The organism is Pseudomonas sp. A (assembly GCF_056270345.1).
The window spans coordinates 1,923,115-1,978,716 of the sequence record NZ_CM149873.1 but is presented as its reverse complement, the minus strand read 5'-3'; the positions used below and the strand labels follow the sequence as shown (position 1 = coordinate 1,978,716).

Sequence of the window (55,602 nt, the reverse complement as noted above, 5' to 3'; positions counted from 1 at the left end):
CGTTGCTGAATTTCCACATCCTGCGTGTGTATTTAGCGGCTGACGCCCAACTTCAACCTATTCAGGTATTACTGTGACGAAAGAAGAACTGCGCGCGGAACTCGAGCGCCAGGCCGAACGTTACAAGGATGTTTACGGTGGTGAAGTCACCACCTATGCCGCACAACCCGACCCGGAACGCAAACCCTGGCGTAAACGCGCCAGCATTCTCGACCAGGCCTTCGCCCAGGAAATCGAGAAGATCGAAAAGGAACTGCGCAGCGACGGCGAGTGAAGTCACACGATGTCATGGCGCCGCTATCGAGCAACGGTTGCGGCAAGGCATCCTGGGTGAAAATGCTCGATATGAAATGGAATCACACAAATTTCATACAAGCGTTTAAATTGCGGGCTCTCTACGAAAATCGTCTCAAATCGCTGATTTTTCTGAAATTTATCGATTTTTTACGACGTTTTTGCGCGAAAGCTCACCTGCGCCATGCAGGTGCGGGGTCGTCATTCCCCTGCCATCGGTCAGTGGCGGGTGCATCGATTGCCATGGTTTTCTGGCATAATCCGCCCCCCCTAAGACCGCCAGACAACCTTCATGATCGATTTATTCAGCGGACTGGATGCCTGGGTTATCGTGAGCCTGACGCTCGCTCTGACCTTCGTGCTCGCATTCGAGTTCATCAATGGCTTTCATGACACCGCCAACGCGGTAGCCACTGTCATCTATACCAAGGCCATGCCACCGCACCTGGCCGTGTTCTTCTCCGGTGTGTTCAACTTCCTCGGGGTTCTGCTCGGTGGTGTCGGGGTGGCCTATGCCATCGTCCACCTGCTGCCGGTCGAACTGCTGATCAATGTGAACACCGGCCACGGCCTGGCCATGGTCTTCTCGCTGCTGGCCGCGGCCATCACCTGGAACCTGGGCACCTGGTACTTCGGTATCCCGGCCTCCAGCTCGCACACCCTGATCGGCTCGATCCTCGGCGTCGGCCTGGCCAACGCCCTGATCAGCGACATTCCGCTGGGCGACGGCGTCAACTGGCAGAAGGCGATCGACATCGGCATGTCCCTGGTGCTCTCGCCCATGGCCGGCTTCGCTGTCGCCGCCCTGCTGCTGATCGGCCTGAAATGGTGGCGTCCGCTGTCGAAGATGCACAAGACCCCGGACCAGCGCCGCAAGCTCGACGACAAGAAGCACCCGCCGTTCTGGAACCGCCTGGTGCTGGTGATCTCGGCCATGGGCGTGAGCTTCGTGCACGGCTCCAACGATGGCCAGAAGGGCATCGGCCTGATCATGCTGGTGCTGATCGGCATCGTCCCGGCCAAGTTCGTCCTCGACCTGAACAGCACCACCTACCAGATCGAGCGCACCCGCGACGCCACCCTGCACCTGAGCCAGTTCTACCAGCGCAACGCCGCGACCCTGGGCGAGTTCCTGGCGCTGGGCAAGGCGCAGGCAAGCGATCTGCCGGAACAGTTCAGCTGCAATCCGCAACAGACCGAGCCGACCATCACCGCGCTGCAATCGTCGCTCGCCGGGGTGACCGACTACCGCGCCCTGAGCGCCGAGAAGCGCGTCGAAGTGCGTCGCTACCTGCTGTGCCTGGACGACACGGCGAAGAAGGTCGGCAAACTGCCGGGCCTGCAGGCCCGTGAAAAGGCCGACCTGGAGAAACTGCGCAAGGACCTGACAGCCACCACCGAGTACGCACCATTCTGGGTGATCGTCGCCGTCGCCCTGGCCCTGGGCCTGGGCACCATGGTCGGCTGGAAGCGCGTGGTGCTGACCGTTGGCGAGAAGATCGGCAAGCAGGGCATGACCTATGCCCAGGGCATGTCGGCACAGATCACCGCAGCCTGCGCCATCGGCATGGCCAACGTGTTCAGCCTGCCGGTGTCCACCACCCACGTGCTGTCGTCAGGTGTCGCCGGTACCATGGTCGCCAACAAGAGCGGCCTGCAGGGCGGCACCGTGAAGACCATCCTGCTGGCCTGGGTGCTCACCCTGCCGGCAACGATGGGCCTGGCCGCCGGCCTGTTCTGGCTAGCCACCAAGGCCATTGGCTGAGTGGTACGGCAATAGAAGAAGGCGCCCTCGGGCGCCTTTTTCGTGGGTATTTCTTCGCGGGTAAACCCGCTCCCACAGGGCAGTGGGATATCCCTGTGGGAGCGGGTTTACCCGCGAAGAGGTCGGTACAGGAAACTCAACGCTTCCTGCCCCCCAACAACGACCCCATCAACCCACGCACCAGCTGCCGCCCCAATTGGTTGGCCGCCTGGCGCACCGCCGACTTGATGGCCTGCCCCGCCGCGCTCTGCAGGAACTCACCGGCCTTGTCGGCGAAGCTGTCCTCATCGGCCTTGGCCTGGGGCGCCGGCTCCACCGGCTCGCCCTTGCGCTGGGTAAGCATTTCATAGGCCGACTCACGGTCCACCGGCTTGTCATAGCGCCCGGCCAGCGGCGATGCCGCGATCAGGGCCTGCCGCTCGACTGCGCTCAACGGCCCGATCCGCGACTGTGGTGGCGCGATCAGCACCCGCTGGACCATGGCCGGCGTGCCCTTCTCTTCCAACGTCCCGACCAGCGCCTCACCAATGCCCAGTTCGGTCAACACCGCCAGGCTGTCGAACGCCGGATTGGGGCGGAAACCATCGGCCACGGCGCGCAGCGACTTCTGCTCCTTGGCGGTGAATGCCCGCAAGCCATGCTGGATGCGCAGCCCGAGCTGGGCCAGCACCGCATCCGGCAGGTCGCCTGGTGACTGGGTGACGAAATATACCCCCACACCCTTGGAGCGGATCAGCCGCACCACCTGCTCCAGACGGTCCTGCAACGCCTTGGGCGTGCCGTTGAACAGCAGGTGCGCTTCGTCGAAGAACAGCGCCAGCACCGGCTTGTCGGCATCGCCACGCTCCGGCAGTTGCTCGAACAGTTCGGCCAGCAGCCACAGCAGGAAGGTCGCATAGACCTTGGGCGCGTCATGCACCAGGCGGCTGGCATCGAGCAGATGGATACGCCCGCGACCATCGCCTTCGGGGCGCAGCAGGTCCTCCAGTTGCAGCGCCGGCTCGCCGAACAGCGCCTCGGCGCCCTGCTGCTCCAGGGTCGCCAGGCGGCGCAGCAAGGCCTGCGTGGAGGCGCTGGTCATCAAGGCGCTGTCCTCGCCCAGCAGCTGGGGATTGTCCTTCAGGTGCGCGAGCAGAGCCTTGAGGTCTTTCAGGTCGAGCAGCAGCAGGCCTTCGCGGTCAGCCACCTTGAACGCCGCATACAAGGCGGCCTGCTGGCTGTCGGTGAGCTCCAGCAGATTGCCCAGCAACAACGGTCCCATTTCGCTCAGGGTGGTGCGCAAGGGATGCCCCGATTGCCCCGCGATATCCCAAAGACTTACCGGATAAGCCTGGGGCTTGTGGTTCAGCCAGGGCATGCCGGCGATCCGCTCGGCCACCTTGCCCTGGGGCGCCCCGGCCGCGCCGAGGCCGCACAGGTCGCCCTTCACATCCGCGGCGAATACCGCGACCCCGGCATCGCTGAACAGCTCGGCCAGGTGTTGCAGGGTGACCGTTTTGCCGGTGCCGGTTGCCCCGGCCACCAGGCCATGCCGGTTGGCCAGGCGCATGGACTGGAATACCGGCTGACCATCAGGACCTGCTCCTACTACCATTCGTAAGGAATCTGACATCTTCTTTCATCCCCTGCTCAAGTTCCGCCGCGTGACAGCCGATATTTCAAAATGATTCTACCCAGAAAGACAGTAACAACCCGAAAAGGACCCACGGGAATTGTTGCACTGTTTTCCAGCCGTGCTTTGTGCGAACGACCCGATAAAAAACCTTAGCGGACACGATCACGTTATGAATAAAAGCCTTCGTTTCAGCCACAAGATTCTTCTGGCGGCATCACTGATCGTGATACTCGCCTTCAGCCTATTCACCCTGTACAACGATTATCTCCAGCGTAACGCCATTCGCGAAGACCTGGAGAACTACCTGGCTGAGATGGGCGAGTCCACCTCCACCAATATCCGCAACCTGTTCGAAGGGCGCATCAAGCTGGTCGAGAACGTCGCCCAGAACATTGCCCAGTACCCACAGAACACCGGCACCCTGCTGGGCCAGAACGCGCTGACCTCGAGCTTCCAGACCATCTACCTGGGCCAGCCCGACGGCACCTTCACCGTGCGCCCGGACACCAAGATGCCTGACGGCTACGACCCGCGCGTGCGCCCCTGGTACAAGGACGGCCTGAACGCCAACGGCCCGATCCTCACCGAACCCTACATTGACATGGCCACCAACGAGCTGGTCATCTCGATCATCAGCACCGCCTCGCGTTCGGTCGGCGTGGTCGGCGGCGACCTGGCCCTGGACGGCCTGGTGCAGATCATCAACTCGCTGAACTTCGGCGGCATGGGCTACGCCTTCCTGGTCAACGACCAGGGCAAGATCCTGGTGCACCCGGACAAGAACCTGGTGATGAAGACGCTGTCGGACCTGTTCCCGCAGAACACGCCGAGGCTGTCCAGCAACCTGACCGAAGTGACGCTCAACGGCGAAACCCGCCTGCTGACCTTCACTCCGGTCAAGGGCCTGCCGTCGGCCAACTGGTACATCGGCCTGTCGGTGGACAAGGACAAGGCCTTCTCGATGCTCAGCACCTTCCGCACTTCGGCGGTGATCGCCACGCTGGTGGCAGTGGTGATCATCATCGCCCTGCTCGGCCTGCTGATCCGCGTGCTGATGCAGCCGCTGCACACCATGACCCGCGCCATGTCGAACATCGCCGAGGGTGAAGGCGACCTGACCCGCCGCCTGGAAATCCACAACCACGACGAGTTCGGTATCCTCGGTACCGCCTTCAACCGCTTCGTCGAGCGCATCCACGGTTCGATCCGCGAAGTGTCCTCGGCCACCGAGCAGGTCAACGAAGTGGCACTGCGGGTCATTAGCGCCTCGAACTCGTCGATGAGCAACTCCGACGAGCAGTCCAACCGCACCAACAGCGTCGCCGCCGCCATCAACCAGCTCGGCGCGGCTGCCCAGGAGATTGCCGGCAACGCCGCCCAGGCCTCGCAGCATGCCAGCTCGGCGCGGCTGCTGGCCGAGGAAGGCCAGCAGGTGGTGCAGCGCAACATCGATGCGATGAACCGCCTGTCGGACCTGATCGTCACCTCCAGCGAGCATATCGAGACGCTGAACAACAAGACCGTCAACATCGGCCAGATCCTCGAGGTGATCACCAGCATTTCCCAGCAGACCAACCTGCTTGCCCTCAACGCCGCCATCGAGGCCGCCCGCGCCGGTGAGGCCGGGCGTGGCTTCGCCGTGGTCGCCGACGAGGTGCGCAACCTGGCGCACCGCACCCAGGAGTCGGCGCAGCAGGTACAGAAGATGATCGAGGAGCTGCAGGTCGGCGCCCGCGAGTCGGTCGACACCATGGGCCAGAGCCAGCGCCACAGCCAGGACAGCATGGACATCGCCAACCAGGCCGGCGAACGCCTGGGCAGCGTCACCCAGCGCATCGGCGAGATCGACGGCATGAACCAGTCGGTGGCCACCGCCACCGAAGAGCAGACCGCCGTGGTCGACTCGATCAACATGGACATCAACGAGATCAACATGCTCAACCAGGAAGGCGTCGAGAACCTGCAGGCCACCCTGCGCGCCTGCTCGGACCTCGAACAGCAGGCCGGCCGCCTCAAGCAACTGGTCGGCAGCTTCCGCATCTGACCTGAGCAAACGCGTCGCCTGATTCGCGGGCAAGCCCGCTCCCACAGGATCTCTGCCGGCCCTGTGGGAGCGGGCTTGCCCGCGAAGGGCGCAACGCCATTCACTCGTACTCCACCCTCGACGATCGAACAAACTATCCTTCAGGTAGGTCAACCCTCAGGCGCGTCATCGCCGGATCATTACCGCCGAATGACACACCCGAGGACGATCCCGGAGGGATGCTGATCGTGCACATCGCCGACATCACCATGTTCTACGCCCCGGCCAGCGGCGGCGTGCGGACCTATCTTGATGCCAAACACCGCCGCCTCGACGCCATGCCCGGTGTTCGCCACAGCCTGTTGATTCCCGGTGCCAATGCCAGCCAGGTCGACGGTGTCTACCACGTGCCTGCCCCGCCCCTGCCCTTCGGCAACGGCTACCGCTTCCCGGTGCGCCTGGCGCCCTGGTGCAAGGAACTGCGCCGCCTGCAGCCCGACCTGATCGAGGTCGGCGACCCCTACCTCACCGCCTGGGCGGCCCTTGAAGCGCGGCGCAAGCTCGATGTCCCGGTAATAGGCTTCTATCACTCCGACCTGCCCTTGCTGGTGAGCAATCGCATGGGCAACTGGTTCACCCCCAATGTCGAGGCCTATGTCAGCAAGCTATACGGGCATTTCGACCGGGTCCTGGCACCCAGCCAGGTGATGGCCGACAAGCTGCGCCGGCTGGGCGTGGAGAACGTGCACGTGCAGCGCCTGGGCGTGGACCTGGCGCTGTTCAACCCAGAAAGGTACGACCCCGGCCTGCGCGCCGAGCTGGGCATCGCCGATACCAGCCGCCTGCTGGTGTTCGCCGGCCGCGGCTCACGGGAAAAGAACCTGCCGGTGCTGCTCGATTGCATGCACGCACTCGGCCAGCCCTACCACCTGCTGCTGGTGGGCTCGAACATGCCGGCCAGCGTGCCGGACAACGTCAGCGTGATCGACCACTTCCGCCCGCCCCAGGAGGTCGCCCGGCTGCTGGCCAGTGCCGACCTGCTGGTGCACGCCGGCGACCAGGAAACCTTCGGCCTGGTGATCCTCGAAGCCATGGCCAGCGCCACGCCCGTGGTGGCCGTGCGCGCCGGCGCATTCAGCGAAATCGTCGACGAACGCTGCGGCCGCCTGTGTCCGCCCAACAATGGCCAGGCCATGGCCGAAGCCGTGCGCGAGGTCTTCGACAACGGTGTGCGCGAGCTCGGCCGCCACGCCCGTCACCACGTGGAGCGCCACTACAGCTGGGACAGCGTCGTCAACGGTCTGCTCCAGCATTACCAGGCAGTGCTCGGCCACCCGCTGCCGGTGCGCGCCCATGGCTGAGGGCCGAGCCGACACGCGCAGCCTGATGCTGGTGCTGCACGATATCTCGCCCGAAACCTGGCCGGACTACCAGCCCTTCGTCCAGGCCATCGACGAACTCGGTGGCGTGCCGATGACTTGGCTGGTGGTACCGGACTTCCACCATCGCAACCCGCTGACCCGTTCACCCACCTTCTGCCGCCTGCTCGAGCGGCGCCTGGCCCAGGGCGACGAGCTGGCCCTGCATGGCTACTACCACGCCGACGATGGCCCGCCACCGCGCGGACCGGGCGAATATTTCATGCGCCGGATCTATACCCACGAGGGCGAGTTCCATGGGCTGGACCAGGCAGACGCCCTGCTGCGCCTGCAAGCCGGGCTGGCAGTGTTCAAACGACAGGGCTGGCCGGTGGCAGGCTTCGTCGCCCCCGCCTGGCTGATGAGCGAAGGCACCCGCCAGGCTTTGCGACAGTTGCCACTGCGCTATACCAGCTCTCCACGTCACTTGTACCGGCTGCCGGACTTCACCGCCTTCGATGCCCCAGGACTGGTGTGGAGCGCCCGCAGCGCCTGGCGCCGCGGCCTGTCGAGGGTGGTCAGCGACTGGCAATGCCGCCGCTGGCGCGAAGCCGACACCCTGCGCCTGGGCCTGCACCCGGTCGACATGCGCCACGCCAGCGCACGCAATTACTGGCTCGACACCCTGCACCAGTTGCTGGCCCAAGGCCGTGAGCCACTGACCAAGTCGGCCTGGCTGGCGCGCCAGGCCGCCCCATGAAGCGCCTGGGCTGGCTGGTCCTGGCACTGCTGCTGGCGGGGCTGGTACCCGCCCTGTTCGGCGGCAGCGACCTGCTCCCGCGCCTGCGCGCCTTCGAACCCGGGTTGCTGCTGCTGTTGCTGGCCATGATCCTGCTGTGCTGGATTCTCAATGCCGCCCGTCTGCGCCTGCTGCTGGGTGACCAGGGCGCACGGGTGGGACGGATGCACAGCCTGGGCGTGGTGATGGCTACCGAGTTTGCCATCTGCACCACGCCCGGCGGCAGCGGTGGCCCGTTGACCCTGATGACACTGCTGGCCCGCGAGCGCATCGCGCCATCGCGCAGTGGCGCGGTGTTCGCCATGGACCAGTTGAATGACCTGCTGTTCTTCTTCTGCGCGATGCTGTCGATTGCCGCCTACGCCCTGTTCCACCACCTTGGCCACAGCCAGGCGCAGATGCTGCTGGGCAGCGCCCTGCTGCTGTGTGCCACACTTGCGGGGATCTTCCTGCTGCTGCGCTATCGACGCCGGGTGATGCGTGGCAACGGCCGGTTGTTGCATCGCCTGGGCATGGCGCCAGCACGCCGACGACGCTGGGCACGCAAGCTGCTGCGCTTTGTCCATGCCCTGGCCGATACCTGGCGCATGCCCCGGCGTACGCTGGCGCTGGTGTTCATCCTCACCTGCGCGCACTGGTGCCTGCGCTACAGCGTGCTATATCTGGCATTGCGGGGGTTGGGGGTGGACCTGGGGTGGATTGCCAGTTTCCTGGTGCAGATGCTCTCGCTCAGTGCCGGGCAGTTCAGCCTGTTGCCGGGCGGTGCCGGCGCGGCGGAGCTGACCTCGGCGACCTTGCTGTCACCACTGGTGGGCAGTTCGACGGCGGCCGCGGCGATCCTGATCTGGCGCGCGGTTACCTATTACTTCTATCTGCTGGCGGGTGGGCCGGTGCTCCTGTACCTGCTGGCGCATCCGCGACTGGAGCGTCGTCGCCAGACAGGTTGAGTCGCCCCCAAAGCTCGGCGGCACCGGGAAACTCGGTGCCGTCCTCATCGCTCAACGCCTCGGGGTCGAAACGAGCCAGGCAGCCTTCGCCCAAGGTGGGTGGCGCCGAGGCGCCGGCCTTGTCACGCGGGTCTGCCATGCCAGGGCCCTCGACTCAGTTGAACACCACGGTCTTGTTGCCGTGCACCAGCACGCGGTCTTCCAGGTGGTAGCGCAGGCCACGGGCCAGGACCATCTTCTCCACGTCACGGCCGAAGCGCACCATGTCCTCGATGCTGTCGGCGTGGCTGACACGCACCACGTCCTGCTCGATGATCGGGCCGGCGTCCAGCTCCTCGGTCACGTAGTGGCAGGTCGCACCGATCAGCTTCACGCCGCGCAGTGCCGCCTGGTGGTACGGCTTGGCCCCCACGAACGAGGGCAGGAAGCTGTGGTGGATGTTGATGACTTTTTCAGCGTATGCCTGGCACAGCTGCGGCGGCAGGATCTGCATGTAGCGCGCCAGTACCACGGCGTCGGCGCCGTACTCGGCGACCAGGCGCGAGACCTCGGCGAACGCCGGCTGCTTGTCCTTGGGATCGACCGGCACATGGTGGAACGGAATGCCGTGCCACTCGACCATGCTGCGCAGGTCATTGTGGTTGGAGATCACGCAGGGAATCTCGCAGTCCAGCTCGTCGGTGTGCCAGCGGTGCAGCAGGTCGGCCAGGCAGTGCGACTCACGGCTGGCCATCAGCACCACGCGCTTCTTCTGCGCCGAGTCGGTGATCCGCCAGGTCATGGAGAACTCTTCGGCGATCGGGGCGAACGCCTCGCGGAAAGCCTCGATACCGAACGGCAGGGACTCGGCGCGGATCTCATGGCGCATGAAGAACCAACCGCTCTGCTCGTCGGAGTGGTGGCTGGCTTCGTTGATCCAGCCATTGTAGAGGGCCAGGAAATTACTGACTTTTGCCACGATGCCGACGCGGTCGGGGCAGGCAATCACCAGTCGATAGGTGCGCATGAGGGAGACTCCAGAACTTCGCAAAGGCGCATATTCTAGCGACCTGCCGGGAAAAACGCAGTAAGCATCTACACCCCCGCGCCACCTGGCTCAAGGACCCAGTCGTACAGGCCTATTCCCTTCTTCCCAAGGGGAAATAGCCAGCGCCCCAGACAAATTGTAAATTTTTCTTAACCTAATGACTGCGCAGTCAGTGCCTACTATTAAATGAGTGATCAATATTAATTTGTTTACTTGAGAGTTTCGCCTGTCTATTATTGCCCCCACTGTCTCTCTCTGAACATGCATTAAGGAACACATCATGTCCCTGATCAACGAATACCGCGCCACCGAAGAAGCCATCAAGGAACTTCAAGCCCGCCTGGCCAACCTGTCGCAAGACGGCAAGCTGCAAAAAGAACTGGAGTTCGAAAAGAAACTGCGCGAGCTGATGGCCGAAAACGGCAAGTCGCTGCGTGACGTGATCGCCCTGCTCGATCCGGAAAGCAAGCTGAGCAAAGCCCCGCGCGGCGCAGTCAAGACCACCGGCACCAAGCGTGCACGCAAGGTCAAGCAATACAAGAACCCGCACAACGGCGAGGTTATTGAAACCAAAGGTGGCAACCACAAGACCCTGAAAGAGTGGAAAGCCAAGTGGGGCGGCGACGTCGTCGAAAGCTGGGCCACCCTGCTGGACTGATTCGCTTATCAGGCGCATTGGTTTCAACATGAAAAACGCCGGCACTTGCCGGCGTTTTTTGTTTATCTGCACATTTCAAAGCTGGTACTGCACTTTCAGTTGCCGGACATGGGCTTGCCAGGCCTCCAGCACCTGCCGTCCCGCTTCGCTGGCATCGGCCCAACTGCTCTGGCATGCCTGCTCGAAGTCCGCCACGGTATTAGGCGCACCGTAAGTAGGATCTGTAAGACGCTGCTGACAGAACGCATGCCAACGTGCGCGGTCTTGTTCATCAAGGGTGTCGGAAAAGTTTCGCGCGCGATAGCGGAACAGCAGTTCAGGCAGCCGCGGATCATCGAACATCCATTGTCCATGCGCCAATTGCGCCGGATCCACACGCCGTACTTGTTCGCTCAGGCGCTTGTCGCGGTCGCCAAGAAAACCGTCATACAACTGTTGCTCCGGGTCTTCGCTGGGGGCAAAGCCTTCTTCCTGATAAATGATGTCCAGCTTGTCTCCCCACATGGCCTGCTGATTGGCCAACTGCTCTGCCCGTGCCTGCAATGCCGACAACTCGAGCCCCAGGCGTTGTTGATCGGCCGGGCGCAGTACCGACAGTGGCGCCAATACCGGGCAGCGGTTGATATGCACCAACTTCAGCGGTACCGGTAGTTCGCCCTGGGCCATGTCTTCGTGCCGCGTATACAGGCGCTGGCGCAATGCCTCTGCACTTTCATGGAGCAGCGGCGAAGCATCTTGTTGCAAGTCACAGACAATCAGCGCGTTGCGGTTGCGCGGATGCCAGGCCAAAGGCAGTACCACGCCGATATAATTGCGCTGGGCCGAGAAACGCCCGGATACATGAACCAGCGGTTGCAACAGCCGAACCTGTTCCATGACCTTGTGCTTGCTGCGCAACTGGAACAACCAGTCATACAACCGCGGCTGTTTCTCGCGGATCAAGCGGGCCAGGGCAACGGTCGCCCGCACGTCGGAAAGCGCCTCGTGGGCATGGCCGTGGTCGATGCCATTGGCCTTGCTCAGCAGTTCCAGGCGCAGGCTGGTACGCCCGTCCTGCTGTGGCCAGACGATCCCCTCGGGGCGCAGCGCATAGGCGGTGCGGACCACGTCAATCAGGTCCCAGCGGCTGTTTCCGCCCTGCCATTCCCGGGCGTAGGGGTCGAAGAAGTTGCGGTAGAGGCTGTAGCGGGTGACCTCATCGTCGAAACGCAAGGTGTTGTACCCCGCGCCGCAGGTGCCGGGGCGCGCCAGCTGATCATGCACCCGGGTCATGAATTCGGCTTCGCACAGCCCCTGGTCGGCCAGTTGCCGGGGAGTGATGCCGGTCACCAGGCAGGCCGCGGGGTGCGGCAGGATATCGTCCGAGGGGCGGCAGTAGAGGCTGATAGGTGCCTCGATCTCGTTGAGGTCGAGGTCGGTGCGCACGCCGGCCACCTGCAGCGGGCGGTCGCTGCGCGGAGTGATGCCGGTGGTTTCGTAGTCGTGCCAGAAAATGCTGGAGCTCACGGGGTCTTCCTGTATCGAGGTCGACCAGAGTCTAACGGCACGTGGGAGGGCTGGGCCAGCCTCAGGCGGAGGCGTTCATGGGCCTGAAGCTGAAGAAATCGCGCAGGGAGCGAACGAATTCATCGTATTCCTGCGGTGCCTGCAGCAGCATGAAGCCGGCATCGAAATGCCCCGGCGTCTCATCCTCGCGGCACCACAGGCAGCTGGCGGTCAGGTTGATGAACTGCAGCCCGCCGCCGGCGAGGGGCACCCGTAGCTGCAGCTCGAAATCCGGCCCCACCAGCACCGGCAACTGGCTGATCAGCATCAGGCCGTCTTCCGAGGCGTTGCCCAGATAGCCGATCTGCTGGTCGGTGCAGCGGTTGAACACCTTGAGCACGCAAGGCAGCTGATGACGTTGTATGTGTCGCTCGATAAACATGATCGCAGTGAAATCCTGTACCCGGGGCCAGGAAGACAAGGTACTGGCGATGAACGTTACGACTCTCTAACAGATTAGCCCAGTCCGACGGACGGACTACATGAAATCATCGACACATTGGGATTAACGCCAAGGTGTAGTGTTCACGGGACTCGCCACCGTCGCCTCGCTGCCGCGCAGGTGCCCGAGCTTTTCCAGCGTCTGCAGGCGGGCCTGGGCGCGGTAGGCGTACTCGTTGCGCGGGTACTGCTGGATCAGGTACTGGTAGGTCTGCGCCGCGTCGACGAAGAGCTTCTGACGCTCCAGGCACTGGCCACGCAGCAGCGACACCTCCGGGTGGATGAACGGTCGGGCGCGGCTGGTGCGGTCGACCTGCGACAGCTCCAGCATGACTTTCGCGCAATCGCCACGGTCGTAGGCGCGATAGGCATTGTTCAAGTGGTGGTCCATGGACCAGCGGGTGCAGCCGACGACACTGGCCGCCATGGTCAAAACGATCAGGGTGCGCATGGAAATTCTCCTTTGATGGGCAGTGTATCGGCCTTTCACGACAAATCTTCACCGCCATTTGCAAGCATACCCGTACCGTTCAAACGCAACCCTGCTTCGTGTGCGGGTAGTGCAACGGAACAATGACTACAGCGCAATTGAGGAGTAGCCTTTCGCTGCGCTTCACTATAGGAGTCTGTGCATGACCATCCGCCGTACCAAAATCGTCGCCACCCTTGGCCCCGCCAGCAATTCGCCGGAAGTGATCGAACAGCTGATCCTCGCCGGCCTGGACGTGGCACGCCTGAACTTCTCCCACGGCACCCCGGACGAGCACAAGGCCCGCGCCCGCCTGATCCGTGACATCGCCGCCAAGAACGGCCGCCATGTCGCGCTGCTGGGCGACTTGCAGGGTCCGAAGATCCGCATCGCCAAGTTCGCCAACAAGCGCATCGAACTGAAAGTCGGTGACAAGTTCACCTTCTCCACCGCCCACCCGCTGACCGAAGGCAACCAGGACATCGTCGGCATCGACTACCCCGACCTGGTCAAGGACTGCGGCGTCGGTGACGAACTGCTGCTCGACGACGGCCGCGTGGTCATGCGCGTCGAAACCGCCACCGCAGATGCCCTGCACTGCGTGGTGATCATCGGTGGCCCGCTGTCCGACCACAAAGGCATCAACCGCAAAGGTGGCGGCCTGACCGCGCCGGCCCTGACCGAGAAAGACAAGGCCGACATCAAGCTGGCCGCGGAAATGGACCTGGACTACCTGGCCGTGTCGTTCCCGCGTGACGCCAGCGACATGGAATACGCGCGCAAGCTGCGTGACGAAGCCGGCGGCAGCGCTTGGCTGGTGGCCAAGATCGAACGCGCCGAAGCCGTGGCCGACGATGAAACCCTCGACCAGCTGATCCTCGCTTCCGACGCCGTCATGGTCGCCCGTGGCGACCTGGGCGTGGAAATCGGCGACGCCGAGCTGATCGCCATCCAGAAGAAGATCATCCAGCACGCCCGCCGCAACAACAAGGCAGTGATCGTGGCGACCCAGATGATGGAGTCGATGATCCAGAACCCGATGCCGACCCGCGCCGAAGTGTCCGACGTGGCCAACGCCGTGCTCGACAACACCGACGCGGTGATGCTGTCGGCCGAAAGCGCCGCCGGCAGCTACCCGATCGAAGCCGTGCAGGCCATGGCCCGTATCTGCTCGGGCGCCGAGAAGCACCCGACCAGCCAGAAGTCCAGCCACCGCCTGCACACCACCTTCGAGCGCTGCGACGAGTCCATCGCCCTGGCGGCGATGTACACCGCCAACCACTTCCCCGGCGTCAAGGCGATCATTGCACTCACCGAAAGTGGCTACACCCCGCTGATCATGTCGCGCCTGCGTTCGCACGTGCCGATCTTCGCCCTGTCGCCGCACCGCGCCACCCAGGCCCGTGCCAACATGTTCCGCGGCGTCTACCCGATTGCCTTCGACCCGGCCTCGCTGCCGGCCGACAAGGTGAGCCAGGCGGCGGTCGACGAGCTGCTCAAGCGCGGCCTGGTCGAACAAGGTGACTGGGTGATCCTGACCAAGGGCGACAGCTACCACACCATCGGTGGCACCAATGGCATGAAGATCCTGCACGTGGGTGATCCGCTGGTTGGTTGATCCCTCGGCAGTCCCTATCGCGGGGCAAGCCCGCTCCCACGCCGATCCCCTCGGCACTTGTGGGAGCGGGCTTGCCCCGCGATGCTTTTCAGTCCTCAAACATGCTCGGTAAATACGTCCGCAAATATCTGACTACGTGGCACCCCAGCAATGAACAGCCGTCGGGCAAAGCGCTCCACGCTCCCAGGCGACCCGCACACCAGCGCCATGGTCTGACGCGACATCAGTTTCAACCCAGCCAGCGCTTCATCCAGCTGCGCCGCCAACACCCATTCGACCGTCACTCCGTCCAGCGCCTGTAACGACTGCGCCAGATAGTGCCCCTCAGCGGTGTGTGCCACGTGCAGCACCCGAATTTCCCCCTGGTGCCCCTGTCGCAACGCCTCGCGCAGGATGCCCCACAACGGTGCCAGCCCGGTGCCCGCCGCCAGCAGCCAGAGCGGCCGCGCCTGCCAGTCCGGGTCATAGTGCAACGCACCGCCGCGCAGTTCACCGAGCCTCAGCACATCCCCCAGGCGAAGCTGCCTTGCCTGGTCGCAGAACGCACCGGGACGGCGACAGTCCAGGTGAAACTCGAGGAAGTCGTCCTCGCCCGGCAGGCTCGCCAGCGAATAGGGCCGCGCAACGCTGCCGCTCCACAACACCAGGTGTTGCCCGGCCTGGTAGCGCAATGGCCGCTCCGGTTGCAGCCTCAGGCGCAGCACATCGGCGAACCAGTCCAGGCCGATCACCGTGGCCGGCAGGCCATCATTTCGGGGGTCGAACAGCGCCACCCGCAAGTCACTGGCGACCGCGCACTGGCAGGCCAGGCGCCAGCCCTGCTCGCGCTTGTCCGCCGCCAATGCCTCGGGTTTCGCGTCGGTGGGGACACCCTCCAGGCAGCGCACCAGGCAGGCGTGGCAGCTACCGGCGCGGCAGCTGTAGGGCACGGTGCAACCGGCGTCGTTGAGCGCATCGAGCAGGTTGCTGCCGGCCGGCACCGCCCAGCGGCGCTCGCCCACGCAAACTTCTGGCATGTCAGTTCATCTCCAAGTACAAGCGATTGGGGCCGCTCTGCGGCCCTTCGCGGGTAAACCCGCTCCCACAGGGGAAATGCATGGCCCTGTGGGAGCGGGTTTACCCGCGAAGGGCCGCAAGGCAGCCCCGGTCAACATTACGCTGATCTCATTGAACTGCATTGCAACGCTCACGTCATCAGCAAAAAGGATGCCCTTTCCCTGCCGACCTTGGTCCAGACCACGTGCAGGTGTTTCCGAAGGCGCGGCACGGTATACTGCCGCGCCTTTTTGTGCCGGCCCGACCAGCCGGCGCCTTGCCAGGCGTTCCTGACATACAGGTGTGCATTGTCGGAATGCCTTTTCGAATGTTCCCGTCTTTAAGAGGAGCGCGCTGCATGACCGTGATCAAGCAAGACGACCTGATTCAGAGCGTCGCCGACGCCCTGCAATTCATCTCGTACTACCACCCCGTCGACTTCATCCAGGCGATGCACGAAGCCTACCTGCGTGAAGAGTCGCCAGCCGCGCGTGACTCGATCGCCCAGATCCTGATCAACTCGCGCATGTGCGCCACCGGCCACCGCCCGATCTGCCAGGACACCGGTATCGTCACCGTGTTCATCCGCGTCGGCATGGACGTACGCTGGGACGGCGCCACCCTGAGCGTCGACGACATGATCAACGAAGGTGTGCGCCGCGCCTACAACCTGCCCGAGAACGTCCTGCGCGCCTCGATCCTGGCCGACCCGGCCGGTGCCCGCAAGAACACCAAGGACAACACCCCGGCCGTGATCCACTACTCGATCGTCCCTGGCGACAAGGTCGAGGTCGATGTCGCAGCCAAGGGCGGCGGCTCGGAGAACAAGTCGAAGATGGCCATGCTCAACCCGTCCGACTCGATCGTCGACTGGGTGCTGAAGACCGTCCCGACCATGGGCGCCGGCTGGTGCCCGCCTGGCATGCTCGGCATCGGCATCGGCGGCACCGCCGAAAAGGCCGCGGTCATGGCCAAGGAAGTGTTGATGGAATCCATCGACATCCATGAGCTGAAGGCCCGTGGCCCGCAGAACCGCCTCGAGGAAATCCGCCTGGAGCTGTTCGACAAGGTCAACCAGCTGGGCATCGGCGCCCAGGGCCTGGGCGGCCTGACCACCGTGCTCGACGTCAAGATCATGGACTATCCGACCCACGCCGCGTCGCTGCCGGTGTGCATGATCCCCAACTGCGCCGCCACCCGTCACGCCCACTTCGTGCTCGACGGTTCCGGCCCGGCCGAGCTGGAAGCGCCGTCGCTGGACGCCTACCCGGAAATCGTCTGGGAAGCCGGCCCGAGCGCCCGTCGCGTCAACCTCGACGACATCACCCCGGAAGAAGTCGCCAGCTGGAAGCCGGGCGAGACCATCCTGCTCAACGGCAAGATGCTCACCGGCCGCGACGCCGCGCACAAACGCATGGTCGAGATGCTCAACCGCGGCGAAGAGCTGCCGGTCGACCTCAAGGGCCGCTTCATCTACTACGTCGGCCCGGTCGATCCGGTCGGTGACGAAGTGGTAGGCCCGGCCGGTCCGACCACCGCCACCCGCATGGACAAGTTCACCCGCCAGATCCTCGAACAGACCGGCCTGCTGGGCATGATCGGCAAGTCCGAGCGTGGCCCGACCGCCATCGAGGCGATCAAGGACAACAAGGCCGTGTACCTGATGGCCGTCGGCGGCGCCGCCTACCTGGTGGCCCAGGCCATCCGCAAGTCGAAGGTACTGGCCTTCGCCGAGCTGGGCATGGAAGCGATCTACGAGTTCGACGTGAAGGACATGCCGGTCACCGTCGCGGTGGACAGCAAGGGCGAGTCGGTGCACATCACCGGTCCCGCGCTGTGGCAGGGCAAGATCGCCGAGAGCCTGGCGGTTGAAGTAAAGTAAGCCTCCTGCTGTAACAGCGGCGGCCCCATCGCGGGGCAAGCCCGCTCCCACGCTGACGTGTGGGGGCCGGGCTTGTCCCTCGATGGGGCCGTTGTCGTTTCACAGCCCTCGATTGTCAAGCAGGCAGCGCCTTGAGCCAGAACGACATGATCTTCGCCGACTGCGCCTGCTCGTCGAGGTCCCGCCAACGGTAGGCGGTACGCAGCGACGGCTCATGCAGAAAGCCGCGGTTGCGCCAGAAGCCCTGCAATGGCTTGTAGTCCGCCGGACGCCGTGGGTGTCCGGAGGGGCGCTCCACCGCACAGAACGCGCAGCAGTCGAACTCGGCCAGCTTGTGCGCATAGGACTCGCGCTCGATGAAAAAGCGTACGCCGAGCCCCCGTCCACGGTAAGCCGGCAGCAACACCGACTCGCCGAAGTAGTAGACCGAGGCCGGGTCACGCCCCTGGGCGAGAAACGGTTGCTGCAACTCGGGATCGACATCCACCAGCGGCAAGCCGGTGGCGGCGCCCACCACCTGGTCGCCGTCCAGCGCCAGCACCACCAGGCTGCGGCCGGACTCGGCGTAGCTGGACAGGTAATCGGCCTGGTGGCTCAGGGAGCTGTCCAGGAGATAGGGAAACTCGCGAAACAGCGTCAGACGCAGGCGCGCGAGATCATCGATGTAAGGCGCGATGGCGGCGCCATGGAGCAAGCGGATTTCCATGCGGGGCGGTCGTCCTGTCGATGGCTATGACTGAGGTCCACCCTAGCACCCACCCTGCCCTGCGGCCTTTCCCCTGCGCGACAGGTATTTCTCCATGACCGCTACAAGTGCTCGATCCCTGTAGGAGCGGCCTCGTGCCGCGAATGGGCCGCAAAGCGGCCCCGGCGATCTTTGCATGCACGCTGAAATCCTGGGGCCGCTTTGCGGCCCATTCGCGGCACGAGGCCGCTCCTACAGTTCAGCGTGTCAGTCAGGAGATACGGGTGCCCAGCACTTTCAAGAACGCCGCCAGCCACGCCGGATGCGCAGGCCAGGCCGGCGCGGTAACCAAGTTGCCATCCACGTGGGCCTGGTCCACCGCGATATCGATGAACCGCCCACCCGCCAGCCGTACCTCGGGTGCACAGGCGGGATACGCGCTGCACTCACGCCCTTCGAGCACACCTGCCGCCGCCAGCAACTGGGCCCCATGGCACACCGCCGCGATCGGCTTACCAGCCTGGTCGAAGGCCTTGACCAGCTCCAGCACCCTGTCGTTCAGGCGCAGGTACTCTGGGGCGCGGCCACCGGGAATCAGCAACGCGTCGTAGCTTTCGGCGCGCACCTGGACGAAGTCGTAGTTCAGGGCGAAATTGTGTCCCGGCTTCTCGCTGTAGGTCTGCTCGCCCTCGAAATCGTGGATCGCCGTGCGCACCGTCTGCCCGGCAATCTTCTCCGGGCACACGGCATGGACGGTATGGCCGACCATGGCCAGGGCCTGGAATGGCACCATGACCTCGTAGTCCTCGACGTAATCGCCCACCAGCATGAGAATCTTCTTCGCCGTCATCGCATCCACTCCTTCGGTTGTCTGGGAACAGTCCCTGCACGATAGTCCGCTTTGCCAGAAGGCGATATACGACGCTAGTTTCGGCGATCCAACAGGTTGGCCACCACCCGGTCGAGCCAGCCCCACAGGCGCTGCTGCACCCGCCGCCACAACGGCCGCGCATGCCAGCGCGCCAGATCGACTTCCAGGCTCTGGGCGAAGTCGCGCTCGAAGCTGGCGGCCACCGCGGCAGTCAGCGGCGGGTCGAGGGCCTCGACGTTGGCTTCGAGGTTGAAGCGCAGGTTCCAGTGATCGAAATTGCACGACCCCACGCTGACCCAGTCATCCACCAGCACCATCTTCAGGTGCAGGAAGCACGGCTGGTACTCGAAGATCCGCACCCCGGCGCGCAGCAGTCGCGGATAGTAGCGGTGCCCGGCATAGCGCACCGCCGGATGATCGGTGCGCGGGCCGGTCAACAGCAGTCGCACATCGAGGCCCTTCTGCGCAGCGCGGCGCAGGGAGCGGCGCACGCTGAAGGTCGGTAGAAAGTAAGGCGTGGCCAGCCAGATACGGCGCTGGCCGCTGTTCAGGGCGCGGACCAGCGCATGCAGGATGTCCTTGTGCTGGCGGGCGTCGGCGTAGGCCACCCGACCCATGCCCTGGCCCTGAGCCGGGACCTGGGGCAGGCGCGGCAGGCCGAAGCCCTCGGGCGGACGCCAGGCGGTGCGGCGCTGGTTGGCGTGCCACTGGCGATCGAACAACAGTTGCCAGTCAGTGACGATCGGCCCCTGCATGCGCACCATCACCTCGTGCCATTCGCTGGCCTCCTCGCCCGGCGTCCAGAATTCATCGGTGACCCCGGTGCCGCCGACCACCGCCAGCCGCTCATCCACCAGCAGCAGCTTGCGATGATCACGATAGAGGTTGCGCAAACCCCGGCGCCAGCGCAGGCGGTTGTACCAGCGCAGGTAGACGCCCGCCGCCAGCAGGCGCTCGCGCAGGGCCGTGGGGAAGGCCAGCGAGCCGTAGTCGTCGAACAGGCAGCGCACCCGTACGCCGCGGCGCGCCGCCTGCTCCAGGGCCTCGACCACCGCCTCGGCGCAGGCGCCGCCCTCGACCAGGTACAGCTCCAGGTCGACCTGGAACTCGGCGCGCACGATCGCCAGCAGCATGCGCGGAAAGAACTCGGGGCCGTCGATCAGCAGTTCGAACTGGTTGCCATCCCGCCAGGGGAAGACCGGCCCCGGCATGTCAGCGGGCAGTGAAGATCAGCACCGCGCTCACCGGCACCGAGGGATTGATCGACTTGAGCCCGGCCAGCTTGCGCAGGTTTTCCAGACCCGGCAGCAAGCCGAAGTCAGAGGCGCGCAGGATCAGCGGCTCGAGGGTCACCACCTGGAATCGTCGCTCGTCCAGGCGCGTGGCCAGCAGCAGGGTGTTGTAGCTGCGGGTCTGGCCATGCAGGGTGACGCTGACCGGCAGGCGCAGCTCCAGCTGCGCGCCATTGGCCAGGTCGTTGATCGGACGCAGGTCGATCTGCGCCTGTACCGTGGCCTCGGGGAACTGCTCGAAGGCGAACAGGTTGTCGCGCATGCGCTCGTCGCGCAGCGGGATACCGCTGCTGATCGAGTCCATCTCGATGCTCACTTCGGCCGCGCCCTTGCGGTCGACCTTGCCGTGCAGCACCAGGAATCGGTTGACCTCGGCGATATTGCCGTTCTTGCCGGTGACGAAGGACAGGCGCGAGGACTCGCCGTCCAGGTGCCAGTTGGCGTGAGCTGGCAGGCACAGGGCGAGCAGGAGGGCGGGCAGCAGGCGGGACGGCTTGAACATGTGAAATCCTGTAAATCAAGGCCGTCAACCTTACCCGCACGGTCTCACGGCAGCAAGCGGCAGCCCTCGCGCACGCCCTGCCAGGCGGCCTGGTTGCGCCGCCCCAGGCCTTCGGCGGTGACCAGGCGCCCGGCGCCGTCCTCCTCCAGCAGGCTCAAGGGCAGGTACTGCTGTACATAGCCTCGGCAGTAGGTTTGCGCGAAGCCCATGACGAAGCGGCACGAACAATACTCCTTCGCCGAATAGGCCGAGAGAATGCCCGGGAAGTCCGCCAGCGCCCGGCGCTCATGCCAGGCCCAGGCCAACCCGGCCAGCAACAGCACGAGCACGACCCGCTTCATGCGCCCTCCCCGGCCACGGCGGCCAGCACCCGCTTGAGCAGTTCGTTGTGGCTGAAGCTGGCGTCGCGGTCATCGGCGTAGCGCACGATCACCAGCTTGCGCGAGGGCAGCACATAGAGCGCCTGGCCCCAATGGCCGAGCGCGGCGAAGGTGTCCGCTGGCGCATCCGGCCACGGCGCCGACTGCCCGGGCAGCGGCTGGTTGAGCCACCAATGACCGCCGGGGTTGGCTTCGCCCGGCACCGGCTGGGCGGCGCTGAACAGGGTGCGGTTGAACGCCACCCAATCAGCTGGTAGCAACTGGCCCTCGCGCCAGCGTCCGTCGCGCTGCATCAGCAGGCCGATGCGCGCCAGGTCGCGGGCATCGAGATAGAGATAGGAAGAACCGACATAGGTACCCGCGCCATCCCGCTCCCAGACCGCGCTGTCGATCCCCAGCGGGGTGAACAGGGCCTGCCAGGGGTAGTCGGCATAGCCCGCGGGGTCGAGCATGCCGCGCAGGCTGGCGGCGAGCAGGTTGCTGTCGCCGCTGGAATAGGCGAAATGCGTGCCGGGCGCACTGGCGGCGGGCATTGCCGCCGTGTAGGCCGCCATGTCGGTGCGGCCACGGGTATAGAGCATGGCCACCACCGACGACTTCAAGGGTGCATATTCGTAGTCCTCTTGCCAGGCCAGGCCACTGGCCCAGTGCAACAGGTCGGCCAGGCGCAGCCCGGGATGCTGCTGCAGGGCCGGGTAGTAGCGCACGGCCGGTTCGTCGAGTTTGAAGCGCCCCTCACCGTAGGCCACGCCCATGACCGTGGCCAGCACGCTCTTGCTGACTGACCAGGTCAGGTGCGGTGTGTCGGCACGGGTTGGCTCAACGTAGCGCTCGTGGAGAATACGACCATCGCGAATGATCAACAGTGCGTCGGTACGAATGCCGCCGCGTTCGGCAGCGCGTGGCGCGAAGGCGTAGGAGTCGACGGCTTGCCAGTCGATGACAGCGTTATCGACTGGCCACTGCGCTGTGGGCCAGTCTTCGGCCAAGGCCGGGCCTGCGGTCATGGCCAGGGCAAGCAATAGTGCCTTCATGGAGAGCAACCTATAGAGGGCTGCTGTGCGCCCATCGCGGGGCAAGCCCGCTCCCACAGGTCCCGCGATCGGGCGCACGGCGGCCCAGGTTCAAAGGTGCCCCCAATTTCTCAGGCTTTCATGACAATCCGGCGGCACTCCAGGCCTTGGCCAGGCGCTTGTCACGGGCCGCGCCAGCCAGCGCCAGCAGGCCCTGGTCGCGCAGCCACAATTGCGCCCAGTGCTCGGGCCCTGCGGCCAACGCCTGGTCGATCTCGCTCCGCAAGCCCTGGAACTGGGCAAACAGGCCACCGAGCAGCAAGTGGCAGGCCACGCTGTCCGGGCATTGCCGGCTGCCCTCGGCACAACCGGCCAGCAGCGCGATCAACCGCAGCCGCAGGTCCTGCGGCCAGGCGCATTCCTGGGCGACGCCATGCAGCCAGGCCACCAGCGCGGCGAGCACATAAAGGTCTTCAAGGGAACGGAACGGTTTGACGTAGGCGTCCCAGCCATCGCCGGCAAGCAACTCGCACGCGGCCTCCTTGAGCTGCAGCCGGCCATGGCCGACTTCGGGCATCAACGGCAGGGTCGGCAAGGCCTCGAGGCTGACACCCGGCTCCCCCGGATAGACCACCGCCAGTTGCAACCGCGGCGCCTCGCCCGGCCCTTCATGGCGCGCCGCCACCAACAGCCATTCAGCGTCCAGCCCGGCGGTGACGAAGTCCTTGCTGCCGGTCAGGCGCAAACCATCGAGGCGGGTGTGCATGTCCGCCGGGCGCACGCTGCGCCGCTCGGTGGCGCACAACGCCCCCAGGCTGGCGGGGGCGCTGGGCCAGAGCACGCGCAGCGCCGCCTGGTAACCGAGCAGGAAGGCCAGGCCCGGCGTGGCCATGGCCCGCCCGCCCAGCACCGCCAGCTCGAACGGCGCGATGGCGCCCAGGCGTTCAAGCACCGCCGCATAGGTTTCGCCCAAGGTCGCCGCCAGTGGGTGGCGCAAGGGGTCGTTGAGTCGTTGCAACCAGGCCATCGCAAGCTCCTTGTAGGGGTGTCACGCAAGCATCACCAAAGATTCACAGGGGTGACACCGGGCGTACCTAGGCTGACTTTGCACAACAAAGCCGACCGGCCGCAACCCTTTGGCTGGCTTATGGAGACTCGCAATGACTCGGATCGCTCGCTCTGGCGACAACAGCACTGAACGCCGTCTGCAAGCCGAACGCCTGGTCGGCGCCGCGGCCCTGCAGGAAGCACAGGCCCTGCGCTTCAAGGTGTTCAGCGCCGAATTCAAGGCCAAGCTCAAGGGCGCCGAACACGGCCTGGACATGGACGACTACGACATCCACTGCCGCCACATCGGCGTGCGCGACCTGGCCACCGGCCAACTGGTCGCCACCACCCGCCTGCTCGACCACCAGGCCGCCAGCAGCCTGGGCCGCTTCTACAGCGAAGAAGAATTCAGCCTGCACGGGCTGTTGCAGCTGCAGGGCCCGATCCTCGAACTGGGCCGCACCTGCGTCGACCCGGCCTACCGCAACGGCGGCACCATCGCCGTGCTCTGGAGCGAGCTGGCCGAAGTGCTCAACGAAGGCCGCTACAGCTACCTGATGGGCTGCGCCAGCATCCCCATGCAGGACGGCGGCGTACAAGCCCACGCGATCATGCAGCGCCTGCGCGAACGCTACCTGTGCACCGAACACCTGCGCGCCGAACCGAAGAACCCGTTGCCCAGCCTGCCGTTGCCGAACAACGTCATCGCCGAGATGCCGCCGCTGCTCAAGGCCTATATGCGCCTGGGCGCGAAGATCTGCGGCGAGCCTTGCTGGGACGAGGACTTCCAGGTCGCCGACGTGTTCATCCTGCTCAAGCGCGACGACCTCTGCCCGCGCTACGCCCGTCACTTCAAGGCGGCGGTCTGATGCTGCGCCTGCGGGCCGCTGCCCGCCTATTGCGGCTGTTCCTGGTGCTGGCCCTGGGGCTGGCAATGGCCAGCATCATCGCCCTGGGCGAACGCCTGGGTCTGAAGGCCTCGATCGAACACCGCCAGCGCTGGACACGCCTGTTCATGGGCCGCCTGGTTGCCGCCCTGCCCTTCGACGTAAAGGTCAGGGGTGAACTGCCACAACGGCCAATGCTCTGGGTCTGCAATCATGTATCGTGGACCGATATCCCGCTGCTCGGCATGCTCACACCGCTGTCGTTCCTGTCCAAGGCCGAGGTCCGCCACTGGCCGGTGGCCGGCTGGCTGGCCGAAAAAGCCGGTACGTTGTTCATCCGCCGTGGCGGTGGCGATGCCCAACGCCTGCGCCAGCAGATCAGCGAACAGCTGGGCGAGCAACGCCCCCTGCTGATCTTCCCGGAAGGCACCACCACCGACGGTCGCACCCTGCGTACCTTCCATGGACGTCTACTCGCCGGGGCCATCGATCAGGGCACGCCGCTGCAGCCGGTGGCGATCCAGTATCTGCGCGCGGGTCAAGCCGATTCGATCGCACCGTTCATTGGCGAGGACGACCTGGTGTCCCATCTGATGCGGATCTTTGGCCACGACCGGGGCGAGGTGGTGATCCACCTGTTGCCTCCGATTGGCAGCGAAGGCCAGGAACGCGCGGCGCTGGCGTTCCAGGCGCAGCAGGCGGTGCGCCAGGCATTGTTCGGCATCGTGGAAGTCGAGCCGCGCCGCCTGGCCAAGGCGGCCTGAACAGTTGACGTCAGCTGTGCCGGCCTCTTCGCGGGTAAACCCGCTCCCACAAGGGCAACGCCAGCTTCAACTAGTGCACTGTACCTGTGGGAGCGGTTTACCCGCGAAGAGGCCAGCACAGGCAGGAGAGCATCAACTGCCTGCCACTCTTCGCGCTACCGCAAACGCCTGCAGTTGCGGATAGAACTCACGAAAATCCGCCAACAAAGGCTCATACAGACGCTCCAGCTCCCCCATCACCCCGTCCATCCCCTCGGGCCGTGACAAGCGCCGGGCAATGCCGCCAAACACCTGCTCCAGGGTGGCGAAGTCGCCATAGGCCCCCAGCCAGTCATCCGCCGCCATGAACGGCGCGATCCGTGCCAGCCGGCCCGGCAGCTGCGGTTCAGCCAGCAGCACCTTGTAGAAGTTACCGGTGAACTGTACCAGCGGCTGCTCCGCGTACTCCCCCCAGTGCCTGGCCAGGCAATGATCGAAGAACACATCCAGCACGATCCCGGCGAAGCGCCGCCTCGCGCGCGGGAAACGCGCCAGCGCCGCCAGCACCAGCGGGTGGCTGTCGGTGTAGCTGTCGATGTGCCGGTGCAGCCGGATCGAAGCCTCCAGCGCCGGCGGAAAACGCCCCTCGAGCGAGCCCTTGACGAAGTCGCCATACAGGCTGCCGAGCAGTTGTTGCGGCGCGGGGCCGCCCAGGTGAAGGTGCGCGAGGTAGTTCATGGCGCCAGTCTAGCACCGCCCACCCCCATATCGTCATGAACCGATATAGCCAATGACGCTTGCCTCAGAACCCTTTCATATTTGTATATCGCGATGCAGCGATTTATATTTCGCTCCATCGCGATATACCGCTACACACCACGAGCCAACCATGCCCCTCGATCTCGACGAAATCATAAAAGCCCTGGCCCACCCGGTCCGGCGAGACATCCTCAACTGGCTGAAAGATCCGGCCGCGCAGTTTCCCGACCAGCACCACAGCACCGAGCACGGTGTGTGTGCCGGGCAGATCGACCAACGCTGCGGCCTGTCGCAGTCGACCGTCTCCGCCCACCTGTCCACCCTGCAGCGCGCCGGCCTGATCAGCAGCCAGAAGATCGGCCAGTGGCATTTCTTCAAACGCAACGAGGCGACCATCAAGGCGTTCCTCGAGCAAATGAGCCAAGAGCTCTGACCTGATCCACGCGAGGCTTCGCATATGACTACGCTGTTCGACCCGATCACGCTGGGCGACCTGGAACTGCCCAACCGCATCATCATGGCCCCGCTGACCCGCTGCCGCGCCGACGAAGGCCGCGTGCCCAACGCGCTGATGGCCGAGTACTACGTACAGCGCGCCAGCGCCGGCCTGATTCTCAGCGAAGCGACCTCGGTCACGCCGATGGGCGTCGGCTATCCGGATACCCCGGGAATCTGGAACGACCAGCAGGTGCGTGGCTGGCACAACGTGACCAAGGCCATCCACGGCGCCGGTGGGCGGATCTTCTTGCAACTGTGGCATGTCGGGCGCATCTCCCACCCGTCGTACCTGAACGGCGAGCTGCCGGTGGCCCCCAGCGCGATCCAGCCGAAGGGCCATGTCAGCCTGGTGCGCCCATTGAGCGACTATCCGACCCCACGAGCCCTGGAAACCGAAGAGATCGCCGACATCGTCGAGGCCTATCGCAGCGGCGCCGAGAACGCCAAGGCCGCCGGCTTCGACGGCGTGGAGATCCACGGCGCCAATGGCTACCTGCTCGACCAGTTCCTGCAGAGCAGCACCAACCAGCGCACCGACCGCTATGGCGGCTCGCTGGAGAACCGCGCGCGGTTGCTGCTGGAAGTTACCGACGCCGCCATCGAGGTATGGGGCCCGGGCCGCGTGGGCGTGCACCTGGCGCCACGGGCCGATGCCCACGACATGGGCGACGCCGACCGTGCCGAGACCTTCACCTACGTGGCACGGGAGCTGGGCAAGCGTGGCATCGCCTTCATCTGCTCGCGGGAGAAGGAAGGCGACGACAGCATCGGCCCACTGATCAAGGCAGCGTTCGCTGGCCCGTATATCGTCAACGAGCGCTTCGACAAGGCCAGCGCCAACGCTGCCCTGGCCAGCGGCAAGGCCGATGCGGTGGCCTTCGGCATCCCGTTCATCGCCAACCCCGACCTGCCCGCGCGCCTGGCCGCCGACGCGCCGCTCAATGCGCCGCGTCCGGAAACCTTCTACGCCAAGGGGGCCGTGGGCTACATCGACTATCCACGGATGTGAGTGAAGCGAACGTAGGGCAGGTTCGTCGTCGTGGCAGCGGGCTTGCCCAGCGATAGTCCAAGGACTCAGGGCCGGGCGTTGATCTGCTGCTGCAGGTTCTGGATCTGGCTCTGCAGGGTACTGATGTTGCGCGTCACCTGCCCGCGGAAGGCATCGAACTCCTGCACCGAGGCGCCGCCGGCCGATGTGGCCGGGCGGTTGTCCACCTGGCTCTTGAGCACCAGCACATCCTGCTCCAGGCGCTCGATGGCCGCGCTCGGGTTGCCCTGTTTCTTCAGCGCCGCCACTTCATTGCTCAGGCTCTTGAGCTGACCATCCAGCTTGCCGCCATCCACCTGGCCCGACTTGAGCGTCGCAAGCTCAGCGTTGACCGCCTTGAGCTGCGCCTGCAACTGTCCCTGCAACTCGGTCACCACCTTCTGCTGTTCGCGGGTGTCGGCCAGCACCTGCTCCAGGCGCTTGCCCAGGTCGCCGGCCTGGCCGGCGACGCCCTGTTGCTGCTTGCCCTGCTCGGCCAGCGAGGCCTGCAACTGGCGAATCTGCAGCTTCAACGCCTCGCTGCCAGTGCTGTTGCTGGACTCGCTGGCATCGACCTTGCCGCTGATTGCCTGCAACCGCCCGGCCGCTTCCTCACTTATGCGGGCAAAGCTTTCCTGGGTCGCGACCAGTTGCTGCTCCATCAGGGTGATCTGCTGGAAGCTCCACCAGCCAAGCCCGCCCAGGGCGATGAACGAGGCACCGAGCAAGGCCCACAGCGGGCCATTGCTGCGTGGGCGCGCCGCCTTCTGGCGGCTGCGGGCCACATGGGCGGGCAGCAGTTCATCGTCGTCGGGGGTGCCGGCACGCAAGGTGGGCACATCGTCAAAATCGTCGTGGGCGTCGTTACGCATGGGTGCATTCAACCGCGGTGGTAGCAAAGAGACATGAGTATAAACCGCCTGGGCGGCGCACTGATGACCATCATCCCGCCCACAGGTTCAGCGTTGTCCCGCCTGCGCCTGCCACCAGGCACAGAATTCATCCAGCGCGGACCACACATCGGCCTGGGGTCGGTAGTCCAGGTACTGCCGGGCGCGGCCGATATCGAGGGTGAAATCGCTGCTCATCACCTGCACCGCCGTGCGGCTGAGGGTCGGCTGCGGACGCCCGGGCCAAAGCAGGCAGGCGGCCTCGTTGAGCGCCGCCAGGCCATAGGCCAGGCCGGGGGAGCGGTAGCGGGTGACCTGCGGCAGCTGCATGCGGCGCATCACGTAGTTGACCACGTCCCACAGCGGCAAGGGCTGGCCGTTGCTGATGTTGTAGGCCTGGCCAAGTGCCTGCTCCTCGGCGAACAACGCACTGAGCAGCGCTTCGTTGAGGTTGTGCACACTGGTGAAATCGACCTTGTTCAGGCCATTGCCGATGATCGCCACGCGCCCCTTGGCCTGCATGCGCATCAGCCGCGGGAAGATGCTTGCGTCGCCGGCCCCGGTGACGAAACGCGGTCGCAGCGCCAGCACTTCCAGGCCGAACTCCTGGGCGCCGAACACTTTCTGCTCGGCCAGGTGCTTGGTCAGTGCGTAATGGTCATGGAAGCGGCGCGGTACCTGGTCCTCGCGGATATCCAGGCGTGACCGGCCGGTGAAGTAGATCGACGGCGACGACAGGTGCACCAGGCGCCGCACATGCTCCTTGATGCAGCCCTCGACCACGTTCTCGGTCAACACCACGTTGCCCTGGTGGAAGTCCTGGTAGCGGCCCCAGGTGCCCACGGCGCCAGCGCAATGCACCACCGCATCCACACCCTGGCACAGGCGCCGGGCCAATTCGGCGTCGCCCAGGTCGCCCGGGATGAACTGCGCCCCGCGCTTGACCAGGTGCTCCACGCCCTCTGCCCGCCGACCATTGACCCGCACCTCCAGGCCCTGCTCCAGGGCGAAACGCGCAAAGCGCCCGCCAATGAAGCCGCTCGCGCCGGTGACCAGAATTCGCATGTAAGACTCCGCCTTGCCAGATTTCGGATGCAACTGACGCCCGATGTGCCTACAAGGGCACCAGCCACTGCCGCGCCGAATGGCGCAGGTGGTCGGTCAGCTGGGCGAGCAACTGCCCGCCGTTGCGCCAATGATGCCAGTACAGCGGTACATCGATGGGAGTATCGGCGCAGATTTCCACCAGCTCACCACGGGCCAGCTGCTCGGCCACCTGCCGCTCCGGCACCAGCCCCCAGCCCAGGCCGGCCTCGGTCATGCGCAGGAAACCTTCGGACGAGGGGCATAGGTGATGCAGGAAACCTTCCTGCACGCCTAGCGACGCCAGGTAGCGATGCTGGAGAAAATCGTCCGGCCCGAACACGATTGCCGGGGCACGGGCCAACCGCTCGACCGCGAAACCCTGGGGGAAGTAGCGCGCCATGAACGCGGGACTGGCCAGCGCTCGATAGCGCATCGACCCCAGCGGCAGGCTGCGCGCCCCAGCCACGGGACGTTCGCTGCCGCACAGGCAGGCCGCAACCTCGCCGGCACGCATGCGCTTGAGGCCGACCTCCTGGTCCTCGACCACCAGGTCAAGCAAGACCTGCTGCTGCGCGCAGAAGGCCCCCACCGCACCGGCCCACCAGGTCGCCAGGCTGTCGGCGTTGAGGGCGATGCGCAGGCGCTCGGGCATGCCTTCCTCGTCCAGCGCCGGCACCTGGCGCTGCAGGTCGCGCTCGAGCAGGCGCACCTGCTGCACATGGTTGAGCAACTGCCGGCCGACCTCGGTCGGGCTCGGTGGCGTGGCGCGGACCAGCACCGGCTGGCCGACCCGTGCTTCGAGCAGCTTGATGCGTTGCGAGATGGCCGATTGCGACAACCCCAGCACCTGGGCGGCGCGCTCGAAACCGCCTTGTTCGATCACCGCGGCGAGGGCGGCGAGCAGCTTGTAGTCGAACATCGATTTCTCTAATGACTGATCAGCTCTATTTGTTTTTCTTATACAGCTGCAGCCCTGACAATAGCCACATCTTTCTTGTTGATCCGTGCCGATGCTTGCATCGGTGCCCGTGGAGTGTTCCCGCTATGTGGCAAAGCTATCTCAACGGCATGCTGGTGGCCTTCGGCCTGATCATGGCCATCGGCGCGCAGAACGCCTTCGTCCTGGCGCAGAGCCTGCGCCGCGAGCATCACCTGCCGGTGGCGGCGCTGTGCGTGGTCTGCGACGCGCTGCTGGTCGCCGCCGGCGTGTTCGGCCTGGCCACGGTGCTGGCGCACAATCCCACGCTGCTGGCCGTGGCGCGCTGGGGTGGCGCGGTGTTCCTCATCTGGTACGGCGCCAAGGCCCTGCGCAGCGCGTTTTCCAAGCAAAGCCTGCAGCACCAGCAAGGCCAGGGTGTGCGCTCGCGCCGCGCGGTGCTGCTGAGCGCGCTGGCGGTGACCCTGCTCAACCCCCATGTGTACCTGGACACCGTGCTGCTGATCGGCTCCCTCGGCGCACAGCAGACCGTGCCCGGCGCCTACGTGGCCGGCGCCGCCAGTGCCTCGCTGGTGTGGTTCTCGACCCTGGCGATCGGCGCCGCCTGGCTGGCGCCGTGGCTGGCTCGCCCGGCGACCTGGCGCATGCTCGACCTGATGGTGGCGGTGATGATGTTCGCGGTGGCGGCGCAGCTCATTTTCAACTGAACCGCGCCCCTGTGTAGGAGCGGCCTTGCCGAGACGTCGGACCGGCCGGAAAGGGCTGCGTAGCGGCCCCAGGATTTCAGCGTGCATGCAAAGATCGCCGGGGCCGCCTTGCGGCCCTTTCGCGGCGCAAGGCCGCTCCTACAGGGATTGCACATCGCCTGGAAGGGGCCGCCTGTCGGGCCCGGCCAACCGCTCTGGAACCTCTATTCCCCACAGATGTTGCGTGGTTAAGCGCCCGGGCCGGTGCTATGATCCTGCCCTTGCGTCGCAAAGGGTACAAACTCGCCGACGCTCATCAGGCCACCCGTGAGGCCTGGCGCAAACCGCAAACAGACCTGAATCAGGAGATCCACCATGGCTTTTGAATTGCCGCCGCTGCCGTACGCCCACGATGCCCTGCAGCCGCACATCTCCAAGGAAACCCTGGAGTTTCACCACGACAAGCACCACAACACCTATGTCGTGAACCTGAACAACCTGGTCCCAGGCACCGAATTCGAAGGCAAGACCCTGGAAGAGATCGTCAAGAGCTCTTCGGGCGGCATCTTCAACAACGCAGCCCAAGTCTGGAACCACACCTTCTACTGGAACTGCCTGTCGCCAAACGGCGGCGGCCAGCCGACCGGCGCCCTGGCCGAGGCCATCAACGCCGCCTTCGGTTCGTTCGACAAGTTCAAGGAAGAGTTCACCAAGACTTCGGTCGGCACCTTCGGCTCCGGCTGGGGCTGGCTGGTGAAGAAGGCCGACGGCTCCCTGGCCCTGGCCAGCACCATCGGCGCCGGCTGCCCGCTGACCAGCGGCGACACCCCGCTGCTGACCTGCGACGTCTGGGAACACGCCTACTACATCGACTACCGCAACCTGCGTCCGAAGTACGTCGAGGCGTTCTGGAACCTGGTCAACTGGACCTTCGTTGCCGAGCAGTTCGAAGGCAAGACCTTCAAGGCCTGATCATTCGCCTTGAATTCAAAAGACCCGGCCTGAGTGCCGGGTTTTTTATTGCCTGGCGGGATGTCGCCGCATTCGGTAACGGCATACCTGACAGAATTGTTTGCAACCCATCTCCGCGCTCTTGCTCAGCCCGCATAGCGCGCTAACATCAACCATCTGGAAAGTTGACGCAGCGCACTCAAGTCGCATGACCGCTCGACCGATACAGAGCCAAGGGCAATTCCGTCGACGGACGGGTTGCCTGCCGGGGTATCGGGTCGATAGTCTCCCGCCATGGTTGATGGCAAAATAATGGCATGCGCATGGATTAAGGAAACCCCATTGAAGCTGGAATTTCGAAACAGCTTATCGGTCAAGCTGCTGAGGGTCGTACTGCTCTCGGCGCTGGCTGTCGGCGTCGTACTCAGCTGTGCGCAGATCGTCTACGACGCCTACAAGACCCGCCAGTCCGTGAACAACGATGCCCAGCGCATCCTCGACATGTTCCGCGACCCATCGACCCAGGCGGTGTACAGCCTCGACCGGGAAATGGGCATGCAGGTGATGGAAGGCCTGTTCCAGGACGAATCGGTGCGCATGGCCTCCATCGGCCACCCGAACGAAACCATGCTGGCGGAAAAATCCCGGCCGCTGCAGGACATGTCCATGCGCTGGCTGACCGACCTGATCCTCGGCCAGGAGCGCACCTACACCACGCAACTGGTCGGCCGCGGCCCGTACAGCGAGTATTACGGCGACCTGAGCATCACCCTCGACACCTCCTCCTACGGCGAGGACTTCCTGATCAACGCCGTGATCATCTTCATCTCCGGCGTGCTCAGGGCACTGGCCATGGGCCTGGTGCTGTACCTGGTGTACCACTGGCTGCTGACCAAGCCACTGTCGAAGATCATCGACCACCTGACCCAGATAAACCCCGACCGCCCCAGCCAGCACCAGATCCCGCAGCTCAAGGGTCACGAGCGCAACGAGCTGGGCCTCTGGGTCAACACCGCCAACCAGCTGCTGGCCTCCATCGAACGCAACACCCACCTGCGCCACGAGGCCGAGAACAGCCTGCAGCGCATGGCCCAGTACGACTTCCTCACCGGCCTGCCCAACCGCCAGCAGTTGCAACAGCAACTGGACAAGATCCTGGACGACGGTGGCCGCCTGCAACGCCGCGTCGCCGTGCTGTGCGTGGGCCTGGACGACTTCAAGGGCATCAACGAGCAGTTCAGCTACCAGGTCGGCGACCAGCTGCTGCTGGCCCTGGCCGACCGCCTGCGCGCCCACAGCGGCCGCCTTGGCGCCCTGGCCCGGCTGGGGGGCGACCAGTTCGCCCTGGTCCAGGCCAACATCGAGCAGCCCTATGAAGCCGCCGAACTGGCCCAGAGCATCCTCGACGACCTCGAGGCGCCCTTCGACCTCGACCACCAGCAGATCCGCCTGCGCGCCACCATCGGCATTACCCTGTTCCCCGAGGACGGCGACAGCACCGAGAAGCTGCTGCAGAAAGCCGAGCAGACCATGACCCTGGCCAAGGCCCGCTCACGCAACCGCTACCAGTTCTACATCGCCAGTGTCGACAGCGAGATGCGCCGCCGTCGCGAGCTGGAAAAGGACCTGCGCGAAGCCCTGCCGCGCAACCAGCTGTACCTGGTGTACCAGCCGCAGATCAGCTACCGCGACCACCGCGTGGTCGGCGTCGAGGCGCTGCTACGCTGGCAGCACCCGGAGCTGGGCATGGTCCCGCCCGACCAGTTCATCCCCCTGGCCGAGCAGAACGGCAGCATCATCAGCATCGGCGAATGGGTGCTCGACCAAGCCTGCCGGCAACTGCGCGAATGGCACGACCAGGGCTTCAGCGAACTGCGCATGGCGGTCAACCTGTCCACCGTGCAACTGCACCACAACGAACTGCCGCGGGTGGTCAACAACCTGCTGCAGGCCTACCGCCTGCCACCCCGCAGCCTGGAGCTGGAAGTCACCGAGACCGGCCTGATGGAAGACATCAGCACCGCCGCCCAGCACCTGCTGAGCCTGCGCCGCTCCGGCGCCTTGATCGCCATCGATGACTTCGGCACCGGCTATTCCTCGCTCAGCTACCTGAAATCGCTGCCGCTGGACAAGATCAAGATCGACAAGAGCTTCGTCCAGGACCTGCTCGACGATGACGACGACGCCACCATCGTTCGCGCCATCATCCAGCTGGGCAAGAGCCTGGGCATGCAGGTGATCGCCGAAGGCGTCGAGACCGCCGAGCAGGAGAGCTACATCATCGCCCAAGGCTGCCACGAGGGTCAGGGCTACCACTACAGCAAGCCGTTGTCGGCGCGCGAACTGACCAGTTTCCTCAAACAGGCGCAACGCAACCAGGTTTCCGCCCTGTAAGCCCCGCCGGCCTTGGCGGTGCGCCGCGAACGGGCGTTTGCATGAAATGCGCGCCCGCCCCTTTACAGCAAATGCAAATCTTTCGCATGATGTGGCGGTTTCGCGTGCCACGGCGCACGGTCCACCCTTGGTCCAACCACACGACGCAGGAAACCACAATGATTCGAATGCCTCTGGCCTCCGCCAGTCTGCTGGCCATCGCCATCGCCCTCGCCGGTTGCGGCGAAGGCAAGGACGACAAGGCCGCCGCACCGCAAGCCCAGGCACCTGCCGCCGCCAGCACCACCGCCGCGGCGCCGGGGGCTGTCGATGAAGCGGCCGCCAAGGCCGTGGTCAAGCACTACGCCGACATGGTCCATGCCGTGTACAGCGACTCGCTGAGCACCGCCAAGCAACTGCAGACCGCCGTCGACGCGTTCCTGGCCAAGCCCAACGACCAGACCCTGAAGGCCGCCCGTGATGCCTGGGTCGCCTCGCGCGTGCCGTACCTGCAGAGCGAAGTGTTCCGCTTCGGCAACACCATCATCGACGACTGGGAAGGCCAGGTGAACGCCTGGCCCCTGGACGAAGGCCTGATCGACTACGTCGACAAGAGCTACGAGCACGCCCTGGGCAACCCGGCGGCCAACGCCAACATCATCGCCAACACCGAGATACAGGTCGGCGAAGACAAGATCGACGTCAAGGACATCACCCCCGAGAAGCTCGCCACCCTCAACGAGCTGGGCGGCTCCGAAGCCAACGTCGCCACCGGCTACCATGCCATCGAGTTCCTGCTCTGGGGCCAGGACCTCAATGGCACAGGCCCAGGCGCGGGCAACCGTCCGGCTTCCGACTACCTGGAAGGCAAGGGTGCCACGGGCGGCCACAACGACCGTCGCCGCGCCTACCTGAAGGCGGTCACCGACCTGCTGGTCAAGGACCTCGAGGAGATGGTCGGCAACTGGGCGCCGAACGTCGCCGACAACTACCGCGCCACCCTCGAGGGCGAGCCGGCCAACGACGGCCTGCGCAAGATGCTGTTCGGCATGGGCAGCCTGTCGCTGGGCGAGCTGGCCGGCGAGCGCATGAAGGTCTCGCTGGAAGCCAACTCGCCGGAAGACGAGCACGACTGCTTCAGCGACAACACCCACTACTCGCACTTCTACGACGCCAAGGGCATCCGCAACGTCTACCTGGGCGAGTACACCCGTGTCGACGGTACCAAGCTGAGCGGCCCGAGCCTGTCGTCGCTGGTGGCCAAGGCCGACCCGGCCACCGACGCCACCCTCAAGGCCGACCTGGAAGCCACCGAGGCCAAGATCCAGGTGATCGTCGATCACGCCCTCAAGGGCGAGCACTACGACCAGCTGATCGCCGCCGACAACGCCGCCGGCAACCAGATCGTGCGTGACGCCATCGCCTCGCTGGTCAAGCAGACCGGCGCGATCGAGCAGGCCGCGGGCAAGCTGGGCATCGACAACCTGAACCCGGATACCGCCGATCACGAGTTCTGATCAGCGTCATGGTTCAGCAGAGGCGGCCTTCGGGCCGCCTTTTTGTCTTCCAGCAACACCACCGCCCCCTTGTAGGAGCGGCCTTGTGCCGCGAAAGGGCTGCAACGCAGCCCCGGCAGTTTCTGCATCAGCTCCGAAATCCCGGGGCCGCTTCGCGGCCCTTTCGCGGCACAAGGCCGCTCCTACCGATAGGCCAACTGACATCGATTTCATCCAGCAATTGCAAATTGCTCTTATTCAAACATCCCTGGCCTGATAAGCTTGCACGCCGGTTTTTCGCCCATGCCCAGGATCCTCGATGTCCTTGCTCCGCCTAAGCCCCCTGCTGCTGGCCTTCGCCCTCGCCGCCTGTGACGACGCTCCGCGTTTCACCCAGGCCGAGCCCGGCGAAGCCCTCTCCGGCGGCAAGGCCACGGTGCAACGCAGCGACCGCAACGCCTATTCCCTGCCCTCGGCCAACCTCACACCCGAGCGGCGCCTGGATTTCGCCGTGGGCAACAGCTTCTTTCGCAACCCCTGGGTGATCGCCCCGTCCACCACCACCGCCCGCGACGGCCTCGGCCCGTTGTTCAACACCAACGCCTGCCAGAACTGCCATGTGCGTGACGGTCGCGGCCATCCGCCGGAGCCGGACGACAGCAACGCGGTGTCGATGCTGGTGCGCCTGTCGATCCCCGACCAGCCCTACTACGCCCGCGAGATCGAGCGTTTGGGCGTGGTCCCCGAACCGGTCTACGGCACCCAGCTGCAGGACATGGCCATCCCCGGCGTGGCCCCGGAAGGCAAGGTACGGGTGGGCTACGACAACCACAGCGTCACCTTCAAGGACGGCCACCAGGTCGAACTGCGCCGCCCGACCCTGCAGATCAGCCAGCTCGGCTACGGCCCGCTGCACCCGGACACCCGCTTCTCGGCCCGGGTCGCCCCGCCGATGATCGGCCTGGGCCTGCTCGAAGCCATCCCCGAAGCCGACCTGCTGGCCAACGAGGATCCGGACGACCTCAACCGCGACGGCATCCGCGGCCGCGCCAACCGGGTCTGGGACGACGCCCAGGGCAAGACCGTGGTCGGCCGCTTCGGCTGGAAGGCCGGGCAGCCCAACGTCAACCAGCAGAACGTGCACGCCCTCGCCGGCGACATGGGCCTGACCACCACCCTGCTGCCAAAGGACGACTGCACGGCGGCGCAGGCCGATTGCCTGGCCGCACCCAATGGCGACGGCCAGGGCGGCGAGAAGGAAGTCAGCGACAACATCCTGCGCCTGGTCACCTTCTACACCCGCAACCTCGCCGTGCCGGCCCGGCGCAACGTCGATGCGCCGCAGGTGCTGGCGGGCAAGAACCTGTTCTACCAGGCCGGCTGCCAGGGCTGCCACACGCCACAGTTCACCACTGCCGCCGATGCGGCCGAGCCGGAACTGGCCGGCCAGGTGATCCGCCCCTACAGCGACCTGCTACTGCACGACATGGGCCCGGGCCTTAGCGACGAGCGCACCGAGTTCGCCGCCAACGGCCAGGACTGGCGCACCCCGCCATTGTGGGGCATCGGCCTGAGCGAAACCGTCAGCGGCCACAGCCAGTTCCTCCACGACGGCCGCGCCCGCAATCTGCTCGAAGCCGTGCTCTGGCACGGTGGCGAGGCCCAGGCGGCGCGCGATCACGTACTGACCTTCAATGCCGAGCAGCGCGCCGCGCTGCTGGCGTTCCTGAATTCCCTTTAAACCGCACAAGGAGCCGGGCATGTTCCGACCCAAACTGTTGTTCACCAGCCTTGCCGCACTCGCCCTCGGCGCCTGTTCGCCGCAAGACCCGCAGGCGGTGACCTCCGCGGCCATCGCCAAACAGGTGATCCTGCCGACCTACAGCCGCTGGGTCGAGGCCGACCGGCAGCTGGCCGCCAGCGCCCTGGCCTACTGCGAAGGCAAACAGTCCCTGGAGACCGCCCGCGCCGACTTCCTCAACGCGCAGAAGGCCTGGGCAGAGCTGCAGCCATTGCTGGTCGGCCCGCTGGCCGAGGGCAACCGCCCCTGGCAGGTGCAGTTCTGGCCGGACAAGAAGAACCTGGTCGGTCGCCAGGTCGAGCAACTGGTCAGCGGCGAGCAGCCTGTCACCACCGAGTCGCTGGGCAAGGCCAGCGTCGTGGTGCGTGGCCTGTCGGCCTACGAATACATCCTGTTCGACAGCAAGCCGGACATCGCCAGCGCCGAGCAGAAAGCTCGCTACTGCCCACTGCTGGTGGCCATCGGCGAACACCAGAAGGCCCTCGCCGAGGAAATCCTCAAGGGCTGGAACAGCACCGACGGCATGCTGTCGCAGATGACCAAGTTCCCCAACCAGCGCTACGCCGATTCCCACGAGGCGATCGCCGACCTGCTGCGTGCCCAGGTCACCGCCCTGGATACCCTGAAGAAGAAGCTCGGCGCACCGATGGGCCGGCAGAGCAAGGGCATCGCGCAGCCGCTGCAGGCCGAAGCCTGGCGCAGCCACTCTTCGATCAAGAGCCTGGAAGCCTCGCTCAAAGCCGCCCAGACGGTCTGGGTCGGGGTCGACAACCAGGGCCTGCGCGGCCTGCTGGGCAAGGACCAGACGGCACTGGCGCAAAAGATCGACAACGCCTACGCTGCGGCGATCAAACTGCTGGCCGACAACCAGAAGACCCTGGGCGAGCTGCTTGCCGACGACGCCGGCAAGCAGACCCTCAACCAGATCTACGACGCGCTCAACGTCGTCCACCGCCTGCACGAGGGCGAGCTGGCCAAGGCGTTGAACATCCAGCTGGGCTTCAATGCCAACGACGGTGACTGATCATGCTGCGACGCCAGGCCCTGAAACTCGGTAGCGTGTTGCTCAGCGCCCTGACCCTGGGCGGCTGGAGCCTGTTCCGTGGCAAAGGCAGCGAACCCTTGCTGCTGTCGGCGCGCGACGACGGCGACGGCAAGCACTACGCCGTGGGCTTTCGCCTGGACGGCACCCAGGTGTTCAGCACCCAGGTGGCCCAGCGTTGCCATGCGATCATCAACCACCCGACGCTGCCGATCGCCTTGTTCGTCGCGCGCCGGCCCGGTACCGAGAGCTACCTGGTCGACCTGCGCGACGGCCGGCTGCTGCAGACCCTCGCCTCGCAACCGCAGCGACACTTCTACGGCCATGCGGTGATCCACAAGGACGGTGAGTGGCTGTACACCACCGAGAACGACACCAGCGACCCCGGTCGCGGCGTACTGGGCGTCTACCGTTTCGAAGGCGAACGCCTGGTGCACAGCGGCGAGCTTTCCACCCACGGCATCGGCCCCCACGAAGTGGCCTGGCTGCCCGATGGCGAGACCCTGGTGGTGGCCAACGGCGGTATCCGCACCGAGGCCGAAAGCCGGGTAGAGATGAACCTCGACGCCATGCAGCCGAGCCTGGTGCTGATGCAGCGCGACGGCACCCTGCTGAGCAAGGAGACCCTGGCCCAGCAGATGAACAGCGTGCGCCACCTGGCGGTGGGCGACGATGGCACCATCGCCGCCTGCCAGCAGTTCATGGGTGGCGCCGAGGAGACCGCCGAGCTGCTGGCGATCAAGCGTCCGGGCGAGCCGTTCAAGGCCTTCCCGGTGCCGGAGCGTCAGCTGCAGTCGATGGCCCAGTACACTGCCAGCGTCGCGATTCACAGCGACCTGCGCCTGGTGGCACTGACCGCGCCACGGGCCAATCGCCTGTTCATCTGGGACCTGGACAGCGGCGCGGTGAAGCTCGACGCGCCGATGCCAGATTGCGCCGGGGTCGGGGCGGTGAAGGATGGCTTCGTCGTTACCTCCGGGCAGGGACGTTGCCGATTCTACGATTGCCGCAAGGCGGAGCTGATCGGCCAGCCGATGAACCTGCCTTCAGGCTTCTGGGATAACCACCTGCACCTGGTCTGATTGGCTGTAGAGACTATCGCGGGGCAAGTCGCATCGGCGCACCGCCGCTCCCACGCAGCCTCGACCTGAGTTAGTGTGGGAGCGGGCTTGCCCCGCGATTTGGCCGGCGCAAGTTTATCCCTCCCCTTTTCCAGAAAACCGACAATACTTTCCCCCACTGCACGTGGGCCGGATCGCCCGTGGTCGTGCCCGACAAATAGATAACCCACATCCAGGGAACCGGACCATGTTGCGCCGCCGCATGCTGATCATGTTGGCCGTCGTCCTGCTGATCGTGTTGATCCTGGGGGGCATCAAGGCCTTTTCCATCTACCAGCAGGTGCAGATGTTCTCGCAGCCCCGGCCGCCGGTGAGCGTGGCCGCGGCCCAGGCCGAGCTGCGCCAGTGGCAGGAGCGCCTGCCGGCGGTCGGCAGCCTCAAGGCCTATCAGGGCGTGGAGCTGAGCCTGGAAGTCGCCGGCACGGTGAAGTCGCTGCACTTCGAGTCCGGGCAACAGGTGAAGGCCGGCCAGTTGTTGCTGCAACTGGACAGCGACCAGGAAACCGCCCTGCTCGGCACCGCCCAGGCCGACCTGGGGCTGGCCAAGGTCGACTTTGGCCGAGGCAGCCAGCTGGTCGGTGATTCGGCCATCTCCCGCGGCGAGTTCGACCGCCTGACCACCCAGTACCGGCGCAACCAGGCGGTGGTCGAACAACTCAAGGCCTCGCTGGCGAAAAAGAGCATCAGCGCCCCGTTCAGCGGCACCATCGGCATCCGCCAGGTGGATGTCGGCGCCTACCTGGCCAGCGGCACGGTGATCGCCACCCTGCAGGACCTGTCCAGCCTCTATGTCGACTTCAATGTGCCCGAGCAGGCGCTGCCGCACCTGAGCCTCGGCCAGCGGGTGCTGGCACAGGTGGCCGCCTACCCCGACCAGACCTTCCCCGCCAGCCTCAGCGCGATCAACCCCAAGGTCGAGGAAAGCACCCGCAACCTGCTGGTCCGCGCCACCCTGGCCAACCCCGAGGGCAAGCTGCTGCCGGGCATGTTCGCCAGCCTGCAAGTACTGTTGCCCGACCCGCAGCCGCTGGTGGTGGTGCCGGAGAACGCCATCACCTACACCCTCTACGGCAACTCGGTGTACCGGGTCAGCGAGAAAAAGGGCGAGGACGGCCAGCCCCAGCGCGACGCCAACGGCCAGCCGCAATTGATCGCCGAGCAGCTCACCGTACAGACCGGCGAGCGTCGCGAGGGTTGGGTCGTGGTGCTCAAGGGGCTGCAGGCCGGCGATCAGGTGGTCACCGCCGGCCAGCTCAAGCTGACGCCCGGCGCGGCGATCCGCATCAGCGCCGACAGCGCCCTCAAGCCCGCCGCGCCCGGCGCGAAGTGAACGGGAGGCGGCCATGGCGTTCACCGACCCGTTCATCCGCCGCCCGGTGTTGGCTTGCGTGGTCAGCCTGCTGATCCTGCTGCTCGGCCTGCAGGCCTGGAGCAAGCTGCAGATCCGCCAGTACCCGCAGATGGAAAACGCCCTGATCACCGTGACCACCGCCTACCCCGGGGCCAATGCCGAGACCATCCAGGGTTACATCACCCAGCCCTTGCAGCAGAGCCTGGCCAGCGCCGACGGCATCGACTACATGACCTCGGTGAGCCGACAGAACTTCTCGATCATTTCGGTCTATGCGCGGATCGGCGCCGACACCGACCGCCTGTTCACCCAGTTGCTGGCCAAGGCCAACGAGGTGCGCAACAAGCTGCCCCAGGACTCCGAGGACCCGGTACTGAGCAAGGAAGCCGCCGATGCCTCGGCGCTGATGTACATCAGCTTCTACAGCAACGAGATGAGCAACCCGCAGATCACCGACTACCTGTCCAGGGTCATCCAGCCCAAGCTGGCCACCTTGCCAGGCATGGCCGAGGCCGAGATCCTCGGCAACCAGGTGTTCGCCATGCGCATCTGGATCGACCCGGTGAAGCTGGCCGGCTTCGGCCTGTCGGCGGTGGACGTGACCAACGCCGTACGCCGCTACAACTTCCTCTCCGCCGCCGGCGAGGTGAAGGGCGAGTACGTGGTCACCAGCATCAACGCCACCACCGAGCTGAAATCCGCCGAGGCCTTCGCCGCCCTGCCGGTCAAGACCAGCGGCGACAGCCGGGTGCTGCTGGGCGACGTGGCACGGGTGGAAATGGGCGCGGAAAACTACGACACGGTCAGTTCGTTCGACGGCACGCCATCGGTGTACATCGGCATCAAGGCCACGCCGGCGGCCAACCCGCTGGAGGTGATCAAGGAGGTGCGGCGGATCATGCCGCAACTGGAAGAGGAGCTGCCTTCGAGCCTCAAGGTATCCATCGCCTATGACGCCACCCTGTTCATCCAGGCCTCCATCGACGAGGTGATCAAGACCCTCGGCGAAGCGGTGCTGATCGTCATCGTCGTGGTGTTCCTGTTCCTCGGCGCCCTGCGCTCGGTGGTGATCCCGGTGGTGACCATCCCGCTGTCGATGATCGGCGTGCTGTTCTTCATGCAGATGATGGGCTACTCCCTGAACCTGCTGACGCTGCTGGCCATGGTGCTGGCCATCGGCCTGGTGGTGGACGACGCGATCGTGGTGGTGGAAAACATTCACCGTCATATCGAGGAGGGCAAGACGCCCTTCGACGCGGCCCTGGAAGGTGCCCGCGAAATCGCCCTGCCGGTGGTGTCTATGACCATCACCCTGGCCGCGGTGTACGCACCCATCGGCTTTCTCACCGGGCTGACCGGTGCCTTGTTCAAGGAGTTCGCCCTGACCCTGGCCGGGGCGGTGGTCATTTCCGGCATCGTCGCCCTCACCCTGTCGCCGATGATGTGCGCCCTGCTGCTGCGTCACGAGCAGAACCCCAGTGGCCTGGCGCACCGCCTGGACCTGATCTTCGACGCGCTCAAGGTACGCTACCAGCGCCTGCTGCACGGCACCCTGAACAGCCGCCCGGTGGTGCTGGTATTCGCCGTGCTGATCCTGTGCCTGATCCCGGTATTGCTGATGTTCACCCGCAACGAACTGGCGCCGGAGGAGGACCAGGGGGTGATCTTCATGATGAGCAGCTCGCCGCAGACCGCCAACCTGGACTACCTCAACGCCTACACTGACCAGTTCACGCCGATCTTCAAGCGCTTCCCCGAGTACTATTCGTCGTTCCAGATCAACGGTTTCAACGGTGTGCAGAGCGGGATCGGTGGCTTCCTGCTCAAGCCCTGGAACGAGCGCGAGCGCACGCAGATGCAGCTGTTGCCGCTGGTGCAGGCCGAGCTTGAGCAGATCGGCGGGCTGCAGATCTTCGGCTTCAACCTGCCGTCGCTGCCCGGCACTGGCGAGGGTCTGCCGTTCCAGCTGGTGATCAACACCGCCGGTGACTACCCGGCCCTGCTGGAGGTGGCCCAGAAGGTCAAGGAGCGCGCCCAGGCGTCGGGCAAGTTCGCCTTCCTCGACATCGACCTGGCCTTCGACAAGCCCGAGGTGGTGATCGACATCGACCGTGCCAAGGCGGCGCAGATGGGTGTGTCGATGGACACCCTGGGCAGCACCCTGGCGACCTTGCTGGGCGAGGCCGAGATCAACCGCTTCACCCTGGAGGGCCGCAGCTACAAGGTCATCGCCCAGGTCGAACGCCCGTACCGGGCCAACCCTGGCTGGCTGAACAACTACTACGTGAAGAACGAGCAGGGGCAATTGCTGCCGCTCGCGACCCTGATCACCCTCAGCGACCGCGCCCGGCCGCGCCAGCTCAACCAGTTCCAGCAGTTGAACTCGGCGATCATCCAGGGCGTGCCGCTGGTGAGCATGGGCGAGGCGCTGGAGACCGTGCGCGCCATCGCCCGCGAGGAGGCGCCCGAGGGGTTCTCGCTGGACTATGCCGGGACGGCGCGGCAGTTCGTCCAGGAAGGCAGCGCGTTGTGGGTGACCTTCGGCCTGGCGCTGGCGATCATCTTTCTGGTGCTGGCGGCGCAGTTCGAGAGTTTTCGGGATCCGCTGGTGATTCTGGTGACGGTGCCGTTGTCGATCTGCGGGGCGTTGTTGCCGTTGTTCCTGGGGGTTTCGAGCATGAACATCTATACCCAGGTGGGTTTGGTGACCCTGATCGGGCTGATCACCAAGCATGGGATTCTCATTGTCGAGTTTGCCAATCAGCTACGGGATGAGCGGGGGCTTGGAGTACGTGAGGCGATCGAGGAGGCTGCCGCGATTCGCCTGCGGCCGGTGCTGATGACCACGGCGGCCATGGTGTTTGGCATGGTGCCCCTGATTTTGGCCTCTGGGGCCGGGGCGGTGAGTCGGTTTGATATCGGGATGGTGATTGCTACCGGGATGTCGGTTGGGACGTTGTTTACGTTGTTTGTTTTGCCTTGTATTTATAGTGTTTTGGCGCATAAGGGAGGGGGTGGTGTTCGTGGGTGATTGTTTTGGTTTTGTATGCGCATTCGTAGACGATATCGACATTTAGTCACCTTTTCGCCTTTACGGCGACCTACTTTTCTCTAGGGAAAAGTAGGCAAAACCGTTCCGCTCCGTTCATCCGGCCCCTACGCTGCGCTCCGGGGTCCCCTCGCTCCGTTCTTGCTCCCAGGAGGACCGCGCTGAACGCCCCATCCTGGGGCGCAGCGCTTGACGGGCATCCATGCCCGTCACCTCCCTCCGCAAGAACTCCGCTCGGCCTCCTGAAGTCGCAATTGGTGTTGCCTGAGCTATCGCGCGCTTAGAAGCAAGAGCAGGAAGTCTGAAGATGACTGTTTGACAGTTAGTTATATATTGGCTGTTCCAGCCTATCGCGGGGCAAGCCCGCTCCCACGTTATTCCCGCACCAAGCTGAATCATCTGCGTGGGAGCGGGCTTGCCCCGCGATGCGATCGAGAGATTAATTAAGCTTTCAACTAGCGACAGCTGCGCCAGTCCAGGCGCCGCTCGTAACTTCGCGACTTCAGGAGGCCGAACGCAGGTCTTGCGCAGGGAGGTGACGGGCATGGATGCCCGTCAAGCGCTGGGGCCCAGGATGGGCCCTGCAGCGCGGTCCTCCCGGGAGCAAGGCCGGAGTGAGGGAACCCGGAGCGAAGCGTAGGGCCGGATGAATGGAGCGCAGCGGCTTTGGTTACTTTGGCCAAGACCAAAGTAACCCGCCGTAAGGGCGGAAAGGTGAATAAGCGTCGACATCGCAAATGAATGCGCATACAACTTCAAAAACAAACACCAACCAACCAACCAACCAACCAACTATAAAACCCAAATAAACAAACGCCAGAGATTCATAAATAAACCCCTGGCGCAAAAACACAAAACCCACGTCAACCAAACGGCCGCAACCCCTGCCTCATCCCAAACAAGAACAACAGAAGATCATGATCCGGCTCAGCCCGCCCCTGCTCCACCTTGGCCACCCGTGGCAACGGACACACCCCACCGACCTCAGCCTTGCTGAACACCGTAGGCCGCGGCTGTTCCCAGGCCGCCGCCGCCGCCGTGGTCACCGCCAACGCCGCGACCAGGAACAAAGCTCGAGCGATTTCTAGTTTCATTGCTCTAAACCTTTGACCGCGCTGCCAAACGCCATTTGGTAAAAATAGAGCAAGGTCTGCCATTCCGCCTCGTTGAACGACGAGTGGCGGCGCAACTGCCGCAGGTCGTTATAGGCCGCCCGCTGGCAACTGATCCGCCGCCGGCACTTCTCCAGGTCCAGCAACGCCACTTCCACCCGCGCCTGTTCCCCCTCGCCCAGCACCTTGACGAACACATGCTTGCCGTACAGGCAGCCATGCTGCCAATGCCCCAGGTGCATGCGCGCCAGGTTGTCGGCCAGATCCTTGAGCATGCGCTCGTGCACCGCCTGCGGGTAATGCTCGCGGGCCCCGGCGGCATGCCAGGCATCGAGGTCGACGAAACCATCGAGCGCCTCGCTGACCAGTAAGGCCCGCCACTGATGATCCGCGTCCCGCTCGGCCCCGGCATAGACAATCCGCGGTACCCGCACACCCAGTTGCTCGAAACTGTTCAGCGCATCGAGTTCGCGCAGCACCGTGGGGCGCCCGAACGGATGCAGCAGGCTGCGGTAGATGTGCCCGACCTGGCGTTTGGCATACAGCAGATGCCCATCACCGTCGCTCAGGCGCTGCACGCCACTCTCGCCGCCACGCCGCTGGTTGGGCTCCTCGACCCACTCCCCCTGCTGCTGCCAGTAGTAATCGAACTGCCTGGACTGATTCTGGGCTACCGCCATCACTCATTACCCCTTGCGCAATACGTACACTCGCCACATGGCATAGAACGGCAGGAAGTCGAGTCGTTCCTGAATTCTGAATCCCGCTGACACAAATTCTTCTTCAACTGTAGCCGCCGGTAACACGAAACGGTTCTGATAGCTGTCCTGCGCGGCCCGGGCACTGCGCCTGGCTTCGAGCTTGCGGCGGCGCCAGGCCTTGAAATTGCCATCGACCCACAGTGAAAGGATCACGCTGTCGCGGCTAACCCGTTGAAACTCCGAAAGAATCGTCTTTCGATGAGCCGGATCACCGATATGGTGAAACAGGCGCATGCAAAAGATGCTGTCGACCGCGTTGTCCGGCAGGTCGATAGCGAACGCGGAAGTCTGCAAGGGACGTACCCGCGCAACCACCTCTGGCGGTTGTGACGCACAGGCTGTCTCGATCATCGCCGCCGAATTGTCGGCACCGATGATCACGCGGTTGGCCTTTTCCGCCAGCAGCGGCCAGAACCGCCCGGCACCGCAGGGCAGGTCGAGCACCAGGCCAGGCTCACCGGCCAGCGCCAGGGCGCGGCGGGCCAGTTGCTCGTCACGCTGGTGGGAAAGGCGTCGAGCCAGGCCATCCTGATGCTTGAGGAAGTATTCCCGGGCGTGGTTGCGGTCGTACTTGTCCGAGAATTCGAGTTTGATGGGGCTACGCATTGGACATCTCCTGACTCCAGTGCGCTCACCTTAGGCAGGCAAGCGTTGGAATCAGGTCATGTCCGTGTGAAAAATCTGTCAGCGACCAATGCAGGTGTTACAGGACGTTAATCAGGATCCAATAGCCCATCCCGGCCTTCACCGTCCTGCACCACTTTCGTGCCCTGGCTCAGGTCGACCTGGAAGCGGCAGCCATGGGGAAGCGTCGCGGTCAGGGTTACGCGCCAGCCCTGGTCGTCACAGATGCGTTGCACCAGCGACAAGCCCAGGCCCAGGCCCTCGCCACGGCGCTCGTCGCCACGCACGAACGGCCGGAACATCGCCTCGCGCTGCTCCTCCGGAATCCCCACGCCACTGTCCTCGACACTGAAGCCATTGGCCTCCAGGCTAAGGCGAATGTAACCGCTGTCGGTGTAGTGCGCCGCATTGCGCAGCAGGTTACCCATCACCGACTGCAGGAACGTGGCGTTGTACAGCACCGGGCTGGCACTGACCCGACCATCGTAGTAAAGCGCCAGCCCCTTCTGCTCGATGGTGTCGCGCCATACGCCGATCAGATCGTCGCCCACCTCGCGCAAGCTTGCCCGTGAAGCGACGGCACCTTCATCGCGCTGGGCACGGGCCAGCATCAGGAAGGTCTTCACCAGTTCGCGCATTTCCTCGGTTGCCCGGGCAATACGTTCGACCTGGCTGCGCGCCCGCCCATCGAGGCCGGGGTTTTCCATCAACAGCTCGCACGAGGTCGCCAGGACCATCAACGGTGTGCGCAGCTCATGGCTGACGTCACTGGTGAACAGCCGCTCGCGGGTCAGGGCATCGCGCAGGCGCCCCAGGGTATCGTCGAAGGCAACGGCCAGCTGGCCGACCTCGTCCGCCGCGTAGTCCGGCGCCAACGGCGGCGCCAGCCCCAGCAACTGGTCACGGTGACGCACCTGGCGCGCCAGGCGGATCACCGGCGCCATCACCCTTCGTGCCAGCAACCAGCCGAGGATCACCGCCAGGGCCAGGCTGAGCACGAAGCCGACCACCACCACGGCGAACAGTACCCGTTCACGCTCCTCGAAATCGCTCTGGTCCTGCAACAGCACATAGCGCCGACCGTCGACGATCTCGACCATGGCATGGTACGACAGCTGGTCGCGAAACACCTCGTGGAAACCCGCCTCCAGGTGACGCAGGTCCTTGGGCAACTCGAAGTCATCGCGCCCGCCGCTGAAATAGAACAGCTGGTCGGGGCGTGGCCGGTGGCTCCAGTCACTGACGCTGTCCATGCGCAGCAGGCGCTGCAGGTCGCCACCGAGCACCGACGAGATCAAGCGTTCCTCGACCAGGTGTACCGTGGCGACGATGCCGAAGGCGAAGGCCCCGGCCACCAGCGCGCTCATCAGCGCGAAAGCGATGATGATGCGCTGGGCAAGGCTCTGCTTAAACTCCATCGCGGCCCTCGGCGAGGCGATAGCCGACGCCATGGACGGTATGCAGCAGGGGCTTGTCGAACGGTTTGTCGATCACCTGGCGCAACTGGTGGACGTGACTGCGCAGGCTGTCGCTGTCCGGGCAGTCGTCGCCCCACAGCGCTTCCTCGAGCACTTCGCGACGCAACACATGGGGGCTCTTCTGCATCAGCACGGCCAGCAACTTGAGGCCGACCGGGTTGAGCTTGAGCAGGCGCCCCTGGCGGGTCACCTCCAGGGTATCGAGGTCATAGCTCAGGTCGGCGACCTGCAGGGTACGCCGGCCACCGCCCTGGGCGCGACGCAGCACCGCCTCGATACGCGCCGCCAGCTCGGACAGCGCGAACGGCTTGAGCAGGTAGTCGTCCGCACCCGAGCGGAAGCCTTGCAGACGGTCGTCCAGCTGGTCGCGGGCGGTGAGCATGATCACCGGCGTGTCACGACGAGCATCCTCGCGCAGGCGCTTGCACAGCGTGTAGCCATCGATGCCGGGCAACATGATGTCGAGCACGATCAGGTCGTAGTGTTCGGTCGCGGCCAGATGCAGGCCGGACAGGCCATCCTGGGCACAGTCGACGGTGTAGCCCTTCATGCCGAGGTAGTCGGCCAGGTTGGCCAGAATATCGCGGTTGTCTTCAACCAAAAGAATGCGCATCGAGGTCTCCTGTGCGGCGCTTCGCCGGACGCGGCAGGCGCAGCTTACGGCCAATGCCTGCATGGTGCCATGCCCTGGCTAGAAATCACCGAACTTGACAGTTTTTTCACCGATCATTCACGCACACAGGATAGCGGGCACCCGACAATGCACGGTCTTTTCCATCTTCTGGAGTCACCATGCAGGTATCCGTGCGCCCTCGCCCGATCAACCCGTGGCTGTACCTGGGCATTCCTTTCGTCACCGCCGTGGCCTTGGTCCTGCTTGAATGGACATCGCTGGATATGGACGTGGCCAACCTGTTCTACGACCCGGTTGCCAGTCAGTTCATCGGTCGCCACAGCTACCTGCTGGAGACCATCCTGCATGACCGGGTCAAGCAGGGCGTGATCGTCTTCGGGCTGCTGGCCGTGGTCGGCTTCGCCCTGAGTTTCGTCTGGCAGCGGCTGCTGGGCTGGCGCCGCGAGCTGGGTTGCCTGGTGTTGGCGCTGGGGCTGTCGACCGCCTTCGTCACGCCGCTGAAGAAGGTGACCCAGGTGCAATGCCCGTGGAGCCTGACCCAGTTCGGCGGCAAGGAGACCTACAGCAAGCTGCTGGAGCCACGCCCGGCCACCGACAAGCCCGGACTGTGCTGGCCGGGTGGACACGCCGCGACCGGGTTCTGTCTGTTCGGCCTGTTCTTCATGCTGCGCGACCGGCGTCCGCGCCTGGCGCGGGTGGCGCTGGCGGTAGCCTTCGTGGCCGGCTCGGTGCTGTCAGTCGGACGGATGATGCAGGGCGCGCATTTCCTGTCGCACAACGTGTGGACGGCGGTGTTCTGCTGGTTGATCGGGCTGGGGTCGTATTACCTGGTGTTGTATCGCCGGGGCCGCTTTGCGGCCCTTTCGCGGCACAAGGCCGCTCCTACAGGATAATGCGATTTCCTGTAGGAGCGGCCTTGTGCCGCGAAAGGGCTGCAAAGCAGCCCCACTGCACCTCGAGGTAAATGAAAAAGCCCCGGCTCTCGCGAACCGGGGCTTTCCTTGGTGCAGGGGGTAAGGCTGGCTTACATCATGCCGCCCATGCCACCCATGCCACCCATACCGCCCATGTCTGGCATGCCGCCACCAGCAGAGGCTTCTACGGGAGCGTCAGCGATCATAGCTTCGGTGGTGATCATCAGGCCACCGATCGAAGCGGCAGCTTGCAGCGCCGAACGGGTAACCTTGGCCGGGTCCAGGATGCCCATTTCGATCATGTCGCCGTACTCGCCGGTGGCGGCGTTGTAACCGAAGTTGCCCGAACCTTGCTTGACCTTGTCAGCGACAACGCTTGGCTCGTCGCCGGCGTTGGCAGTGATCTGGCGCAGTGGCGCTTCAACAGCACGGCGCAGCAGGGCGATACCGACGTTCTGCTCTTCGTTGTCGCCTTTGAGGTCCTTGATGGCTTCCAGGGCGCGCACCAGGGCAACGCCACCGCCAGGCACCACGCCTTCTTCGACGGCTGCACGGGTAGCGTGCAGGGCGTCTTCGACGCGGGCTTTCTTCTCTTTCATCTCGACTTCGGTGCCGGCACCGACCTTGATCACGGCAACACCGCCAGCCAGCTTGGCCAGACGCTCTTGCAGCTTCTCACGGTCGTAGTCCGAAGTGGTGTCGGCAACCTGGGCGCGGATCTGGGTGACGCGAGCCTGGATGTCGGACTCTTGGCCAGCACCGTCGATGATGGTGGTGTTTTCCTTGGACAGGATCACGCGCTTGGCGTTACCCAGGTGCTCCAGGGTGGCGGTTTCCAGGGACAGGCCGATCTCTTCGGAGATCACGGTAGCGCCGGTCAGGACGGCGATGTCCTGCAGCATGGCCTTGCGGCGGTCGCCGAAGCCCGGGGCCTTGACCGCGGCAACCTTGACGATGCCGCGCATGTTGTTGACCACCAGGGTGGCCAGGGCCTCGCCTTCGACGTCCTCGGCAACGATCAGCAGCGGACGGCCGGCCTTGGCAACGGCTTCCAGTACTGGCAGCAGCTCACGGATGTTGGAGATCTTCTTGTCGACCAGCAGCAGCAGCGCGCCTTCAAGCTCCGCAACCATGGTGTCCGGCTTGTTGACGAAGTACGGCGACAGGTAGCCACGGTCAAACTGCATGCCTTCTACGACGGACAGTTCGTTTTCCAGGCCCGAGCCTTCTTCAACGGTGATCACGCCTTCTTTACCGACTTTTTCCATGGCTTCGGCGATGATTTCACCGATGGAGTTGTCGGAGTTGGCGGAGATGGTGCCGACCTGGGCGATGGCCTTGGAGTCGGCGCATGGCTTGGACAGGTTTTTCAGTTCGGCAACAACGGCAGCAGTGGCCTTGTCGATACCGCGCTTGAGGTCCATCGGGTTCATGCCGGCAGCGACGGCTTTCAGGCCTTCGTTGACGATGGCCTGGGCCAGGACGGTAGCGGTGGTGGTGCCGTCACCGGCAGCGTCGTTGGCCTTGGAAGCGACTTCCTTGACCAGCTGGGCGCCCATGTTCTCGAAAGCGTCCTTGAGCTCGATCTCTTTGGCGACGGAAACGCCGTCCTTGGTGATGGTCGGCGCGCCGAAGCTCTTGGCCAGGACCACGTTACGGCCTTTCGGGCCCAGGGTCGCTTTTACCGCGTCAGCCAGAACGTTGACACCAACCAGCATTTTCTTACGGGCGGAATCGCCGAATTTTACGTCTTTAGCAGCCATGATCGTTTAATCCTTGGAATTCTTTGGAGTAACGGGAAGTCGGGGGAAATCAGGCTTCGATAACGGCCAGGATTTCGTTCTCGGCCATGACCAGCAGGTCTTCGCCATCGACTTTCACGGTGTTGCTGCCCGAGTAAGGGCCGAAAACCACTTTGTCACCCACTTTCACGGCCAGCGCGCGTACTTCGCCGTTGTCCAGGATACGACCGGTGCCGACGGCAACGACTTCGCCGCGGTTTGGTTTTTCAGCGGCCGAACCCGGCAGGACGATACCGCCAGCGGTTTTCGATTCTTCTTCGCTGCGACGGATGACGACGCGGTCATGCAGAGGACGAAGCTTCATTGTCGATCTCTCCCAAATTGTGGTTTTCATCGGCCGGTGTCGACACCGGCGGGTTGATTCGATCCGGCGTTGCCGGGCGTGGCCCGCACCGGGCGAACCACCTATGTCATGTCTGGTGTCGCCACCAGAAACCTTGCGGTGACACATACATGAGGCCGGGATATTCGATTACAAGGCTTGCTACAGAAAAATTTTCATAAGGTGTGAGAATCATCGTGGGAGCGGGCTTGCCCCGCGATCAGGGCGACCGGCCCCATCGCGGGGCAAGCCCGCTCCCACGCCTTGCGAGACCTTTTCGCGGGTTACTTGTCGCGGCGTTCGTACTCGCCCTCGATCACGTTCGGACGATGGCCACCATCGCGGGGCTGGGCCTGGAATGGGTCATCCTGGAACGCCCGCTGGCGCAGGGCCTGTTCCTCGGCGCGGCGACGCAGCTTGCCGGCCACCAGGCGGCGGGTGAACGGCAGCAGACAGAGTAGACCCAGCACATCGCTGATGAAGCCTGGCAACAGCAGCAGGCCACCACCGACGGCGAGCATCAAGCCCTGGAACATGTCCTCAGCTGGCAGCTCGCCGCGCTGCAGGCTCGCCCGGGCACGCAGGGCGGTGGCCAGGCCGGCCACACGCATCACCAGCACACCCAGGGCGGAACCGGCGATGATCAACAGCAGCGCCGGAAAGAAACCGATGGCCGCGCTGACCTTGACGAAGACGAACAGCTCCAGCACGGGGAAAAGCAACAACAGCAGTAGAAAAGCACGCATCAAGGGTTCCTCGACGGAAGAGAGTCTTCCTGTAAGACCATCAGATGGATGCCTCGACGCCTGTTTTCAACCCTCGACCTGCGTCGAATCCGGCCATTTGTCAGCGCGCGCCAGCAAAACCAAGGCCTCACGGACTTGTGTCGGCGTATTGCAACTAGACGGGAAAGGCAGCCAGTAAATGCCCTGGCCAATACGCAGGTGCATGCCCTCGCTGTCGATGCCGACCATGTGCGCCGAGCGCGGCAACCCCGCCAGTTTTACGTAGTGATCAATGGCATTGGCATGGTCATCGTTCATGTGCTCGATCATGCTTTTTTCGGCCTCGCCCGCAAACGGGTTGGCCAGGGTCACCTGGTCGAGCCAGTGGATCGCACCGAAACCGCCGATGTAGCGGTGGCGTACCGGCTCGAGCACCCAGAAATCGAAGTCGTGGGCCTTGTGGTAATTGGCCGACTCAGGGAAGTACCGGTAGTAGCGGGCCGCGGCAGCCTCGATGGCCGCGTCGTCGCTCAGCTTGCGCGCCTCGGCCATCACCGTCAGGCGCCCGACTGCCTGGACGTCCTCGGCATCGCGCTCGCCCACCAGCAGCGAACATTTGGGGTCTTTCTGCAGGTTGTGGGTGTGCTGGGCGATACGGCTGATGAGGATCAGCGGATGGCCCTCGGCGTCCAGGCAATAAGGCACCACCGAGCCGAAGGGATAGCCGGGCATGGACTTGGAGTGGGTCGAGAGAACGCCACGATATTCCTTGAGCAGCAGTTCCCGGGCGGGGCGGAGGGCGTTGGTACTCACTGGAGAGTCTCCTGGCGACAGACTGGATGGGTGACAAGATAAGCATTATCACCCGCCGCTGCCACTGGGTCCGCTGCCGTTTAGATCTACGCATATCCCTGTAGGAGCGGCCTTGTGCCGCGAAAGGGCTGCATAGCAGCCCCAGGATCTCAGCGATGAGGCAGACATCGCCGGGGCCGCCTTGCGGCCCTTTCGCGGCGCAAGGCCGCTCCTACAAAGAGCACGCACAGCGCTTTACCGGATCGACTTACCAGGTAACACCAAACCCGGCGGTATAGCGGGTCTTGTCCAGGTCGCTGTCGCGGGTGCCCTTGATCAGGTCCTTCTCCGCCTTCAGGTTGAGCGAAGCCCACTCGGTCACCTTGTAACGCAGCCCCATCTCGGCATCCAGCGCGTACTCGGCCACACCGCCCAGCGGCTTGCCGACCTCGCCATTGGTGAAGAACTCCACCTTCTTGCCGATCAGGTAGCGGTTGTAGTCCCACTTCACCGCGGCGGAATAGAAGTTGTCCTTGCCGCCATCGCGGTATTCGAAATCGGTTCGGTTGATCAGCGAACCCAGCGAGAACGCGCCCAGCTCGTCATCCCAGAACTGGTAGCCTGGGCCGGTACCAACGGTACGCTGGCGCGCCAGGTCCTCGATATGGTCGCGCTTGTACTCCAGGCGCCCCTGCCAGAACCACTTCTCGGTGATGAAGCGGTCCAGGGCGTACTCGGCGCTCCAGTTGTTGGTGGTGGTGACGTCGTCCTTGGTCTCGCGGTTGTACTCGCCCTCGGCGTTGTGCCGCCAACGACCGTGGCGGGCGGTGGTCTTGAAGCTGACGTCGTAGTCGTCGGTATTGTTCTCGGCGCGCTTGTAGTCCATGGCCACATCGACATTACCCTTCCACAGGAAGTCCTCGACCACCGGCCGTGGCTTCATGATCTGCTCGATGCTGGCCAACTCGACGGTCTTCGGCGCATCGCCGTTGGCCAGGGTCACCTTGCCCGGTTCGGCGGCCTTGAGCGACTTGGCCTTCTCGCCGGAGTAGGCGTCCTGCTTGACCAGCAGTTCCTGGTCGCTCTCCAGCGTCTTCACCTGTTTCCAGTCCAGGGCGATCGAACCGCCGTAGGGCGTCTCCAGCAGCAGCTTGCCGCCGTCGAAGACCTTGATCTTGCCGCTCAGGCGGTCACCGTTCTTCATCCACACGGTGTCGGCGAGCACGGGAGTACAGAGGGACGCGGCGATGAGGCAAAGCAGGGTTCTAGAAGACATAAGCGCAATATGGGTTCGATTCGACGAAAAAGCCGGGCATTATCCAGATACCGACAACCTGAGCAAGGACAGACCCAGACCATGCCGATGAGTTCCACTCGCATTTGCCCGGACCGCCTGTCCGGTTTCATCCGCAGGCCAGGTACCCCGTGATGTCCATGCCACCACCCTCCCCGCCGGAAGACGCAGAGGCCCGACGAATGGCACTGTACTCGGTGCTGGGCCAAGTGCCCGCCGGCAAGGTGGTCAGCTACGGGCAGCTGGCCGAACTGGCCGGCCTCGGCCGTGCCGCACGCTGGGTCGGGCGTACCCTCGGGCAGTTGCCGGCGGACACCCGCCTGCCCTGGCACCGGGTGCTGGGTGCCGGCGGTCGGCTGAGTCTGGCCCTGGGCACGCCGTCGGGCGACGAACAACGCGCCCGTCTACGCGCAGAAGGGGTGAATGTGGCCAATAATCGTGTGGATATGGCGCGCCATGGCTGGCGTCCAATGGAGCACAGCGGTTAGAGTGCGCGCTTTGTTTTCGCAAACCTTGAGGCAGATGTTGGCCCATGCCCCGTAAAACCTGGCGCGCTGCGCTCGCTGCCTATGCCAGCCCGTCAACTTTGGTGCTTTTGCTGCTCGGATTCGCCGCCGGCCTGCCGTACATGCTGGTGTTCTCGACGCTTTCGGTCTGGCTGCGCGAGGCGGGTGTGGCGCGCGAGACCATCGGCTATGCCAGCCTGATCGGCCTGGCGTACGCCTTCAAGTGGGTCTGGTCGCCGCTGCTCGACCAATGGCGCCTGCCGCTGCTCGGCGGCATGGGCCGTCGTCGTTCGTGGCTGCTGTTGTCCCAGGTGCTGGTGGTGCTCGGGCTGATCGGCATGGGCTTCTGCGACCCGCAGAAGCACCTGTCGTGGCTGATTGCCCTGGCGGTGCTGGTGGCCTTCGCCTCCGCCACCCAGGACATTGCCGTCGACGCCTACCGCCTGGAGATCGCCGACGATCAGCGCCAGGCCGCCCTGGCCGCCAGCTACATGGCCGGATACCGGGTTGCCGCCCTGCTCGCCACCGCCGGTGCGCTGTTCTTCGCCGAGTGGTTCGGCTCCACCGGATTCAGCTACCTGCACCAGGCCTGGACCGGCACCTACGTGCTGTTCGGCGTGCTGATGCTGCCCGCGCTGTTCACCACCCTGGTGATGCGCGAACCGCCGGTGCCCC

At 64.7% G+C, this 55,602-nt stretch carries 53 protein-coding genes and 1 pseudogene (1 of these 54 only partly in view); 26 read left to right on the top strand and 28 right to left on the bottom strand.

Annotated elements, in window-relative coordinates:
• The first annotated feature begins 73 nt into the window (after positions 1-73).
• Together AC0MAZ_RS08980 and AC0MAZ_RS08975 are read left to right on the top strand one after the other, a co-directional pair.
• A complete protein-coding gene (locus AC0MAZ_RS08980; protein WP_050703906.1) occupies positions 74-274 on the top strand; it encodes a hypothetical protein in 201 nt (66 codons plus the stop codon).
• Between the two features lie 312 nt (positions 275-586).
• Positions 587-2,059: an inorganic phosphate transporter gene (locus AC0MAZ_RS08975; RefSeq protein ID WP_203647859.1), complete on the top strand. Its 1,473-nt coding sequence runs from the start codon at positions 587-589 to the stop codon at positions 2,057-2,059.
• Positions 2,060-2,195: 136 nt separating this feature from the next.
• Here the strand turns inward: AC0MAZ_RS08975 and AC0MAZ_RS08970 are convergent, their stop codons facing one another.
• The gene (locus AC0MAZ_RS08970) at positions 2,196-3,671 is read right to left on the bottom strand and encodes a helicase HerA-like domain-containing protein (RefSeq protein ID WP_203647860.1); all 1,476 of its coding nucleotides are present in this window, start codon (positions 3,669-3,671) and stop codon (positions 2,196-2,198) included.
• Positions 3,672-3,843: 172 nt separating this feature from the next.
• Here AC0MAZ_RS08970 and AC0MAZ_RS08965 point away from each other — a divergent pair.
• The 5 genes and pseudogenes from AC0MAZ_RS08965 to AC0MAZ_RS08945 form a co-directional block, all read left to right on the top strand.
• Positions 3,844-4,812: pseudogene (locus AC0MAZ_RS08965) on the top strand (HAMP domain-containing protein); the annotation flags it as partial.
• A gap of 141 nt (positions 4,813-4,953) precedes the next feature.
• Positions 4,954-5,718 (top strand): methyl-accepting chemotaxis protein, encoded by a 765-nt coding sequence (locus AC0MAZ_RS08960; RefSeq protein ID WP_373694313.1) that lies wholly within the window; start codon positions 4,954-4,956, stop codon positions 5,716-5,718.
• Positions 5,719-5,936: 218 nt separating this feature from the next.
• Positions 5,937-7,058, top strand: a complete 1,122-nt coding sequence (locus AC0MAZ_RS08955; protein ID WP_254464234.1) for a glycosyltransferase family 4 protein — start codon at positions 5,937-5,939, stop codon at positions 7,056-7,058.
• Positions 7,051-7,815, top strand: a complete 765-nt coding sequence (locus tag AC0MAZ_RS08950) for a DUF2334 domain-containing protein (RefSeq protein WP_234560694.1) — start codon at positions 7,051-7,053, stop codon at positions 7,813-7,815. The genes AC0MAZ_RS08955 and AC0MAZ_RS08950 overlap by 8 nt, the downstream gene beginning before the upstream one ends.
• On the top strand, positions 7,812-8,801 hold the full coding sequence (locus tag AC0MAZ_RS08945; protein ID WP_475860881.1) for a lysylphosphatidylglycerol synthase transmembrane domain-containing protein: 990 nt from the start codon (positions 7,812-7,814) through the stop codon (positions 8,799-8,801). Before AC0MAZ_RS08950 ends, AC0MAZ_RS08945 begins: the two co-directional genes overlap by 4 nt.
• Here AC0MAZ_RS08945 and AC0MAZ_RS08940 read toward each other — a convergent pair.
• Positions 8,710-8,940, bottom strand: a complete 231-nt coding sequence (locus tag AC0MAZ_RS08940) for a hypothetical protein (protein ID WP_475860880.1) — start codon at positions 8,938-8,940, stop codon at positions 8,710-8,712. The genes AC0MAZ_RS08945 and AC0MAZ_RS08940 overlap by 92 nt on opposite strands.
• A gap of 15 nt (positions 8,941-8,955) precedes the next feature.
• Positions 8,956-9,807 (bottom strand): formyltetrahydrofolate deformylase, encoded by an 852-nt coding sequence (gene purU / locus AC0MAZ_RS08935; RefSeq protein ID WP_186713139.1) that lies wholly within the window; start codon positions 9,805-9,807, stop codon positions 8,956-8,958.
• Positions 9,808-10,108: 301 nt separating this feature from the next.
• On the opposite strand from purU, the gene mvaT reads away from it, so the two are divergent.
• Entirely contained in the window at positions 10,109-10,486 is a 378-nt protein-coding gene (gene mvaT, locus AC0MAZ_RS08930) for a histone-like nucleoid-structuring protein MvaT (RefSeq protein ID WP_028690229.1), read from the top strand.
• Between the two features lie 75 nt (positions 10,487-10,561).
• Here mvaT and sbcB read toward each other — a convergent pair whose 3' ends face one another.
• The 3 genes from sbcB to AC0MAZ_RS08915 all read right to left on the bottom strand — a co-directional run bounded on the left by sbcB (position 10,562) and on the right by AC0MAZ_RS08915 (position 12,923).
• Positions 10,562-11,992: an exodeoxyribonuclease I gene (sbcB, locus tag AC0MAZ_RS08925; RefSeq protein ID WP_475860879.1), complete on the bottom strand. Its 1,431-nt coding sequence runs from the start codon at positions 11,990-11,992 to the stop codon at positions 10,562-10,564.
• A gap of 61 nt (positions 11,993-12,053) precedes the next feature.
• Positions 12,054-12,413 carry a PilZ domain-containing protein gene (locus AC0MAZ_RS08920; RefSeq protein WP_023631126.1) on the bottom strand — a complete coding sequence of 120 codons (360 nt, stop codon included), beginning with the start codon at positions 12,411-12,413 and terminating at the stop codon, positions 12,054-12,056.
• Between the two features lie 123 nt (positions 12,414-12,536).
• Positions 12,537-12,923: a tetratricopeptide repeat protein gene (locus AC0MAZ_RS08915; protein WP_050703897.1), complete on the bottom strand. Its 387-nt coding sequence runs from the start codon at positions 12,921-12,923 to the stop codon at positions 12,537-12,539.
• A 181-nt stretch (positions 12,924-13,104) separates the two neighbouring features.
• Here AC0MAZ_RS08915 and pyk point away from each other — a divergent pair, with 181 nt between their 5' ends.
• A complete protein-coding gene (gene pyk / locus AC0MAZ_RS08910) occupies positions 13,105-14,559 on the top strand; it encodes a pyruvate kinase (protein ID WP_023631128.1) in 1,455 nt (484 codons plus the stop codon).
• A gap of 95 nt (positions 14,560-14,654) precedes the next feature.
• Here the strand turns inward: pyk and AC0MAZ_RS08905 are convergent, their stop codons facing one another.
• Positions 14,655-15,575 (bottom strand): iron-sulfur-binding ferredoxin reductase, encoded by a 921-nt coding sequence (locus AC0MAZ_RS08905; protein WP_254464236.1) that lies wholly within the window; start codon positions 15,573-15,575, stop codon positions 14,655-14,657.
• Between the two features lie 377 nt (positions 15,576-15,952).
• Here AC0MAZ_RS08905 and AC0MAZ_RS08900 point away from each other — a divergent pair, with 377 nt between their 5' ends.
• Positions 15,953-17,476 (top strand): fumarate hydratase, encoded by a 1,524-nt coding sequence (locus AC0MAZ_RS08900; protein ID WP_186713142.1) that lies wholly within the window; start codon positions 15,953-15,955, stop codon positions 17,474-17,476.
• 115 nt (positions 17,477-17,591) lie between these two features.
• Here the strand turns inward: AC0MAZ_RS08900 and AC0MAZ_RS08895 are convergent, their stop codons facing one another.
• The 7 genes from AC0MAZ_RS08895 to AC0MAZ_RS08865 all read right to left on the bottom strand — a co-directional run bounded on the left by AC0MAZ_RS08895 (position 17,592) and on the right by AC0MAZ_RS08865 (position 23,246).
• Positions 17,592-18,182, bottom strand: coding sequence for a GNAT family acetyltransferase (locus AC0MAZ_RS08895; RefSeq protein WP_254464237.1), 591 nt, complete (start codon positions 18,180-18,182; stop codon positions 17,592-17,594).
• A gap of 250 nt (positions 18,183-18,432) precedes the next feature.
• The gene (locus AC0MAZ_RS08890) at positions 18,433-19,011 is read right to left on the bottom strand and encodes a DJ-1/PfpI family protein (protein WP_062572944.1); all 579 of its coding nucleotides are present in this window, start codon (positions 19,009-19,011) and stop codon (positions 18,433-18,435) included.
• 74 nt (positions 19,012-19,085) lie between these two features.
• Positions 19,086-20,243, bottom strand: coding sequence for a phospholipase D-like domain-containing protein (locus AC0MAZ_RS08885; RefSeq protein WP_203647871.1), 1,158 nt, complete (start codon positions 20,241-20,243; stop codon positions 19,086-19,088).
• A 1-nt stretch (position 20,244) separates the two neighbouring features.
• Positions 20,245-20,826 carry a YceI family protein gene (locus tag AC0MAZ_RS08880; protein ID WP_050703892.1) on the bottom strand — a complete coding sequence of 194 codons (582 nt, stop codon included), beginning with the start codon at positions 20,824-20,826 and terminating at the stop codon, positions 20,245-20,247.
• Between the two features lie 44 nt (positions 20,827-20,870).
• The gene (locus AC0MAZ_RS08875) at positions 20,871-21,167 is read right to left on the bottom strand and encodes an amidase (protein WP_475860878.1); all 297 of its coding nucleotides are present in this window, start codon (positions 21,165-21,167) and stop codon (positions 20,871-20,873) included.
• A complete protein-coding gene (locus AC0MAZ_RS08870; protein WP_475860877.1) occupies positions 21,164-22,240 on the bottom strand; it encodes a serine hydrolase domain-containing protein in 1,077 nt (358 codons plus the stop codon). Before AC0MAZ_RS08870 ends, AC0MAZ_RS08875 begins: the two co-directional genes overlap by 4 nt.
• 118 nt (positions 22,241-22,358) lie before the next feature.
• Positions 22,359-23,246, bottom strand: a complete 888-nt coding sequence (locus AC0MAZ_RS08865; protein WP_475860876.1) for an acyl-CoA dehydrogenase middle domain-containing protein — start codon at positions 23,244-23,246, stop codon at positions 22,359-22,361.
• 133 nt (positions 23,247-23,379) lie between these two features.
• Between AC0MAZ_RS08865 and olsB the strand changes: the two genes are divergently transcribed.
• Together olsB and AC0MAZ_RS08855 are read left to right on the top strand one after the other, a co-directional pair.
• Positions 23,380-24,135 carry an L-ornithine N(alpha)-acyltransferase gene (gene olsB, locus AC0MAZ_RS08860; protein ID WP_028689712.1) on the top strand — a complete coding sequence of 252 codons (756 nt, stop codon included), beginning with the start codon at positions 23,380-23,382 and terminating at the stop codon, positions 24,133-24,135.
• On the top strand, positions 24,135-24,917 hold the full coding sequence (locus AC0MAZ_RS08855; protein WP_203647875.1) for a lysophospholipid acyltransferase family protein: 783 nt from the start codon (positions 24,135-24,137) through the stop codon (positions 24,915-24,917). The genes olsB and AC0MAZ_RS08855 overlap by 1 nt, the downstream gene beginning before the upstream one ends.
• Positions 24,918-25,049: 132 nt before the next feature.
• On the opposite strand, the gene AC0MAZ_RS08850 is transcribed toward AC0MAZ_RS08855, so the two are convergent.
• A complete protein-coding gene (locus tag AC0MAZ_RS08850; RefSeq protein ID WP_475860875.1) occupies positions 25,050-25,634 on the bottom strand; it encodes an acyl carrier protein phosphodiesterase in 585 nt (194 codons plus the stop codon).
• Between the two features lie 151 nt (positions 25,635-25,785).
• Here AC0MAZ_RS08850 and AC0MAZ_RS08845 point away from each other — a divergent pair, with 151 nt between their 5' ends.
• Positions 25,786-26,088 (top strand): ArsR/SmtB family transcription factor, encoded by a 303-nt coding sequence (locus AC0MAZ_RS08845; protein WP_203647877.1) that lies wholly within the window; start codon positions 25,786-25,788, stop codon positions 26,086-26,088.
• Between the two features lie 24 nt (positions 26,089-26,112).
• On the top strand, positions 26,113-27,162 hold the full coding sequence (locus tag AC0MAZ_RS08840) for an alkene reductase (protein ID WP_203647878.1): 1,050 nt from the start codon (positions 26,113-26,115) through the stop codon (positions 27,160-27,162).
• A 65-nt stretch (positions 27,163-27,227) separates the two neighbouring features.
• On the opposite strand, the gene AC0MAZ_RS08835 is transcribed toward AC0MAZ_RS08840, so the two are convergent.
• The 3 genes from AC0MAZ_RS08835 to AC0MAZ_RS08825 all read right to left on the bottom strand — a co-directional run bounded on the left by AC0MAZ_RS08835 (position 27,228) and on the right by AC0MAZ_RS08825 (position 30,075).
• Positions 27,228-28,052 carry an ATPase gene (locus AC0MAZ_RS08835; protein WP_234562680.1) on the bottom strand — a complete coding sequence of 275 codons (825 nt, stop codon included), beginning with the start codon at positions 28,050-28,052 and terminating at the stop codon, positions 27,228-27,230.
• An 87-nt stretch (positions 28,053-28,139) separates the two neighbouring features.
• The gene (locus AC0MAZ_RS08830; RefSeq protein WP_203647880.1) at positions 28,140-29,135 is read right to left on the bottom strand and encodes an NAD-dependent epimerase/dehydratase family protein; all 996 of its coding nucleotides are present in this window, start codon (positions 29,133-29,135) and stop codon (positions 28,140-28,142) included.
• A 49-nt stretch (positions 29,136-29,184) separates the two neighbouring features.
• Positions 29,185-30,075 carry a LysR family transcriptional regulator ArgP gene (locus AC0MAZ_RS08825; protein WP_186713153.1) on the bottom strand — a complete coding sequence of 297 codons (891 nt, stop codon included), beginning with the start codon at positions 30,073-30,075 and terminating at the stop codon, positions 29,185-29,187.
• A gap of 125 nt (positions 30,076-30,200) precedes the next feature.
• On the opposite strand from AC0MAZ_RS08825, the gene AC0MAZ_RS08820 reads away from it, so the two are divergent.
• The 9 genes from AC0MAZ_RS08820 to AC0MAZ_RS08780 all read left to right on the top strand — a co-directional run bounded on the left by AC0MAZ_RS08820 (position 30,201) and on the right by AC0MAZ_RS08780 (position 43,945).
• Positions 30,201-30,800: a LysE/ArgO family amino acid transporter gene (locus tag AC0MAZ_RS08820; RefSeq protein WP_186713154.1), complete on the top strand. Its 600-nt coding sequence runs from the start codon at positions 30,201-30,203 to the stop codon at positions 30,798-30,800.
• 354 nt (positions 30,801-31,154) lie between these two features.
• Entirely contained in the window at positions 31,155-31,751 is a 597-nt protein-coding gene (locus AC0MAZ_RS08815; protein WP_203647881.1) for a superoxide dismutase, read from the top strand.
• 321 nt (positions 31,752-32,072) lie between these two features.
• A complete protein-coding gene (locus AC0MAZ_RS08810) occupies positions 32,073-34,124 on the top strand; it encodes a putative bifunctional diguanylate cyclase/phosphodiesterase (protein ID WP_050703880.1) in 2,052 nt (683 codons plus the stop codon).
• A gap of 158 nt (positions 34,125-34,282) precedes the next feature.
• Positions 34,283-35,620, top strand: a complete 1,338-nt coding sequence (locus AC0MAZ_RS08805) for an imelysin family protein (protein ID WP_050703879.1) — start codon at positions 34,283-34,285, stop codon at positions 35,618-35,620.
• A 298-nt stretch (positions 35,621-35,918) separates the two neighbouring features.
• Complete coding sequence (locus AC0MAZ_RS08800; RefSeq protein WP_475860874.1) at positions 35,919-37,340, top strand: di-heme oxidoreductase family protein; 1,422 nt, start codon at positions 35,919-35,921, stop codon at positions 37,338-37,340.
• A 19-nt stretch (positions 37,341-37,359) separates the two neighbouring features.
• Positions 37,360-38,424, top strand: coding sequence for an imelysin family protein (locus AC0MAZ_RS08795; RefSeq protein ID WP_234562682.1), 1,065 nt, complete (start codon positions 37,360-37,362; stop codon positions 38,422-38,424).
• A 2-nt stretch (positions 38,425-38,426) separates the two neighbouring features.
• Entirely contained in the window at positions 38,427-39,524 is a 1,098-nt protein-coding gene (locus tag AC0MAZ_RS08790) for a DUF1513 domain-containing protein (RefSeq protein ID WP_234562683.1), read from the top strand.
• 226 nt (positions 39,525-39,750) lie between these two features.
• Positions 39,751-40,893: an efflux RND transporter periplasmic adaptor subunit gene (locus AC0MAZ_RS08785; protein WP_254464485.1), complete on the top strand. Its 1,143-nt coding sequence runs from the start codon at positions 39,751-39,753 to the stop codon at positions 40,891-40,893.
• A gap of 13 nt (positions 40,894-40,906) precedes the next feature.
• Positions 40,907-43,945 (top strand): multidrug efflux RND transporter permease subunit, encoded by a 3,039-nt coding sequence (locus AC0MAZ_RS08780; RefSeq protein WP_203647887.1) that lies wholly within the window; start codon positions 40,907-40,909, stop codon positions 43,943-43,945.
• Between the two features lie 881 nt (positions 43,946-44,826).
• Here the strand turns inward: AC0MAZ_RS08780 and AC0MAZ_RS08775 are convergent.
• The 5 genes from AC0MAZ_RS08775 to colR all read right to left on the bottom strand — a co-directional run bounded on the left by AC0MAZ_RS08775 (position 44,827) and on the right by colR (position 48,551).
• On the bottom strand, positions 44,827-45,057 hold the full coding sequence (locus AC0MAZ_RS08775; RefSeq protein WP_028689699.1) for a hypothetical protein: 231 nt from the start codon (positions 45,055-45,057) through the stop codon (positions 44,827-44,829).
• On the bottom strand, positions 45,054-45,755 hold the full coding sequence (locus AC0MAZ_RS08770; RefSeq protein WP_203647888.1) for a lipopolysaccharide kinase InaA family protein: 702 nt from the start codon (positions 45,753-45,755) through the stop codon (positions 45,054-45,056). Before AC0MAZ_RS08770 ends, AC0MAZ_RS08775 begins: the two co-directional genes overlap by 4 nt.
• Positions 45,756-45,761: 6 nt before the next feature.
• Positions 45,762-46,442 (bottom strand): class I SAM-dependent methyltransferase, encoded by a 681-nt coding sequence (locus AC0MAZ_RS08765; RefSeq protein WP_050703871.1) that lies wholly within the window; start codon positions 46,440-46,442, stop codon positions 45,762-45,764.
• A gap of 107 nt (positions 46,443-46,549) precedes the next feature.
• Positions 46,550-47,878, bottom strand: a complete 1,329-nt coding sequence (locus tag AC0MAZ_RS08760; RefSeq protein ID WP_254464487.1) for a sensor histidine kinase — start codon at positions 47,876-47,878, stop codon at positions 46,550-46,552.
• Entirely contained in the window at positions 47,868-48,551 is a 684-nt protein-coding gene (colR, locus tag AC0MAZ_RS08755; RefSeq protein ID WP_028689695.1) for a two-component system response regulator ColR, read from the bottom strand. The genes AC0MAZ_RS08760 and colR overlap by 11 nt, the downstream gene beginning before the upstream one ends.
• Before the next feature lie 179 nt (positions 48,552-48,730).
• On the opposite strand from colR, the gene AC0MAZ_RS08750 reads away from it, so the two are divergent.
• On the top strand, positions 48,731-49,465 hold the full coding sequence (locus AC0MAZ_RS08750; RefSeq protein WP_203647889.1) for a phosphatase PAP2 family protein: 735 nt from the start codon (positions 48,731-48,733) through the stop codon (positions 49,463-49,465).
• Between the two features lie 131 nt (positions 49,466-49,596).
• Here AC0MAZ_RS08750 and groL read toward each other — a convergent pair whose 3' ends face one another.
• The 5 genes from groL to AC0MAZ_RS08725 all read right to left on the bottom strand — a co-directional run bounded on the left by groL (position 49,597) and on the right by AC0MAZ_RS08725 (position 54,403).
• Positions 49,597-51,249, bottom strand: coding sequence for a chaperonin GroEL (gene groL / locus AC0MAZ_RS08745; protein WP_203647890.1), 1,653 nt, complete (start codon positions 51,247-51,249; stop codon positions 49,597-49,599).
• 49 nt (positions 51,250-51,298) lie between these two features.
• The gene (locus AC0MAZ_RS08740) at positions 51,299-51,592 is read right to left on the bottom strand and encodes a co-chaperone GroES (RefSeq protein ID WP_028689692.1); all 294 of its coding nucleotides are present in this window, start codon (positions 51,590-51,592) and stop codon (positions 51,299-51,301) included.
• Between the two features lie 302 nt (positions 51,593-51,894).
• Positions 51,895-52,356, bottom strand: coding sequence for an FxsA family protein (locus AC0MAZ_RS08735; protein ID WP_232854659.1), 462 nt, complete (start codon positions 52,354-52,356; stop codon positions 51,895-51,897).
• Positions 52,357-52,422: 66 nt separating this feature from the next.
• Positions 52,423-53,148: a HugZ family pyridoxamine 5'-phosphate oxidase gene (locus AC0MAZ_RS08730; protein ID WP_232854660.1), complete on the bottom strand. Its 726-nt coding sequence runs from the start codon at positions 53,146-53,148 to the stop codon at positions 52,423-52,425.
• A gap of 247 nt (positions 53,149-53,395) precedes the next feature.
• Positions 53,396-54,403 (bottom strand): DUF481 domain-containing protein, encoded by a 1,008-nt coding sequence (locus AC0MAZ_RS08725; RefSeq protein ID WP_234563059.1) that lies wholly within the window; start codon positions 54,401-54,403, stop codon positions 53,396-53,398.
• A 152-nt stretch (positions 54,404-54,555) separates the two neighbouring features.
• Here AC0MAZ_RS08725 and AC0MAZ_RS08720 point away from each other — a divergent pair, with 152 nt between their 5' ends.
• Both AC0MAZ_RS08720 and AC0MAZ_RS08715 read left to right on the top strand, forming a co-directional pair.
• The gene (locus AC0MAZ_RS08720) at positions 54,556-54,909 is read left to right on the top strand and encodes an MGMT family protein (RefSeq protein WP_110739830.1); all 354 of its coding nucleotides are present in this window, start codon (positions 54,556-54,558) and stop codon (positions 54,907-54,909) included.
• Positions 54,910-54,953: 44 nt separating this feature from the next.
• Positions 54,954-55,602, top strand: partial view of an AmpG family muropeptide MFS transporter gene (locus AC0MAZ_RS08715; protein WP_203647893.1) — the start only. 899 nt of this gene lie beyond the right edge of the window; 649 of the gene's 1,548 nt are visible here — the first part of the coding sequence; it begins with the start codon at positions 54,954-54,956; the stop codon falls past the right edge of the window.

Excerpts from the sequence above, each read along its gene's own strand:
- AC0MAZ_RS08940 (WP_475860880.1), bottom strand. The coding sequence starts at position 8,940 with ATGGCAGACCCGCGTGACAAGGCCGGCGCCTCGGCGCCACCCACCTTG.
- AC0MAZ_RS08875 (WP_475860878.1), bottom strand. The coding sequence starts at position 21,167 with ATGAAGCGGGTCGTGCTCGTGCTGTTGCTGGCCGGGTTGGCCTGGGCC.
- groL (WP_203647890.1), bottom strand. The coding sequence starts at position 51,249 with ATGGCTGCTAAAGACGTAAAATTCGGCGATTCCGCCCGTAAGAAAATG.
- AC0MAZ_RS08870 (WP_475860877.1), bottom strand. The coding sequence starts at position 22,240 with ATGAAGGCACTATTGCTTGCCCTGGCCATGACCGCAGGCCCGGCCTTG.
- AC0MAZ_RS08825 (WP_186713153.1), bottom strand. The coding sequence starts at position 30,075 with ATGTTCGACTACAAGCTGCTCGCCGCCCTCGCCGCGGTGATCGAACAA.
- AC0MAZ_RS08725 (WP_234563059.1), bottom strand. The coding sequence starts at position 54,403 with ATGTCTTCTAGAACCCTGCTTTGCCTCATCGCCGCGTCCCTCTGTACT.
- AC0MAZ_RS08775 (WP_028689699.1), bottom strand. The coding sequence starts at position 45,057 with ATGAAACTAGAAATCGCTCGAGCTTTGTTCCTGGTCGCGGCGTTGGCG.
- AC0MAZ_RS08885 (WP_203647871.1), bottom strand. The coding sequence starts at position 20,243 with ATGCCGGGGCCGGTCTTCCCCTGGCGGGATGGCAACCAGTTCGAACTG.
- AC0MAZ_RS08905 (WP_254464236.1), bottom strand. The coding sequence starts at position 15,575 with ATGCCAGAAGTTTGCGTGGGCGAGCGCCGCTGGGCGGTGCCGGCCGGC.
- AC0MAZ_RS08865 (WP_475860876.1), bottom strand. The coding sequence starts at position 23,246 with ATGGCCTGGTTGCAACGACTCAACGACCCCTTGCGCCACCCACTGGCG.
- AC0MAZ_RS08805 (WP_050703879.1), top strand. The coding sequence starts at position 34,283 with ATGATTCGAATGCCTCTGGCCTCCGCCAGTCTGCTGGCCATCGCCATC.
- AC0MAZ_RS08920 (WP_023631126.1), bottom strand. The coding sequence starts at position 12,413 with ATGTTTATCGAGCGACACATACAACGTCATCAGCTGCCTTGCGTGCTC.
- AC0MAZ_RS08890 (WP_062572944.1), bottom strand. The coding sequence starts at position 19,011 with ATGACGGCGAAGAAGATTCTCATGCTGGTGGGCGATTACGTCGAGGAC.
- pyk (WP_023631128.1), top strand. The coding sequence starts at position 13,105 with ATGACCATCCGCCGTACCAAAATCGTCGCCACCCTTGGCCCCGCCAGC.
- AC0MAZ_RS08970 (WP_203647860.1), bottom strand. The coding sequence starts at position 3,671 with ATGTCAGATTCCTTACGAATGGTAGTAGGAGCAGGTCCTGATGGTCAG.
- AC0MAZ_RS08735 (WP_232854659.1), bottom strand. The coding sequence starts at position 52,356 with ATGCGTGCTTTTCTACTGCTGTTGTTGCTTTTCCCCGTGCTGGAGCTG.
- AC0MAZ_RS08785 (WP_254464485.1), top strand. The coding sequence starts at position 39,751 with ATGTTGCGCCGCCGCATGCTGATCATGTTGGCCGTCGTCCTGCTGATC.
- AC0MAZ_RS08780 (WP_203647887.1), top strand. The coding sequence starts at position 40,907 with ATGGCGTTCACCGACCCGTTCATCCGCCGCCCGGTGTTGGCTTGCGTG.
- AC0MAZ_RS08740 (WP_028689692.1), bottom strand. The coding sequence starts at position 51,592 with ATGAAGCTTCGTCCTCTGCATGACCGCGTCGTCATCCGTCGCAGCGAA.
- AC0MAZ_RS08835 (WP_234562680.1), bottom strand. The coding sequence starts at position 28,052 with ATGCGTAACGACGCCCACGACGATTTTGACGATGTGCCCACCTTGCGT.
- AC0MAZ_RS08975 (WP_203647859.1), top strand. The coding sequence starts at position 587 with ATGATCGATTTATTCAGCGGACTGGATGCCTGGGTTATCGTGAGCCTG.
- AC0MAZ_RS08770 (WP_203647888.1), bottom strand. The coding sequence starts at position 45,755 with ATGGCGGTAGCCCAGAATCAGTCCAGGCAGTTCGATTACTACTGGCAG.
- AC0MAZ_RS08820 (WP_186713154.1), top strand. The coding sequence starts at position 30,201 with ATGTGGCAAAGCTATCTCAACGGCATGCTGGTGGCCTTCGGCCTGATC.
- AC0MAZ_RS08840 (WP_203647878.1), top strand. The coding sequence starts at position 26,113 with ATGACTACGCTGTTCGACCCGATCACGCTGGGCGACCTGGAACTGCCC.
- AC0MAZ_RS08880 (WP_050703892.1), bottom strand. The coding sequence starts at position 20,826 with ATGTTCAAGCCGTCCCGCCTGCTGCCCGCCCTCCTGCTCGCCCTGTGC.
- AC0MAZ_RS08895 (WP_254464237.1), bottom strand. The coding sequence starts at position 18,182 with ATGGAAATCCGCTTGCTCCATGGCGCCGCCATCGCGCCTTACATCGAT.
- AC0MAZ_RS08765 (WP_050703871.1), bottom strand. The coding sequence starts at position 46,442 with ATGCGTAGCCCCATCAAACTCGAATTCTCGGACAAGTACGACCGCAAC.
- mvaT (WP_028690229.1), top strand. The coding sequence starts at position 10,109 with ATGTCCCTGATCAACGAATACCGCGCCACCGAAGAAGCCATCAAGGAA.
- AC0MAZ_RS08960 (WP_373694313.1), top strand. The coding sequence starts at position 4,954 with ATGAGCAACTCCGACGAGCAGTCCAACCGCACCAACAGCGTCGCCGCC.
- AC0MAZ_RS08855 (WP_203647875.1), top strand. The coding sequence starts at position 24,135 with ATGCTGCGCCTGCGGGCCGCTGCCCGCCTATTGCGGCTGTTCCTGGTG.
- AC0MAZ_RS08845 (WP_203647877.1), top strand. The coding sequence starts at position 25,786 with ATGCCCCTCGATCTCGACGAAATCATAAAAGCCCTGGCCCACCCGGTC.
- AC0MAZ_RS08815 (WP_203647881.1), top strand. The coding sequence starts at position 31,155 with ATGGCTTTTGAATTGCCGCCGCTGCCGTACGCCCACGATGCCCTGCAG.
- AC0MAZ_RS08795 (WP_234562682.1), top strand. The coding sequence starts at position 37,360 with ATGTTCCGACCCAAACTGTTGTTCACCAGCCTTGCCGCACTCGCCCTC.
- AC0MAZ_RS08830 (WP_203647880.1), bottom strand. The coding sequence starts at position 29,135 with ATGCGAATTCTGGTCACCGGCGCGAGCGGCTTCATTGGCGGGCGCTTT.
- colR (WP_028689695.1), bottom strand. The coding sequence starts at position 48,551 with ATGCGCATTCTTTTGGTTGAAGACAACCGCGATATTCTGGCCAACCTG.
- AC0MAZ_RS08800 (WP_475860874.1), top strand. The coding sequence starts at position 35,919 with ATGTCCTTGCTCCGCCTAAGCCCCCTGCTGCTGGCCTTCGCCCTCGCC.
- AC0MAZ_RS08950 (WP_234560694.1), top strand. The coding sequence starts at position 7,051 with ATGGCTGAGGGCCGAGCCGACACGCGCAGCCTGATGCTGGTGCTGCAC.
- AC0MAZ_RS08720 (WP_110739830.1), top strand. The coding sequence starts at position 54,556 with ATGTCCATGCCACCACCCTCCCCGCCGGAAGACGCAGAGGCCCGACGA.
- AC0MAZ_RS08915 (WP_050703897.1), bottom strand. The coding sequence starts at position 12,923 with ATGCGCACCCTGATCGTTTTGACCATGGCGGCCAGTGTCGTCGGCTGC.
- AC0MAZ_RS08760 (WP_254464487.1), bottom strand. The coding sequence starts at position 47,878 with ATGGAGTTTAAGCAGAGCCTTGCCCAGCGCATCATCATCGCTTTCGCG.
- purU (WP_186713139.1), bottom strand. The coding sequence starts at position 9,807 with ATGCGCACCTATCGACTGGTGATTGCCTGCCCCGACCGCGTCGGCATC.
- AC0MAZ_RS08790 (WP_234562683.1), top strand. The coding sequence starts at position 38,427 with ATGCTGCGACGCCAGGCCCTGAAACTCGGTAGCGTGTTGCTCAGCGCC.
- AC0MAZ_RS08750 (WP_203647889.1), top strand. The coding sequence starts at position 48,731 with ATGCAGGTATCCGTGCGCCCTCGCCCGATCAACCCGTGGCTGTACCTG.
- AC0MAZ_RS08945 (WP_475860881.1), top strand. The coding sequence starts at position 7,812 with ATGAAGCGCCTGGGCTGGCTGGTCCTGGCACTGCTGCTGGCGGGGCTG.
- AC0MAZ_RS08850 (WP_475860875.1), bottom strand. The coding sequence starts at position 25,634 with ATGAACTACCTCGCGCACCTTCACCTGGGCGGCCCCGCGCCGCAACAA.
- olsB (WP_028689712.1), top strand. The coding sequence starts at position 23,380 with ATGACTCGGATCGCTCGCTCTGGCGACAACAGCACTGAACGCCGTCTG.
- AC0MAZ_RS08955 (WP_254464234.1), top strand. The coding sequence starts at position 5,937 with ATGCTGATCGTGCACATCGCCGACATCACCATGTTCTACGCCCCGGCC.
- AC0MAZ_RS08900 (WP_186713142.1), top strand. The coding sequence starts at position 15,953 with ATGACCGTGATCAAGCAAGACGACCTGATTCAGAGCGTCGCCGACGCC.